Origin of the sequence: Blastococcus haudaquaticus (assembly GCF_900230285.1) — a bacterium.
Taxonomy (GTDB): Bacteria; Actinomycetota; Actinomycetes; order Mycobacteriales; family Geodermatophilaceae; genus Blastococcus_B; species Blastococcus_B haudaquaticus.
In genome coordinates this window covers 224,469-281,538 of the sequence record NZ_OCNK01000004.1, presented here as the reverse complement: position 1 = coordinate 281,538, position 57,070 = coordinate 224,469, and the positions used below count along the sequence as shown (strand labels likewise).

The following is a 57,070-nucleotide window of genomic DNA, read 5'->3' as shown; positions in this document are numbered from 1 at the left end:
CTTCGGCAGCCGCGAGGACCTCTTCCGCGCCGTCACGACCCGGATCGGCGACGAGGTGCGGGCCACCGTGCGGGCCGCCGTCGCCGCCCCGGACCTCGACCCGCAGGAGCGGGCTCGCGGCGTGCTGGCCGCCCTCGCCGAGTACTTCACCGCCGATCCGCGCACCGTCCGCGTGGTCCTCATGGAATCGCTGGCCACGGAGGAGTTCCGCCGGGAACGGCGGGAGCTGCTCGAGGGCTTCGGCTCGCTCACCGCCCGGCTCATGCGCTCGTTGCGCACCGACGGGCGCGACGACCGGTCGCTGGAGACCAGCGCCGCGGTGCTCACCGGAGGCCTGGTGGAGCTGCTCATCGCCGGGGCCGAGGAGCGCATGACGCCGGCCTCCCTCGACCGGCTGCTCGACCGGCTCACCGCCCTCTACACCGCCGCCGCCCGGCTCTGACGCGAGGAGATCCCGTGCCCGACCAGTCCCGCACGCCCGTCCTGGTGGGGGTCGGCCAGCTCCGCGCCAACCGGGAGCGGACGGTGGACTGCGCCCGCGAACCGCTCGAGCTGATGGCCCGGGCCCTGCGGCTGGCGGAGGAGGACGCCGGTGCGCCCGGGCTGCTGGCCGGGGCCGATGCCGTGTACGGGATCCGCACCGCGAGCTGGGCGTACGACGACCTGGCCGGCTCGGTCGCCGCGCGGATCGGTGCCACCCCGCGCACCTGCGTGAACACGGCGCTGGGCGGCCAGCTCCCGGCCCGGCTGCTGGACCGGGCGGCCGCCGCGATCTGGGCGGGGGAGAGCGAGGTGGCCGTCGTCGTCGGCGGGGAGGCGCAGGCCTCGGCGAACGCCTTGGCCAAGGCCGGCATCGACCCGGTCGACCGGGGCTGGAGCAGCTCCCCGGGTGGCCCGCCGCCGTTGGACCTCGGCGACCTGGGGTCGGAGCAGATGCTGGCCGCCGGGCTCTTCCTGCCGCCACGGATGTACCCGCTCTTCGAGAACCGCCTCCAGGCCGATCTCGGCCTTCCGCCCGAGGAGAACGCCGCCTGGTCCGCGCGGATCTACGCCGACCTCAGCCGGGTGGCGGCGCAGAACCCGTTCGCCTGGGCGCCAGAGGAGCTGACCGCCGAGCAGGTCGGCGCCGTCGGGCCCGGCAACCGCATGGTGTGCGAGCCCTACCCCCTGTCGATGAACGCGATGCCCAACGTGGACCAGGCCGTGGCCGTCGTCGTCACGTCGCTGGCCACCGCCCGGGCGCACGGCATCCCGGCCGACCGGTTCACCTACGTGTGGGGTGGCGCCGGCGTCGACGACCCGCCCGACCCGCTGCGGCGCACCGGCTTCGGAGGGTCCATCGCCCTCGGCCGGGCGCTGGACCGGTCGCTGGAGCTGGCCGGCGTTCCGATCGGCGAGGTGGACCTGGTCGACGTCTACAGCTGCTTCCCGATCGTCCCCAAGCTCGCCGCGCTGCACCTCGGGCTGGACCGCGAGGCGGTGCTGAGTGTCGCTGGTGGCCACTCCTCCTTCGGCGGGCCGCTGAACACCTACTCGCTGCACGCGATCGCCACACTCGTCCACCGGCTGCGCGCCGGGGCGTCCACCGGACTGGTGCACGCCAACGGCGGCTACCTCTCCTACCAGCACACGGTCCTGCTCGGTGCCCGGCCGCACCCCGACGGCTACGTCGGGGAGCCCGAGCCGGCCGCCGTCGCGCATCCGGACGCCCCGACCGTCCTCGACGCCGCGACGGCCGCCGCGGACGGCGTGGACCTGACCGTCGAGACCGTCACCGTCGAGCACGGCCGCAGCGGAGCGCCGCAGCAGGCGTTCGTCGTCGGCCGTACCCCGACCGGCGACCGGATCGCCGTCCAGTCCGCCCCCGACGACTCGGCGACCGCCGCGGCCCTCTCGCTGGTGAGCCTGCCACCGGGAGCCATCACCCACGTCGGCCGCACCGTGCGGCTGTCCCTGCGCGGCGGCCGGCCGGCCGTCACCGTCCCACCGGGAGACCTCGCATGACCGACGAGCCGAGCGTCCTCACCGAGCGGACCGGCGCCACGCTGGTCATCACGCTCAACCGGCCGGGCGCGCGCAACGCCGTGGACGCCGACGTCGCCGCACGCCTCGCCGATGCGCTCGAGCAGGGCGACGCCGACCGCGAGGTCCGGTGCATCGTGCTGACCGGCGCGGGGGACAGGTCCTTCTGCGCCGGCGCCGACCTCAAGGCCCTCGGGCGCGGAGAGTCGCCGATCGCACCCGGCCGGGAGCAGTACGGCTTCGCCGGCTTCGTCCGCCACCCGGTCAGCACCCCGGTGATCGCCGCGGTCAACGGCACCGCGCTCGGTGGCGGCACGGAGCTGGTCCTGGCCAGCGACCTCGCCGTCGCTGCCGACACCGCCACGTTCGGGCTGCCCGAGATCTCGCGCGGCATCGTCGCCGCCGCCGGGGGAGTGCTCCGCCTCCCCGAGCAGCTGCCGCGCAAGGTCGCGATGCGGCTGATCCTCACCGGTGACGTGATGCCCGCGGAGGACGCGCTGCGCTGGGGCCTGGTGAACGAGGTGGTGCCGGCGGCCGACGTGCTGCCCACGGCGCTGGCGCTCGCCGAGCGGATCGCCGGCAACGCGCCGCTGGCGGTGCAGGCGAGCAAGCGGCTGGCCCTCGGCATGGTCGACGGCGACCTGCCGCACGAGGCCGCTGCCTGGGACCGGAACGACGCCGAGATCGCCGCGGTCGGGCAGAGTGCCGACGCGATGGAGGGCATCGTCGCGTTCATCGAGCGCCGGTCCCCCTCGTGGACGGCGAGCTGAGGAAGCGGGGGGACACGCCATGACCAGGGTCGCCATCATCGGCACCGGGTTCGGCGGGCTCGCCGCCGCCGTCCGGCTGAAGCAGGCCGGCATCTCCGACCTCGTGCTGTTCGAGAAGAGCGACGACGTCGGCGGGGTGTGGCGGGAGAACACCTATCCCGGCGCCGCCTGCGACGTGCCGTCCCACCTCTACTCGCTGTCCTTCGCGCCCAAGGCGGACTGGTCACGTCGGTTCGCCCCGCAGGCCGAGATCCACCAGTACCTGCGCGACGTCGCCCGCGACTTCGACGTCCTGCGGCACATCCGGTTCGGCACCGAGGTGCGCGGGGCGGCGTTCGACGCGGACAGCGGTACCTGGCGGCTGCACCTCGCGGACGGCGGCGAGCACGAGGCGGACGTCCTCGTCACGGCCACCGGGCAGCTGAGCCGCCCCAGCACGCCGGCGATCGTCGGCCTCGACCGGTTCGAGGGGACGATGTTCCACTCCGCGGAGTGGGACCACGACCACGACCTCACCGGCGAGCGGGTCGCCGTCCTCGGCACCGGCGCCAGCGCCATCCAGTTCGTGCCCGCCATCGCGTCTCGGACGGCGTCCCTGGCGGTGTTCCAGCGGTCGGCGCCGTACGTGCTCGCCAAGCCCGACCGCGCCTACCGGGCACGGGCCAAGAAGGCGTTCGCCCGTGTGCCGGGGCTGCTGCGGCTCTCCCGCGAGGGGAACTACTTCTCCAACGAGCTGCGCTCGCTCGGCTTCAACACCGAGCCCCGGCTGCTGTTCGCCCACCGGGCCGCCTACCGCAGGCACCTGCGCGAGGCGGTGGCCGACCCCGCGCTGCGGGAGAAGCTGACGCCCACCGATCCGATGGGCTGCAAGCGCATCCTGATGTCCAACGACTGGTACTCCGCCCTCCAGCTGCCCCAGGTCGAGGTGGTGACCGACCGGATCGCCGAGGTCCGTCCGCACTCGGTCGTCACCGTGGACGGCGCGGAGCGGGAGGTCGACACCATCGTCCTCGGCACCGGCTTCGCGGCCACCGAGTTCCTCGCGCCGATGCGGATCACCGGCCGCGGCGGGCGGGACCTGCACGAGCAGTGGAAGGGCGGTGCCAGCGCCTACCTCGGCACCGTCGTCCCGGGCTTCCCCAACCTGTTCGTCCTCTACGGCCCGAACACCAACCTGGGGCACAACTCGATCATCGTGATGCTGGAGGCGCAGGTCGGGTGGGTCGTGCAGGGTGTCCGCGCGCTCGCCGAGGGCCGGGCCCGCCTGCTGGAGATCCGCCGCGACGTCGCCGAGGCCTTCGACGCCTGGGTGCAGGAGCGGGTCGGGCACACGGTTTTCGCGAGCGGCTGCACCAGCTGGTACATCGACGAGCACGGCCGCAACACGCAGAACTGGCCGGCCTCCACCCTCACCTTCCGCCGTCGGCTCCGGCGGCTCCGGCTCGAGCAGTTCGAGCCGGCTCCCGTCGCGATCCCCGGAGGGGCCCGTGCCAAGGACTGAGCACACCGACATCGTCGTCGTGGGCAGCGGGTTCGGCGGCAGCACCGCGGCCCTCCGCCTGACCGAGAAGGGCTACCGGGTCACCGTCCTCGAGGCCGGGCGCCGGTTCGCCGACGAGGAGCTGCCCAGGACCTCGTGGGACCTGCGGCGCTACCTGTGGGCGCCGCAGCTGGGCTGCTACGGCGTCCAGCGCATCCACCTGCTGCCCGACGTCCTGGTGATGGCCGGCGCGGGCGTCGGTGGGGGATCGCTGAACTACGCGAACACCCTGTACCAGCCACCCGCCGCGTTCTTCCGGGACCCGCAGTGGGCGGGCATCACCGACTGGCAGGCCGAGCTCGCGCCGTACTACGAGCAGGCGTCGCGGATGCTGGGCGTCACCACCAATCCGACGGTCACGGCGGCGGACCAGATCTTCCGCGAGGTCGCCGAGGAGATGGGTGTGGGGCACACCGTCGTCCCGACGCCGGTCGGCATCTTCTTCGGCAAGCCGGGCGTGACCGTCCCCGACCCGTTCTTCGGTGGCGTCGGCCCGGAGCGCACCGGGTGCACCGAGTGCGGCTCGTGCATGACCGGATGCCAGGTGGGCGGCAAGAACACCCTGGTGAAGAATTACCTGTACCTGGCCGAGCGGGGCGGCGCGGTCGTGCAACCGATGACCACGGTGACCGCGGTCCGCCCGCGGCCCGGCGGCGGGTACGAGGTGGAGGTACGGAGCACCGGCGCCTGGGTGGCCAGGCGCACCGTGCGCCGGTGGACCTGCGACCAGGTCGTGCTCGCGGCGGGCACCTACGGCACCCAGCGGCTGCTGCACGCCATGAGGGACGGCGGCACGCTGCCGGCGCTGTCCCCGCGGCTCGGCCACCAGACCCGCACCAACTCCGAGGCGGTGCTCGCCGCGACCGGACGCCGCGGCGGGCCGACCGACTACAGCCGGGGCGTGGCCATCACGTCGTCGTTCCACCTCGACGACCACACCCACGTCGAACCGGTGCGCTACGGCAAGGGCAGCAACGCCATCGGCTTGCTGCAGACGGTGCTGGTCGACGGCGGCGGGCGGCTGCCGCGCTGGCTCGAGGCGCTGGGGGTCATCGCCCGGAATCCGGCCGCCTTCGTGCGCACCCTCTCGGTGCGCGGTTGGTCGGAGCGCACGCTGATCGCGCTCGTCATGCAGACGCGGGACAACAGCATCGTGGTGTCGGGACGCAGGGGGCGCTGGGGCCGGCGGCTGACCAGCCGACCGGGGCCGGGGGAGCCGGTGCCCACCTGGATCCCCGGCGGGCACGATGCCGTCCGGCGGATCGCGGCCAAGATCGGCGGGGACCCGGGCGGTGCGTTCACCGACCTGGCGAACATCCCGATGACCGCGCACTTCCTGGGCGGCTGCGTCATCGGCGCCACCGCGGCCGACGGCGTCGTCGACCCCTACCACCGGGTGCACGGCTACCCGGGGCTGTCGGTCGTCGACGGGTCGGCGGTGTCGGCGAACCTGGGCGTCAACCCGTCGCTGACCATCACCGCGCAGGCGGAGCGGGCGACGGCGCTGTGGCCCAACAAGGGGGAGGCCGATGTCCGCCCGGCCCCGGGGGAGCCCTACCGCCCCGTGGCGCCGGTGCCGCCGAGGAGCCCCGTCGTCCCGGCGCACGCCCCGGGGGCCCTGCGGCTGCTCCCGCTCACCGTCGTCCGGTCGCGGGAGGAGGCCCGGGACCAGCCTGCCTGAGACGCCGCGCTCGGTCAGCGGCTCGGCACGAGGCCGTCCCGGTGCGCGATGGCGGCCACCTCCGCCCGGCTCCGCGCGTCGAGCTTCGCGAGGATGCTGGACACGTGCCGCTCGACGGTGCGGTGGCTGATGAACAACTCGGCCCCGATCTCCCGGTCGCTGCGGCCCTGTGCGACGAGCGCCAGCACGTCCCGTTCCCGGGCGCTGAGGCGGAACGGCTGGGCGGCCGACGGTGACCCTCCGGTCGGCACCCCGGCCCGAGCGGCGAGCCGGGCCGCGGTGCCGCCGAGGTGGGCCGCACCGATCCCCGCGGCGAGCCGCTGCACCTCGGAGATCGTGCGTCCGGCCGCTGCCCGGCGCCGGAGGGCGAGTTCCGCCTCGGCCCGCCGCAGCAAGGCCCAGCCCCCCTGGTACGTGTCGCCCAGCTCGATCCAGCGACCGGCCACCGCCGTCCACGCGGCCGGGTCCGGTTCGCCCTGGGCGCGGGCGCGCTCCGCCCGCGCGACGTCCATCGCCGTCGTGGCAGGCGGCAGGAGGTGGTCCGGTCGTGCCGTCGACGCCCCCGCCCGCTCCTCGATCGTGGCGGCCACCTCGGCCCAGCGTCGCGCCTGCCCAGGACGACGCTCCGCGCGAGCCCCTACTGCGGCGTCGGCGGCCGCTCCGGTTGCAGTCGCGTACAGGTGAGCGAGGTAGGCGCCGTCCCCCTCGCCCCAGGGCAGCTCGAGCACCTCGTCGGCGAGCGCGATCGCCTCCGTCGGCCGCCCGAGCTCCCGCAGGGTCTCAGCGGTCGCCCGGTGGATCGGGATCATGAGGTGGCCGTCGTGCATGTGCCGGCCGGCGCGTCTCGCCTCCTCCAGCACGGTCCGGGCGACGCCGAGTCGTCCCTGACGCAGGGCCAGCAACCCGCGCATGCCGCTGACCCGGAGCGCGTCGATCCCTCCGGGTTGGAGGGCGTCCGCGTCGTCCAGTACCGCGTGCGCCTCGTCGAGCCGGCCCAGCGCGATGAGGCAGTCCACGGCGTCGCACCGGCACCAGGTCCCCTTGCGCCGCTGCAGCCCCAGGTGCTCGACCACGACGATGCCGCGCCGGGCGACGTCCAGGGCCTCGGTGTACCGCCCGGCGTCGAAGAGGACCGACTGGAGGTTGACGATGGCGCGGGCGATGTCGTCGACGTCGTCGAACTCCTCCTCGGCGATCCGCTGGGCCAGCCGCAGCTCGGCGATCCCGCGGTCGACGTCCCCGAGGTGCGCGAGGGAGGCCCCCAGGTTGTTGCGCGCGTGCCCCTCGGTGGCGCGCCCGTCCGGGACCTGGCGGGCGAGCCGGATGGCCTGCTCCGCCTGTGCCCGGGCCTCGTCGTACCGACCGGTCAGCATAAGGACCTGGGAGTAGCCGCTGACGATCGCCGCCTGCCAGCACGTCACCGGGTCGGTGGGCACCAGCTCGACGGCGCGTCGGTAGGAGGCCAGGGCGCGCTCGCCGTCGGCGGCCATCCAGGAGTACCGGCCGAGCCGCTCGTGCAGATAGGCGCGGTGGTGGTGCTGCTCCGGGTCGACGCAGGCAATGGCCTCCTCGATGAGCCGGGCCGCCCGGGCGCCCTCCCCAGCGAGGTGCGCCGTCTCGGCGGCGTCCCACAGCAGCCGGTAGCGGGGCACCGGGAGGGGGCGGCCGTCATCCGGCAGGGCCAGCACCCGCTCGTAGTGGGTCAGTGCCTCGTCGAAGGCGAGCGTCTGCTCCGCCTCGCGAGCGGCGTCGTAGGACGCCTGGCGACCACGGGGCAGGTCTCCCGCTGCCAGCCAGTGGTGGGCGACCCGCCCGGCAAGCCCGTGCGTTCCGGCGGCGAGGCCGGGATCGGCGACCAGGGCCTCGGCCAGCGCGCGGTGCAGGCGGGCCAGCTCTCCGGGGAGCAGGGTCGCCGCCACCGTCTCGTGGAGCAGCGCGTGGCGGAAGGTGTAGCCGGCTCCGCCGGGGACCAGCAGGTGGTGCTCGACCGCTGGACGCAGTGCCTCGTCGAGCGCGGGCCCGTCGAGGCCGAGCACACGGGCCAGCAGCGGGTGCTCGACCCGTCGGCCCGCGGCGGCTGCCGCCCGCACGACCCGGCGGGTGCCCGACGGCAGGGCGTCGAGGCGCGCCTGCAGGAGATCGCGGACGGTTCCCGGGAGTGCCCCCGACCCGCCGAGGGCGAGGAGCTCCTCGGCGAAGAACGGATTGCCCTCGGCGCGCCCGAACACGTGCTCCACGCGGGCTCGTGACGGCGGCAGACCGAGGATGCCGCTGAGCTGCAGGGCCTGCTCCTCCCGCGTGAGCCGGTCGAGATCGACGCGGAGGGCTCCGGCGGCGACGAGGCCGGCGAGGAAGCGGGGCACCGTCTGCCCGGCCGCCTCGTCGGTACGGGCGGTCAGGACGAGCATCGCGCGGGGCGGTAGCGCACGGGCGAGCAGACCGAGCAGTTCGCGAGTCGCCCGGTCGGACCAGTGCACGTCCTCGACCACGAGCAGGAGCGGCCGGTCGGCCGCGAGGCCGTTCACCAGCGATCGCAGCGCGGCGTACAGCCGGCTCGCGCTCGCCCGGGTGAACCCGGCGGCCGCGGCATCCAGCCCGGGCAGCAGACGGGCCAGCTCGTCGCCGGTCGGCCCGCCCCACTCGCGCACGGCAGGCTCCCCGTGCCGTGCGGCCAGCTGCTGCAGTACCTCGACGAAGGGGGCGTACGGGAGGACGTCGGCGCCCACCTCCACGCAGCCACCGGTGAGGACCTCGACGTCGGCGGTGGTGGTGGCCGACTCGCGGACCAGCCGGGACTTCCCGATGCCCGCCTCGCCGGCGACGACCGCGGTCGCGGTGCCGCCGGCGACGACGTCGTCGAGCAGGCCGCGCAGGGCCGCCAGCTCGTCGGCCCGCCCGACGAGGGTGGGGCTCGAGACGCGGGAGGCGACCACCACGGGGCGCAACTATCCGCCGGGTGCCCGGTTCAGGCCAGAACCGTCAGCGCCCTTCCTCCACGGGCACCAGTTCGTCGGCCTCCAGACCGTGGGCTTCCCGGTGCACCCGCACGGCGGCCTCGGCGTCCGGGGCCTCCACGAGGCAGAACACCTTGCCCGACGCCTGGTCGAACCAGTACTGCCGGTAGTCCACGCCGTACTTGCCCTGGACCTCCAGGTCCTTCTCGTGGGCGCCGGCGACTGCCTCGGCCGTCAGCCCGTCGACCTTGTGGTGGACATCCATGAAAAGAGGCATCGCACCTCTCCTTCCTGATCGGAGGAGATCACGGTGACGCGGCGCCGGGCGGCGTGGTTAGGGGTTATCACGCATTCCTCCCTGCCGCTCGCAGGGCCGCACGTGCCCGCCCGCACCGAGACTGGAGTGACTCCATCGGTTGTGCTCAATACGGTTACCGCGCTGCCGAAGACGAGGGGGTGACCACTTCTCCGGCCGCGACGACGTCGTCGCGCCCCTCCGGCTTCCTGGGCAGCATCCCCCGGGGTGCCCGGCTCGACGAGCGCAGCTTCCTCGGCCGGCACCGGATCATCTCCGCCGTCCTGGTGGTGCACCTGCCTGCACTCGCGGCGATCGGCATGGCGCGCGACGTGAGCGGGTGGTTGCTGTGGGGGCAACTGGCCGCCATCGCCGTCCTGCTGGTCCTCGGGCAGACCGTGCGGGCCCAGGTCGCCCGGGCGAGCGCGGTCAGCCTGGGGCTCATGATCGGCGCCGACGTGCTGGTGCACGTCAGCGGCGGGCTCACCGACATGCACATCTGGTTCTACGCGCTGCTGGCGCTCGTGGCGCTCTACCAGATGTGGACGCCGTTCCTCGTCGCCGTGGGATTCGTCGCCGTGCACCACGCGGCGATGAGCCTGTGGATGCCGGAGTCGGTCTTCTCCACCCACGAGGCGCATCACAACCCGATCGCGTTCGCGCTGCTGCACGCGGTCTTCCTGCTGGCCGAGGCCACGTTCCTCGCGTACGGCTGGAAGTTCACCGAAGAGGCCGACCGCGGCCGTCGCGCGGAACAGCGGCGGGCGGAGGAGCAGGCGCTGGCCCAGGCCGCCGCCCAGGCCGAGCTCGCCGACGAGCGCGCCCGGGCCGCCGACAGCGCCGCTGCCGAGCTCGCGCAGCGCACGCAGCGCACCGCTCTGCTGGAGCACCAGCTCGCCGAGCTGGTCGACGCCGGGCAGCGCCTCGACGAGAACGTCGGTACGGCGACCTCGGTGATGGCCGGCCTGCGCGCGGCGATCGCCGACATCGCCGCGGCGGCCGGCTCGGCCACGACGACGGCGAACCAGGCGAGCACCGGCTCGCGGGAGAGCGCCGAGACCGTCGAGCGGCTCGCCGGGACGATGACCGAGATCGACCAGATCGCCGGCAGCATCTCCACGATCGCCGACCAGACCAACCTGCTCGCGCTCAACGCGACGATCGAGTCCGCCCGCGCCGGAGAGGCCGGCAAGGGATTCGCCGTCGTGGCCGGCGAGGTGAAGGACCTGGCCGGGGAGACGGCGAGGGCGACCGAACGGATCCGTCGGGTCGTCGACGCCGTGCGTGGCGACGTCGAAGCGGCTGGCGCGGCGCTCAGCGGCGTGCAGGAGGTCATCCAGGGGGTCGTCGAGGCGCAGACGACCATCGCGGCCGCCGTGGAGGAGCAGAGCGCATCGACCGCGCAGGCGCAGGACGCCATCGTGGGAGCGTCGCGAGAGGCGTCCCGCATGGCGGCCGACCTGCAGCGCATCGTCGACGGGGTCTGACGGGCGTGTCGGCCCGGGTCGGCGAGCGGCCCGGGCCGGCGGACGCGCGGGCGGGACGCGGAGGTCCCTGGAACCGGGGTGGACGAGGCGGTGCGACGATAGTTCCATCGCTCCGGTGCCGGACTCCTCGCCCCACCTAGTGCGATCCGGGCGAGCGGGTGCTGCTCGACCGCGAGCCGGCCCGACCCACGAGGGACCATGACGTCCGAGGCCTTTCCGCAGCGGGACGCCGTCCCCTCCCCGCCGAGCGCGCCGACGACGGGTGGCCACGAGCAGGCGGTGGTGCCCTTCGGCACCGCCGTCCGCGCCTGGTTCGGCATCTCGCTGCAGACCTTCGGCGGGCCGGCCGGCCAGATCGCGGTCATGCAGCGGACGCTGGTCGACGAGAAGCGGTGGATCGGCCAGAATCGCTTCCTGCACGCCCTGAACTACTGCACGCTGCTGCCCGGCCCCGAGGCCCAGCAGCTGGCGACCTACGTCGGGTGGCTGCTGCACGGGACCCGCGGCGGCCTCGTCGCCGGGGGGCTCTTCGTGCTCCCCGGCGTCGTCGCGCTCCTCGGGTTGTCGGCGGTGTACGTCGCCTTCGGCGACACGACGGCGGTCACGTCCGTGTTCGCCGGACTCGCCGCGGCCGTGCTCGCCATCGTCGTGCAGGCCGTCGTCCGGGTCGCCACGAAGGCGCTCGACAGCCGCGCCCTGGTGGTCCTCGCGGTCGTCTCCTTCCTCGCGCTGGCGGTCTTCGGGGTGCCCTTCCCGGTGGTCGTCGCGCTCGCCGGGCTGGCCGGCTGGTCGCTCGGCCGCTGGCGGCCGGCCGCGCTGCCCGGGAAGAAGGCCGCTGACGGTCCGGACGCCGGCCCGCCCCCGGTGATCTCGGACGACGTCCTGCACCACGAGGCCCCCACCACCCGCCGGACGGTGAAGGTGCTGGTCGTGGGTCTGCTCGTGTGGGGTGTGCCGATGGCTGCCGTCGCGGTGCTGACCGGCGCGGGCAGTGTCTTCACCGAGCAGGGTCTGTTCTTCTCCGGCGCGGCGGTCGTGACGTTCGGCGGCGCGTACGCGGTGCTGGCCTACGTCGCCCAGCAGGCCGTAGCCGTCTACGGGTGGTTGTCCCCGGGCGAGATGGTCCGGGGCCTGGCGCTGGCGGAGACCACTCCGGGACCGCTGATCATGGTCGTCCAGTTCGTGGCCTTCCTGGGCGCCTACCGCGACCCCGGGTCCCTCGACCCGTGGGTGGCCGCTGTCCTGGCCTCGCTGCTCGTCACCTGGGTGACGTTCGTGCCGAGCTTCCTGTTCGTGCTGCTCGGCGCCCCGTACATGGAGCGCCTGCGCGGCAACCGGTCGCTGTCGGCGGCGCTCACCGGCATCACGGCCGCCGTCGTCGGCGTCATCGCCGACCTGGGCGTCTACTTCGCGGTGCACACGCTGTTCTCCGAGAGCTCCCGGGTCGACGGCGGACCGCTGGCGCTGGAGCTGCCGGACGTCACGACGCTGCGGGTCGTGCCCGTGGTCATCGCGCTGGTGGCCGGGGTCCTGCTGTTCCGGGTCAGGTGGTCGGTGCTCCGCACGCTCGGCGTGTGCGCGCTGCTCGGGCTCGCCGCCGGCCTGGCGGGCCTGCCCGTGTCCTGATCCGCCGCCCGACCGGATGGTCCGGGCGCCGGGTCAGGACATGTCGGCCGAGGCGTCCTGCTCCTGCTGCGCGTCGGTGGCGGCCCAGGTCGCCAGCAGCGTGAGGGCGTCCTCCGAGGCGGTCCCGGGCTCGGCGGTGTAGACGGTCATCGCCAGGTCCTCGTGGCCCTCGGTCGGCAGGGACGTGGAGTGGTAGATCAGGTCGAGCGTGCCGACCACGGGGTGCCGGAAGGTCTTGATGCCAGTGCGGTGGATGCGGACGTCGTGCGCGGCCCAGCGGGTGCGGAACTCCTCGCTCACGGTGGACAGCTCGCCGATCAGGTCGCGCAGGTCCTTGTCGTGCGGATCGCGGCCGGCCTCCGTGCGCAGGATCGCCGCCGTCGTGTTCGCCGCGCCGTTCCAGTCGGGGTGGAAGTCGCGGGCCCGCGGGTCGAGGAACTGGAAGCGGGCGATGTTCGCCGGTCGCCGGGGGTCGTCGAAGACCGGTGAGTAGAGGGCCCGGCCGAGGGTGTTGGCGGCCAGGATGTCCATCCGGCCGTTGAGCGCGATGACCGCCGACGAGCCGATGGAGTCGAGCATCCACTGCACCCGCGGCCGGACCTGGACCCTGCCGGGGCGCCGGATCGCGCGGGACGGCCGGGCGGCCCGGGCGAGGTCGAAGAGGTGGGCGCGCTCCGCCTCGTCCAGCTGGAGCGCGCGGGCCACGGCCTCGAGCACGTCCTCGGAGACCCCGGCGATGTGGCCCTTCTCCAACCGGATGTACCAGTCGGTGCTCACCCCGGCCAGGACGGCGACCTCCTCACGGCGCAGGCCCGGCACCCGACGCCGGCCCCCGCCGGGCAGCAGACCTGCCTGCTCGGGGGTGATGCGGGCGCGCCGGGTGGCGAGGAAGTCGCGGATCTCGGAGCGGTTGTCCACCTCGTCGACGGTACGGCGGCGCGCCGCGCGAGGGAGGTCGAGCTTGTACCCCCTACAAACCCGCCCTCCCGCGCCCGCGGACGAGGGCGTTCCGTGGTGTGCGGGCCACGAGGGCCACCGATCCGGAGAGAGAGCGCCATGCAGATCACCCGTAGCTCCGTCGACACCGTCACGGGCCCGGCCGACTGGTTCACCGGTGACGTCTACATCGACGTCGTCGCCGCTGCGCCCGCGCCGTCGCGGCTCAGCGCCAACCTGGTGCACTTCATGCCCGGTGCGCGCACCCACTGGCACCGCCACCCGCTGAGCCAGACCGTCTTCGTCACCGAGGGCGTCGGTCTGTGCCAGCGCCGCGGCGGACCGGTCGAGGTCATCCGACCCGGCGACCGCGTCCTGTTCGAGGCCGACGAGGAGCACTGGCACGGCGCGGCGCCGAACCGGCTCATGGTCCACCTGGCCATCAACGAGGCCGACGCCGACCACGCCGTCGTGCACTGGCTGACCCCCGTCACCGACGACGAGTACGCGGCCGCACCGACCGTCTGATCCATCCACCGAGAACGAGGAGCACTACCGCAATGCGCGTTCCCGCCTACGCCGCCCCGGCCGCCGGCCGGCCCCTGGCCCCCACGACCATCGAGCGCCGGGACGTCGGACCGAACGACGTCCTCATCGCCATCCAGTACGCCGGCATCTGCCACTCCGACATCCACACCGTGAACGGGGACTGGGGACCGCAGCCCTTCCCGGTCGTCCCTGGCCACGAGATCGTCGGCGTGGTCGCCGAGGTCGGCTCCGACGTCACCACGCACCGGGTCGGCGACCGCGTCGGCGTCGGCTGCATGGTGAACTCCTGCGGCGAGTGCACCAACTGCCTGGGCGGCGACGAGCAGTACTGCGTCCAGGGCATGGTCGCCACCTACGCCGGCACCGACCGCGACGGCACCACGACCCAGGGCGGCTACTCCACCCACGTCGTCGTGGACGCCGGGTACGTGCTGTCGGTCCCGGACGGCATCGACGCGGCCGCCGCCGCTCCGCTGCTCTGCGCCGGCATCACCACCTACGCCCCGCTGCGCCGCTGGGGCGCCGGACCCGGCAGGAAGGTCGCGGTCGTGGGCCTCGGTGGACTCGGCCACATGGCGGTCAAGCTCGCGCACGCCATGGGTGCGGAGGTCACCGTGCTGTCGCAGTCGCTGAAGAAGCAGGAGGACGGTCTGCGGCTCGGCGCCGACGACTACTTCGCGACGTCGGACCCGGACACGTTCACGCAGCTGGCCGGACGGTTCGACCTGATCGTCAACACCGTCAGCGCGTCGATCGACGTCGACGCGTACCTGTCCCTGCTGGCCGTCGACGGCACGCTGGTCAACGTCGGCGCTCCCGCCGAGCCGCTGAGCCTCAACGTGATGTCGCTGATCGGCGCTCGGCGCAACTACGCCGGCTCGATGATCGGTGGCATCGCGCTGACCCAGGAGATGCTCGACTTCTGCGCCGAGCACGGCATCGGCGCCGAGGTCGAGGTCATCGCCGCCGCCCGCATCAACGACGCCTACGAGCGGGTGCTGGCCTCCGACGTCCGCTACCGCTTCGTCATCGACACGGCGACGCTCGGCTGATCGCACCGCCCCGGAACGCGGAGAGGCCCTGGTCAGGTTCTGACCAGGGCCTCTCGGGCGTACAGCGAGCGATGAGGGCGGGAACCGGGGGTCGGTCAGGCCGACGAATGCGTGGGACGGAGGGTGCGGAGCCGGAGGCGGCGGCGGACGAGCAGCGAAGCGGCCGCCACCAGCACCAGCGGGATGCCGACGACCGCGAGCAGGTCCTGGACCAGTGGCATCGCAGCCCCGGCGAACGCGCCGGTCGTGACCAGCCCGCCGGACCAGACGAGCGCCGCCGGAGCTGTGCCGCGCAGCATGGTCGCGAGAGGGACACCTGCGGACGCGGCCAGGCGCGGAGCCAGCGTGCGCGCGCCGGCGACGAACTGCGCCGTCGCGGCGGCCCGCACCGGCCGGCGGCCGATGACGTCGCCCAACGGCGTGGTGATCCGGTCGACCAGCCGGAGGACGCGGGTCGGCAGGTGACGGCCGAGCCCGGCGCCTCCCGACGAGCCGCCGGCCGATCGACGCCTGACCGCGTGATGCCCGAGCGCAGCACCGAGGACAGTGGCGGCGGCGACGGACAGCACCACGAGTGGCAGGGACAGGGCGCCGATCCCGCCGAGCACGCCCAGGCCGAGGACCAGCGACCCGGCGGGGAGGACGACGCCGATCAGCAGACCTGCCTCGAGGACCAGCACCAGGGCGACAGCCCCCAGCGCGGGCACGGCGCACAGCTCGACCAGGGCGTCCACGGGGGACGTCAGGCCGGGAGGTGGCGCTCGCGGACCGGGACGGGGGGTTCGCCGGTTCCGTCGTCGGGACGGCCATCGGGGTAGGACACGTTCGTCAGCTCCTCCGACAGCCGCCACATGCGCGCCGCGTCCTCGACGCCGCGGAGCCGCCGGTACGGCTTCTGCTCGGCGGGCGGCCCGCTGAGGTGCCCGAACCGGCGGGGGCCGTAGAACCGGCCGCCGGCGTCGTCCGGCGACGTCGAGGCGAGCAGCGCGGGCAGGGCGGCGGTCTCCGGCGTCCCCGCGATGCCCATCGCCGACAGCCGCCGGATGATGCGGATCTCGCGTGACTCCTGGGGGCGGCCGATCCCGGGTTGCGCTGCCAGGAGGTTCGTCGGTGCCACGCCGGGATGGGAGAGGTTGCTCGTGATGCCCCAGCCGCGGGCCCTGCTGCGCCGGTCGAGCTCGAGCCCGAACAGGCCGACGGCGATCTTCGACTGGCTGTAGGCGCGAAAGGCGTCGTAGGAGCGCTCCCACTGCGGGTCGTCCCAGTTGATCGAGTTCCGGTTCGCGGCGAGGCTCACCTGCGACGTCACGCGCGCCCGGCCGGCGCAGAGGAGCGGCATCAGGTGCGCCACCAGGGCGAAGTGGCCCAGGTGGTTGGTCCCGAGCTGCAGCTCGTGCCCGTCGGCCGTCGTCCGCCGCTCCGGGGGCGTCATGACGCCGGCATTGTTGATCAGGAGATCGATCGGCCTGCCATCGTCGAGGAGCGTGCCGGCGAAGGCGGCGACCGAGTCCAGCGAGGAGAGGTCGAGAACCTGGAGCGTGATGCTCGCCCGGGGGACCCGCGCCCGGATCTCGGCGGTCGTCGCCTCGCCCTTGCCCCGGTTGCGGACCGGGAGAACCAGGTCGGCCCCGGCCGCCGCCAGACGACGGGCGAGGATCACGCCGATGCCGTCGCTGCCTCCGGTGAGCACTGCTCGCTTCCCCGACAGGTCGGGGACGGGGATGTCGATCGTCGTGCGGGCCATCGCTGGTGTCCTGTCCTCATGGGTGCGCTGCTCGCGCCGTGAGGGCCACCTTCCCGTGGTCCGTCGCCCCGAGGGAGGACCTCTCGATCCCCCCTTCAGGCCCGCTGAGAGGGGGATCGGCAGGCCGTGGTTGTGCCCGTGACCCGCCGGTAGACATGGCTCGCCGCCCCGACGAGGCCGGTGCACCGCACACCTTGAGGAGAGACGTGGGAATCGATCGAGCCGGATTGGCGGCATTCCTCCGGGGCCGCCGGGAATCGCTGCAACCCGAGGACGTCGGCCTGCCCCGGGGGCCGCGCCGACGGACCGCCGGGCTGCGACGGGAGGAGGCCGCCGCCCTCTGCCACATGTCGACCGACTACTACGCACGCATCGAGCGCGAGCGGGGCCCGCAGCCGTCGGAGCAGATGATCGCCTCGATCGCGCAGGGGCTGCACCTGTCCCTGGACGAGCGCGACCACCTGTTCCGGCTCGCCGGCCACCAGCCGCCGCCGCGCGGGTCGAGCAGTGAGCACATCAGCCCCGGCCTGCTGCGGATCTTCGACCGCCTGGGCGACACCCCCGCCGAGATCGTCACCGAGCTCGGGGAGACCCTGCGGCAGACCGCGCCCGCGGTCGCCCTGGTCGGCGACGCGACGCGGTACACCGGGCCCGCGCGCAGCAGGGGTTACCGCTGGTTCACCGACCCGTCGGCCCGCGAGCTGTACCTGCCGGAGGACCACGCCCACATGTCGCGCATCTACGCCGCCGGGCTCCGCGCCCTCCTCGCGATGCGGGGTCCCGCTTCCCGGGCGGCGTACCTGGCCGACCTCCTGCTGCAGGAGAGCGAGGAGTTCCGCTCCCTGTGGGAGACCCACGAGGTCGGCATCCACCTCGACGAGGTCAAGCGCTACCAGCACCCCGAGGTCGGCCGGCTCGAGGTGAACTGCCAGACGCTCGTCGACCCGCACCAGGCCCAGCGCCTGATGGTCTACACCGCCGTGCCCGGCACGGAGAGCCACGACAAGCTGGAGATGCTCGCGGTGATCGGCGCCCAGTCGCTCACCTCCACCGGCGCGCGCAGCGCTGGTTCCGGGGACCGGTCATGACCCGGTTCCTGCAACGCCTCGGGCGGGGCACGGCCGCCCATCCGTGGCGCACGCTCGCCGCCTGGCTGCTCCTTGCCGTCGCGGTCACCGTCACCGCCGGCGCGGTGGGCGGCGCGCCCCAGGACAACTTCGACGTCGAGGGTGCTCCCGCGCTGTCGGGCATCGAGTCGCTGCGCGAGCACTTCCCCGGCTCGGCCGCCGCCGGCAGCTCCGCGCAGATCGTCGTCCACGACCCCGAGGGCGGTGAGGTCAGCGACGCCCAGCTCGCCGAGTTGGCCGCCTCGGTGGCCGACGTCGACCACGTCACGTCCGTAGCGCCCCCGCGCTGGTCCGACGACCGGGACACCGCCCTCCTGCAGGTCGTGTTCGACGTGCCGGTCACCGATCCCGACCTCGCGGGCGGGCTAGGCGTGGAGGCGCTCGAGGCCGCGGTGGGCTCCGCCGACGCCGACCTGCAGGTGGAGCTCGGCGGCGAGCTGCCGAACACGTCCCCCGAGGCGGTGCAGGGCACCGGCGAGGTCGCCGGAGTCCTCGTCGCCCTCGTGCTCATGGTCGTCGTCCTGGGCACGGTCGTGGCCGCCGGCCTGCCCCTGCTGGTGGCACTGGCCGGGCTGGCGGTGTCCGTCGCCGGCGTCACCCTGCTGGCCGGGGTCACCGACGTGAGTACCACCGCCCCGACCGTCGCGATGATGGTGGGGCTCGGCGTCGGCATCGACTACGCGCTGCTGCTCATCACCCGGCACCTGGAGCACGTACGCGCCGGCGTCCCGGTCGTCGAGGCCGCGGGCAGGGCGACCGCCACCGCGGGCCGCTCGGTGGTGTTCGCCGCGGCGATCGTGCTCGTGTCCCTGCTGGGGCTCCCGCTCGCCGGTCTGCCCACCTACTCGTCCTACGGGTTCGCGACAGGTATCGCCGTCGTGTCCGTCGCCGCGGCCACCCTCACGCTCGTGCCGGCCTTCTGCGGGCTCCTCGGCCGCCGGCTGCTTCCGCGGCGGGAGCGCCGGGGTCTGCCGCCGCGCCGGCCCCGACGGGCGCGGGCGCCGTTGTCGGCGCGCTGGGCAGCGGCGGTGACCCGTCGACCGGTGCCGTGGGCGCTGGCCGCGCTCCTGCTGATGGCGACGCTCGCCGCGCCGGCCTTCGACATGCGCACCTTCCCGCGGGACATCTCGAACAACGCCGCCGACAGCACGACGCGGCAGGCCTTCGACCTCGTCGCCGCCGAGTTCGGCGCCGGTGCCAATGGGCCCATCACCGTGGTGGTCGACCGCGCGGAGGTCGGCGACGAGGGCGTCGCCGCAGCCGCCGAACAGCTGGCCGCGGTGGACGACGTCGTCGCGGTCACCGGGCCGGTCGTCTCGCCCGACGGCCAGGTCGCCGTGCTCACGGCGGAGCCGGTCTTCGGGCCCGCCGACGAGCGAACGCCCGATCTGCTGGAGCGGGTGCGCGCCGAGGTGGACGGCGCGGGGGTCACCGGCAACACCGCGATGCTCTCCGACATCTCCGTCATGCTCTCGGACCGGATCTGGATCGTCGTCGTCTTCGTGGTGGCCGTCTCGATGCTGCTGCTCGCCGCGATGTTCCGCTCGGCCGTCGTGCCGCTGAAGGCGGCCGCGCTCAACCTGCTGTCGATTTGCGCGGCCTACGGCGTGGTGACGGCCGTGTTCCAGTGGGGCTGGGCGACCGACCTGGTGGGGCTCGACCACGCGATGCCGGTGTCGAGCTGGCTGCCGATCCTGATGTTCGCCATCCTCTTCGGCCTCTCGATGGACTACGAGGTGTTCCTGCTCTCGCGGATCCGGGAACACTGGCTGCGGAGCGGGGATGCCCGCGCGAGCGTGGTGCAGGGCGTCGCCGGGACGGGACGCGTCATCTCGACCGCCGCGGCCGTGATGGTGGTCGTCTTCCTCGGGTTCGCCACCGAGGCCGACCTCGTCGTCCGGCAGCTGGGCCTCGGCATGGCCGTCGCGGTGCTCCTCGACGCCACCGTCGTCCGGATGGTGCTCGTGCCGGCCACGATGACCCTGCTGGGCCGGAGCAGCTGGTGGCTCCCCGCCTGGCTCGACCGCCTCCTTCCCAGCATCGAGGCCGAGGTCGGGGCTGAGGACGACGACCGGGTCGCGGGCTCCGGCGTCGGACCGGGACCCGAGGCGCCTGCCGCCGACCGGCGCCCGGACGCGGTCCGCGCCGGTATGCCTGGCTGACCCACCCGCAGCCTGCAGGACGAGGCCCCGGTCAGTTGCCTGACCGGGGCCTCGTCGTGGGGTGAGTGACGGGGCTCGAACCCGCGACACCCAGGATCACAACCTGGTGCTCTACCGACTGAGCTACACCCACCGTCGCTCCCGTCAGGCGCACGCGCCCGGAGGGAACCGGCGCAACGATACCGGAGAGCGTCAGGCTCCCGACGCGGCCGGGGGAGGCGCGTCGTCCGCAGGGGTGGCGTCGCCGGCGGCCAGCACCTCGGCGAAAGCGCCGACGACCTCCTCGGCGGCGCCCTTGGCCTGGTCGCTGTTCGGGCCGGGCGCCGGCACGAAGAGGGTGCGGCGGTAGTACGCGAGCTCCCGCACCGACTCGATGATGTCGGCCAGGGCCCGGTGGGCCAGTCCCTTCTGCGGCTGGGCGAAGTACACCCGCGGGAACCAGCGGCGGGCCAGCTCCTTGATCGAGGAGACGTCGACCATCCGGTAGTGCAGGTGGTCGTCGAGCTCGGGCATATCGCGGGCCAGGAAGCCCCGGTCGGTTCCGATCGAGTTGCCGCACAGGGGCGCGGTGCGGCGCTCGGGCACCCATCGCTTGATGTAGGCCAGCAGCTGCTGTTCCGCCTCGGCGACCGTCAGCGTCGAGGCGCGTACCTGGTCGGTGAGCCCGGACTTCCGGTGCATCTCGACGACGACCTCGTTCATGCCGTCCAGGTCGGCGTCGTCGGCCCCGATGATCAGGTCCAGCCCGGGGTCGAGCACGTTCAGCTCCGAGTCGGTCACCACGACCGCGACCTCGATGAGCTTGTCCTTGACGATGTCGAGCCCGGTCATCTCGCAGTCGATCCAGACCAGGTGCCCTGCGCTCTCTGCCACGTCGCCCGACAGTACGCACCGTCCGCACCGCGCGCCCCGCCTGCCCGGGCAGTAGCGCACGGGTGGCCCCCACGCCAGTCGGAGGCTCGGAATCGGCGCTGGTCGCCGCTAGGGTCGGGGCCAGTCCACCGAGTCGAGGAAGTTCCCGTGCCGTCTCCCGTAGCACCCGCCCCGACCGCGGTCCCCCCGGCGCCGGGCACTCTGCGCGCCGGGCTCGCCCACCCGATCGCCCTGGTCCGGTGGTTCTGGGCTGCCTACATGACGCCGGGCCGCCCCGGCCGGGCCACGACCGAGACCGAGCTCCGCTGGATCTACGCGGCCTGGCTCGGTGCGTTCCTGCTGAAGATGCTCGGCTCGACGTGGGACGTCTCGTGGCACTTCAAGTGGCTGCGCGACGACCTGGCGCCTCCGCACCTGCTGAACTCCGCGGGCACCGTCGTCGTCGTCGGCCTGGTGATCTTCCACAGCTACAGCGGCTACGGCGTCGACCGGCGTGCCCTGCGGCTGATGCAGTGGGGCATCGGGGCGTTCCTGATCGCCGTCCCGATCGACATCCTCAACCACCGGATCAACGGCCTGGACATCACCAGCTGGAGCCCGAGCCACGCTTTGCTCTACCTGGGGACGGCGATCATGCTGGCCGGCGCGATCCGCGGGTGGTGGCTCTACGCCGCGCCCGGCCGCGGCCGCGATCTGGTCTCGCTCGGGCTCTGGCTGTTCTTCGTGGAGAACGTGCTCTTCCCCAACCAGCACCAGGAGTACGGCGTCCTGTCGCTGGAGGCCTACGACGCCGGGCGGACGACGGCCGAGCCCCAGCTGCTCGACTTCGCCGCCTCGCAGGGCCAGTCGCCGGCGATGTTCATGCTGCCGGTGCCCTCGTGGGTGCATCCCGCCTGGCTCGTCTGCGCGGGGCTGCTCTCGCTGGTGCTGGCCCGCCGCATCGTCGGCCTGCGCTGGACGGCCACCACCATCGCCGCGGTCTACCTCGCCTACCGGGCGGTCATGTGGCTGGCCCTGGTCGGCATGGGCTTCCCGGCGTCGGTGCTCCCGCTGGTGCTCCTCGTGGGTGCGGTCCTGGTCGATCTCGCGGTCACATACCGCGTGCCGGGCTGGGCCGCCGGCCCGCTCGTGGCCGGTGTCGTCTACGGGGTCGGCTACGGGCAGGAGTCCCTCGGCCTGCTGCCGCCGTGGAACTGGTGGTCGCTGCTCCCGGTCGCCGTGGGCTTCGGCGTGCTGTGGGCCGGCGTCGACCTGGTCGCGCGCAGCCGGTGGCTGGCACGGTGGCGCAGCGCCGACGAGCCGGTGGCCGAGCAGGTCCCCGCCCCCGTCTGATCGCCCCGCCCCGGCGCGGGGGCCGGATGTGACACGACTCGATGACGTAGCGTCGTGAGCAGCTGCCGGCGCCGGGTCCTCGGCCCACGGGCAGTGCGCGCCGGGGGGCGCCCTGCTCACCGACCCAGGCGTCCGCGGTCCCGACGAGCCCCGAGAACCGACCGCCCCGGAGGACACCCGACGTGCTGGCCCTGACCCCGGCGCCGCTGCAGACCGCGGGAGAGCGAGCGCTCTTCGGAGAGCTGACCCGCTGGGACACCGGCGCCTCGGTCCGCGCCGCCGTCGTCGCCGCGATCCCGCTCATCGACGGGCCGCTGGGGCGCCGCATCTCCGACGCGATCCTGTTCGTGCCCGAGGGGATCGCGGTCATCCGGATCGCCGAGGTCCTGCGACAGTCCGGGGTGATCAGGGCCGTGCCCGAAGGGGCGTGGACGATCGCCCCCGAGTCCGGCCCCGGTCAGGCCCTCCAGCTCTCCGGTGGCGGTTCCACCCCGCTGGACGGGTTGATGCGCGCCGGCATGGACGTCGCCATGAAGCTGCGCCGCGCCGGTCTCGAACCGGGCCGCATCGCGCGCCTCACGGTGCTGGTCGGCGACGTGACCGGCCTGATCCCCGGTGACGGCGACCTCGGCGAGGGCGACCTGGTGGCCCGGCTCGAGCCGCGGTCGCTGCTGCTGGGCATCGCCCGGGCCAGCAAGTACGCGGGCGTCGACAACCCCCGGCTGTGGACGACGGCCGACGTCCGGGCGGCACTGGAGGCGCTGGAGCTCTCCGGTCGCGGGCCGACGGTCGAGGAGCTCAACGGCGAGGGCTTCCCGTACTCGCCGTACGTGCTCCGCCGCCCCGAACTGCTCACCCCGGCGGCCATGGCCGCCTCGCCGAGCGCGGGCATGAGTGCCCCGGCCCGCGAGGTGCCGCCCCGGGACGTGCCGGCCCGGGAGGCGCCGGCCTCGGCGTCGGCCGAGCCGCCGGCCCGGGAGCAGCCCAGCCAGGAGGCGATCGCCGCCGCCGTCGCGGCCTCGGCGGCCGCCGGCCACGCCGCCGCCGCGGCCGAAGCGCCTCCCGTGCAGGCCGACCGCGACACCGTCGCCGTCGACGGCCCGCCCGCACCTCCCGACGACGGCGGCGGGATCGGCGGCCTGTTCGCCGGCGCGGAGCCGGACCGCCCGCTGGGCACGGTGATCCCCCCGCGGAGCGCGGCACCTCGCACCGCGGCGCCGCGCACCGCGGTGTTCGAGCAGCCGCCCCCGGCCGCGTCGCCGCCGGTGTACTGGAGCCAGAACCAGCAGCACGAGGAGCCCGAGGAGCCGTCCGGCCGGCGTGGCCGCGCCGTGCTGATCGGGCTCGTCGGGCTGCTGCTGGTCGCCGGGCTGGCGTTCGGCGGGTGGTTGCTGCTGCGCGACCCGGAGGACGGAGGCGCCACGGACGCCGCACCGTCCAGCTCGGCGCCCGCACCTGCGGGGCCCGCGGCCGGCGACGTCCAGCTGGTGGGCGGCGTCGAGTACACGGCCCAGGCCGTCCAGCTGGACGACACGTGCGCCGGACACGCCTACGGCGACACCGCGGACTTCTTCACCGACACCGACTGCACCGGACTGTCGCGGGCCCTCTACTCGACCCAGGTCGACGGGGCGCCGGTGGTCGTCTCCGTCGTCCGGGTGCAGATGCCCGACACCGCGACGGCCCGCGCGCTCCAGGCGCTCACCGACCGGAACGGCAGCGGCAACGTCAGCGACCTGCTGCGCGAGGGCGTCAGGTACACCGGCAGCCCCGCCGAGCTGTCGGGTGCCGAGTACGCCAGCGCCGTCTCCGGTACGGCCGTGACCATCGTGGAGAGCGCCTGGGTCGAGGAGGACGCCGAAGGCGGCTCCGCCGAGATCGACCGCATCGCCGACGCCGCCCTGGCGCTGCCGGTCCCGCCGTTCCCCACCGAGTGAGGACGGGGTACCTCAGGAAGCGGTCGCGGCCGCCCAGGCCATGTCGCTCAGCAGCGCGGCCATCGCGGGACGGCCGAGCCGGCCGGCGCTGTGCGGCGTGGAGTTGATCAGCCCGAAGACGGCGTGCGCCCGCGCCCGGCAGGCCGCGGCATCAGCAGCGGGATGCAGGCGGGCGAGGACGGCGACCCACACCTCGACGTAGCGCCGCTGGAGCCGCCGGACCTGCGCGGCGTCGGACTCGGCGAGGTTCCCGAGGTCGCGGTCCTGCACCGTGATGAGGGCCGGGTTGTCGAGCGCGAAGTCGACGTGGAAGGCGATGAGCGCCCTGAGCTGCTCCGGCGCGTCGTCCCCGGCGACCGCCACGACCTCGCTGCCGCCGGCGAGCAGGCGCTCGCTGATCCGCACCAGCATCTCGGCGAGCATCGCGTCCTTGCTCGAGAAGTGCCGGTAGATGGCCGGCCCGGTGACGCCGACGGCGGCGCCCACGTCGTCGACACCGACGGCCCGCGAGCCGCGCTCGGCGAAGAGCTGGGCCGCCGCCTGCAGGATCTGCTCGCGGCGCGACGGCCGGTCGGCGTCCGCGTGCAGCGCCGCATCGCGGGCCGGTCGCGTCGAGGTCACGGTCCGGATCGTAGTAGCGGGGTGAACCGCCGTTGACCCGATGAGCGTGTGAGGTGGACCCTTCGAGTGAACGAGCGTTAACCTCAGGCCGTGGACGCGCCCGTGCTCTCCCCGGTGGCCGCGGCCGATGCGGCCAGCGCCGGCCGCAACGCGGCTGCGCACGCCGAACTGGCTGCCGATCTCGCCGACCAGCTCGCCCTCGTCGCCCGTGGGGGCGGTGACCGGGCCCGTCAGCGGCACGTCGACCGCGGGAAGCTGCTGCCCCGCGAGCGGGTCGACGCACTGCTCGACCCCGGCAGCCCGTTCCTCGAGCTGTCACCCCTGGCCGCGCACGGTCTCTACGACGGCGATGCCCCCGCCGCCGGGATCATCACCGGCATCGGCCGGGTCTCCGGGCGCGAGTGCGTGGTCGTCGCGAACGACGCCACCGTCAAGGGCGGCACCTACTACCCGATGACGGTGAAGAAGCACCTGCGCGCCCAGGAGGTCGCGCTGCAGAACCGGCTCCCGTGCATCTACCTGGTCGACTCCGGTGGCGCGTTCCTGCCGATGCAGGACGAGGTGTTCCCCGACCGTGACCACTTCGGCCGGATCTTCTACAACCAGGCCAACCTCTCCAAGGCGGGGATCCCGCAGATCGCAGCCGTCCTCGGCTCCTGCACCGCCGGTGGCGCGTACGTGCCGGCCATGAGCGACGAGTGCGTGATCGTCCGGGGCCAGGGCACGATCTTCCTGGGTGGCCCGCCGCTGGTGAAGGCCGCGACCGGTGAGGTCGTCACCGCCGAGGACCTCGGTGGGGGCGACCTGCACAGCCGGGTCAGCGGGGTCACCGACCACCTGGCCGACGACGACGCGCACGCGCTGCAGATCGTCCGGCAGATCGTCGGCACCCTCGGCCCGCGGGAACCCCGTCCGTGGGACGTCGAGCCGGTCGAGGAGCCGCTGCACGCGCCCGAGTCGGTGTACGAGGTCGTGCCGCCCGACCCGCGGACGCCCTACGACGTCCGCGAGGTCATCGCCCGGTTGGTCGACGGGAGCCGGTTCGCCGAGTTCAAGCCGCTGTACGGGGCGACGCTGGTCACCGGCTTCGCCCGGCTGCACGGCCACCCGGTCGGGATCATCGCCAACAACGGCGTGCTGTTCGCCGAGTCGGCGCTCAAGGGCGCGCACTTCATCGAGCTGTGCGACCGCCGGAAGATCCCGCTGCTGTTCCTGCAGAACATCTCCGGGTTCATGGTCGGCCGCGACTACGAGGCCGGGGGCATCGCCAAGCACGGCGCCAAGATGGTCACTGCCGTCGCGTGTGCCCGGGTACCGAAGCTCACGGTGGTCATCGGCGGCTCGTTCGGGGCCGGCAACTACTCGATGTGCGGCCGGGCCTACTCGCCCCGCTTCCTCTTCACCTGGCCGAACGCCCGCATCTCGGTCATGGGCGGCGAGCAGGCTGCCTCGGTACTGGCCGCGGTCCGCCGCGACGGCGCGGAGGCCCGTGGCGAGGAGTGGCCGGCGGAGGAGGAAGAGGCCTTCAAGGCGCCGATCCGCGAGCAGTACGAGGCCCAGGGTCATCCCTACTACGCGACCGCCCGCCTCTGGGACGACGGCGTGATCGACCCCGCGGACACCCGCACCGTCCTCGCCCTCGCCCTGTCCGCCTGCGCCAACGCGCCCGTGGAGGACGTCGGCTACGGCGTCTTCCGGATGTAGAGGAGGGCCGAAATGGCCACTTCGGCCCTTCCCGGCACGGGCCGGTGACCGCGATGTTCGAGACCGTCCTCGTGGCGAACCGGGGCGAGATCGCCGTCCGGGTCATCCGCACGCTCCGCGAGATGGGCATCCGCTCGGTCGCCGTCTACAGCGACGCCGACGCCGGAGCGCTGCACACCCGGCTGGCCGACGTCGCCGTGCACATCGGACCGGCACCGGCCGCGCAGAGCTACCTCTCGGTCGACCGCGTGCTGCAGGCGGCCGCCGCGACCGGGGCGCAGGCGATCCACCCGGGCTACGGGTTCCTCTCCGAGAACGTCGAGTTCGCGCGCGCCTGCGAGAAGGCCGGCATCGTCTTCATCGGCCCCCCGGTCGCGGCGATCGAGGCGATGGGCGACAAGATCCGCGCCAAGCAGACCGTGATGGCGGCCGGTGTCCCGGTCGTCCCCGGCCGCAGCGACCCGGGCATGGACGACGCCGCGGTGGCCGCCGCGGCGGTCGCGGTCGGCTTCCCCGTGCTGCTCAAGCCCAGCGCCGGCGGCGGCGGCAAGGGCATGCGGGTGGTCCGCGACGAGGACGAGCTGTTCGCGGCGATCGCGTCGGCCCGGCGGGAGGCCCTGAGCTCCTTCGGGGACGACACCCTCCTCGTGGAGCGCTACGTCGGGAACTCCCGGCACATCGAGGTGCAGGTGCTCGGCGACTCCCAGGGCAACGTCATCCACCTCGGCGAGCGCGAGTGCAGCCTCCAGCGGCGGCACCAGAAGGTCATCGAGGAGGCGCCGTCCCCGCTGCTCGACACGGCCGGCCGCGCCTCCATGGGCCGCGCCGCCGTGGAGGCCGCGAAGGCGGTCGGCTACTCCGGGGCGGGCACGGTCGAGTTCATCGTCGACGCCGACCGGCCGCGCGACTTCTTCTTCCTCGAGATGAACACCCGGCTGCAGGTCGAGCACCCGGTCACCGAGCTCATCACGGGCCTGGACCTGGTCGAGCAGCAGATCCGGATCGCCGCCGGCGCGCCCCTGCCCGTGGACCAGAGCGACATCTCCCTCGACGGGCACGCGATCGAGGCCCGGCTCTACGCGGAGGACCCCGCCCGCGGCTTCCTCCCGCAGGCCGGGACGGTGCTGGGGCTGGTGGAGCCGGCCGGCCCGGGCATCCGGGTGGACAGCTCCCTGGCCGTCGGCACCGTCGTCGGCTCGGATTACGACCCGATGCTGGCGAAGGTCATCGCCTGGGCCCCCACCCGCGAGACGGCCCGGGCGCGGCTGGTCGGCGCCCTGGGCCACACCGCCGTCCTGGGGGTGACGACGAACGCCGCCTTCCTGCGGGCGCTGCTCAGCGACCCCGACGTCGTCGCCGGAAAGCTGGACACCGGTCTCATCGAGCGGCGCGGTGAGCAGCTGACCACTGCCGAGCCGGTCCCGATGACGGTGTACGCGGCCGCCGCGCTGGCGCTGCTGATCGAGAGCGAGCCGGCCGGTCCCGTCGTCGACCGGTGGGACGTCCCCGACGGCTGGCGGCTGGGCGAGCCGGCGTGGACCGTCCGCCGGCTGCAGGCCGCCGGCGAGGAGCCGCTCGAGGTGCGGCTGCGCGGCCGGTCCACGGCGGCGGAGTTCGCCCTCGCGGACGGCGGGCGGGTGCCTGCGCGGGCGTCCCGGGACGGCGACCGGCTGACCGTGACCTTCGGCGACCAGACCACGTCCTACACGGTGGTGCACGAGGGCGGCACCGTCTGGCTGGCGGCGGACGGGCGGGTGGTCGCCTTGCGGGAGCACGAGCGCCTGTCCTCCGCAGCCGAGGGGGGCGCCGCTGACGGCGTGGTCACCGCGCCGATGCCCGGGACGGTGACCGTGGTGCAGGCCGCGGTCGGCGACGAGGTGGTGGCGGGGACCCCGCTGCTGGTCGTCGAGGCGATGAAGATGGAGCACGTGCTGACCGCGCCCGTCACGGGGACGGTCACCGAGCTCGGAGTGACAGCCGGCCGGACGGTCGCGCTGGACGAGCGGGTGGCCCTGGTGACCCCAGCGGCGGCCGCGCCAGAGCAGCAGGAGAACTGATGTTGGACTACCGGCTCAGCGACGAGACCGAGTCACTGCGCACGACCGTCCGCGAGTTCGCGCAGGAGGTCATCGCCCCGCAGATCGGGGAGTTCTACGAGCGCGACGAGTTCCCCACGCAGATCGTGCGCCAGATGGGCGAGCTCGGGCTGTTCGGCCTGCCGTTCCCCGAGGAGTACGGCGGCGCGGGCGGCACCTACTTCGATCTCTGCGTGGCGCTCGAGGAGCTGGCCCGCGTCGACAGCTCGATGGCGATCACCGTGGAGGCCGGCGTCTCCCTGGGGGCGATGCCGATCTTCCGGTTCGGCACCGAGGAGCAGAAGCAGGAGTGGCTGCCCCGGCTGTGCACCGGCGAGGCGCTCGGCGCCTTCGGCCTGACCGAGCCGGGTGGCGGCTCGGACGCGGGGGCCACCCGGACCACCGCGCGCCTGGAGGACGGGCACTGGGTGATCAACGGCTCCAAGGCGTTCATCACCAATTCCGGCACCGACCTGACGCAGCTCGTGATCGTCACCGCTGTGACCGGCACACGACCGGACGGTGGCAAGGAGATCTCGGCGATCATCGTGCCGTCGGGGACGCCGGGCTTCGTGGTCGGCCAGCGGTACTCGAAGGTCGGCTGGAACGCCTCGGACACCCGTGAGCTCTCGTTCACCGACGTCCGGGTGCCGGAGGAGAACCTGGTGGGGGAGCGGGGGCGCGGCTACGCCCAGTTCCTCTCGATCCTCGACGAGGGGCGCATCGCCATCTCGGCGCTGTCGGTCGGGCTGGCGCAGGGGTGCGTCGACGAGTCGGTGAAGTACGCCGGCGAGCGCGAGGCGTTCGGTCAGGTGATCGGGAAGAACCAGGCGATCCAGTTCATGATCGCCGACATGGAGGTCCGTGCCTCGACGGCGCGGCTGGCGTACTACCGGGCGGCGGAGAAGATGCTGCGCGGGGAGCCGTTCAAGCGCGAGGCCTCGATCGCCAAGCTGTACAGCTCCGAGGTGGCCATGGACAACGCGCGGTACGCCACCCAGGTGCACGGCGGGTACGGGTTCATGAACGACTTCCCGGTCGGCCGGTTCTACCGCGACGCCAAGATCCTGGAGATCGGCGAGGGCACGAGCGAGGTGCAGCGGATGCTGATCGCCCGCGACCTCGGCATCGGCTGATCACGAGCGTCGCTGTGCGCTGATCCACCGAATTCGTCGACTTCGAGGTGGATCAGCGCACAGTCGCGCGTCGGGCGACACGTCGACGTGTCGGCCCAGGGGTCAGTCCGCGAGCGGGGTGCGGTCGGGAACGGCCACGCTCAGCAGGACGACGGCGTCCTCGTCCGCGTGCAGGCGGTGGCGCCGGTCGGGGACGGGGCTGAACTGGTGCGCGCCCAGCTCGACCGTCCGGTCACCTGCCACGAGGCGGACCCGGCCCCGGAGCACGAGCAGGCTGGCCGGACCGGGGCTCTCGTGCTCGCCGAGCTCCGCGCCGGCCAGCAGCGCGATGAGCGTCTGCCGGAGCCCGTCGACCGGGTGCGGGAGGGTGCTGGCCGCACGGTGCGCCGATCCCCGGGCAGCGCGGTCGAGCAGTTCGGCGGACAGCTGGTGCACGTCGACGGTGCTCATGCGCGCAGCCTAGGCACGACGGTCAGGCCGTGGCGTCGATCAGGACCTTGCCGACGACGCCGTCCTGGACGGCCTGGTGCGCCTGCGCGGTCTGCCCGAGCGGGAAGACGTGCAGCGGTAGCCCGGCTTCCCGGCCGACCCGGACCGCGCCGTCCAGGACCGCGGCGTTCACGTCCTCGACGCCGATCTCCTTGGCCCGCGCCGGCTCGGTGTAGACCAGGACGAACTGCCAGCGGGCGTTCGGCCCCATCTGCAGGCGCACCGGCACGGTGACCTCGGCGCCGCCGTCGTCGGCGTACATCGCGACCGCCCCGTGCATGCCGATGACCTGCGCGTCGATGCCGGCGTTCACCGCGGCCGACACCTCGACGATGGAGTCGACGCCCTTGGGGGAGACCTTGCGGACCTCCGCGACGACGTCCTGCTGCCGGTAGTTCACGACGTGGTCGGCACCGGCGGCGGCGGCGAGCTGCGCCTTGTCCGGGCCGCTCACCGTCGCGATGACCGTGGCGTCGGCCCAGCGGGCGAGCTGGATGGCGGCGTTGCCGACGGCTCCGGCGCCACCCTGCACCAGGACGGTGCGGCCCTGCAGCGAGCCGGGCCCGATGCGGTCGGGCAGCGACTCCGCGACGGTCAGGCAGCGGTGGGCGGTGAGGAAGGGGATGCCCAGCGCGGCGCCGAGCTCGAAGGACGGCCCGGCGCCGAGCAGCACGGTCTGCCGGGCCGGGACGACGGTGAACTCGGCCGCCGTCCCCCAGGCCCGCTGCCAGGCCGCCTCCCAGATCCAGACCCGCTCGCCGACCAGGACCGGGTCGACGCCCTGGCCCACCGCGTCGACGGTGCCGGAGCCGTCCTGGTTCGGCACCTGCCCGCCGGGCTCCGGCGGCGTCTTGCTGCGGGACTTCCAGTCGGTCGGGTTCACGCCGGAGTAGGCGACGCGGACGCGCACCTCACCGGGGCCCGGTTCCGGGATCGCCCGGTCGGTCAGCTCGAGGACGTCGGGGCCGCCGGGGCGGTCGTAGGAGATCGCGCGCACGGTCCACTTCTACCCCGCGGCGCGGGACGGGGCGCGATGAGTTCCGGGCGGCGGGACGGTCTCCCTGTCATGACCGCTTCCGCGCAGCCGCTCGACCTGTCCTTCACCGCGCCGATCGAGAAGGACGGCTCGTTCCCCACCTTCGTGACCGTGCCCGGCTCGGCCGAGGCGCTCGGCACGCGGAAGGCGGTCAAGGTGGCGGGCGTGGTCGACGGTCACGAGTTCGCCGCCACCCTCATGCCGTCCGGGTCCGGGCCGCACTGGCTGCCGCTCCGGGCCGCGATCTGCACGGCCATCGGCAAGGGCAGCGCGGGCGACGAGGTGACGGTGCAGCTGCGGCACCGGCTCAGCTGAGGACGCCGTCCTAGCTGTACTGACCGGAGACGTTGGTCGAGGGCATGTGACTACGGGATCTAGCTGACAGATCTTGTGGAGGGAGGACCTCCGGACGTGGAGTGGAGCTGCTGAAGGCGACCACGACACGCACCCGGAGGTCCTCGTGCTCCACGCTAACGCCGCCCTGACCCCACGCCAGCGCCTACGCCTGGCCCAGCTGGTCGTCGAAGACGACTGGCCCAAGATCCGGGCTGCGGAGTTCTTCGGGGTGGCCTGGAAGACCGCCGACCGGTGGGCCGAGCGGTACCGGATCCTGGGCAAGGCCGGCATGGTCGATCGCTCTAGCCGGCCGCACTCCAGCCCGGCCAGGACCGATCCGGTGACGACTAAGCGAATCGTGTCGCTGCGACTGCGCAAGCGATGGGGCGCGGTGCGGCTGGCCGCCGAGACCGGCGTCGCGGCCTCCACCGCCGGGGCGGTGCTGCGCCGCTGCGGGATCAACCGGCTATCCAGGCTCGAGCGCCGCGGGCGCGACGTTGTGCGCTACGAGCACGCCTCACCCGGCGATCTTCTGCACGCCGACGTGAAGAAGCTGGGCAACATCCCCGCTGGTGGCGGCTGGCGGTTCCTCGGCAGGGAACAAGGCAAGGCCAACCGGATCGCCGACGGCGGCCGTGCCCGCAGCCGCAATCACGGCCCACTGATGCGCCACGGCTTCATCCACGTCGTCCTCGACGACCACTCCCGGCTGGCCTACGCCGAGATCCACGACGACGAGCTCGGCGTCACCGCGACCGCGGTGCTGCGCCGGGCGGTGGCCTGGTTCGCCGACCGCGGCGTCACCGCACGCCGAGTGCTGACCGACAACGGCGGCTGCTACCGCAGCCGCAACGGGACGGCTGCCTGCGGCGAGCTCGGCATCACCCCGAAACGGACCCGGCCTTACCGGCCACAGACCAACGGCAAAGTCGAACGCTTCAACCGGACTATGACCAGCGAGTGGGCCTTCGTCGAGATGTTCACCAGCGAGGCCGCCCGCCGAGCCGCCTTCCCTGCTTGGCTACACACCTACAACCATCATCGGCCCCACACCGGCATCGGCGGCCACCCACCGATCAGCCGCTTGACCAACCTGTCCGGTCAGTACACCTAGCCGGGGGGCGCGTCGTCGTCCGTGGGCCACTCGGGCAGCGGCAGACCGGCGAGGGCGAGCAGCTTCTCGACGGTCTGCTCCACGACCTCGTCCGCCGGCGGCGCCCCGGACGGGGACGCCATCAGCCCCTGCACCTCGGCGGGGTCGACGTCCGTCCCCGCCGCCTCCCTCGCCCACCGGGCGAACCCCTCCGCCTCGGCGGTGGTGTCGACCGGATCGCCGGCGCCGGGTTCCTCGAAGTAGATCCGCGGCTCGTAGCCGAGGTAGAACCGACCGCCCGAGGCATCGGCCGCGCGGTAGTCGACGGTCGCGACGTCGCTGTCGTGCACGTCGACCAGGAGGAAGGGCACCGCGGTCGGCCCACCGGTGCTCCACCGACCGTCGCTGTACGCGAGCTTCCCGAAGTACCCCACCGCCGGAGGCTAGCCGTCCAGCGGTCGGTGCCACGCCGCCGGTCGGCGGCCGCGGACGGGGACCTCAGCCATGTCCCAGACCGGCCGCCCGCGCCCGTTCCTCGACCGTCCTGACCGCGGCCCGCAGGTCGTCGAGGTGGCGCCGGACCGCCGTCGGCAGGGACAGGACCTCCCGGCGCCAGGTGAGGTTGATGCACCCCACCACCCGGTCGTCGACGAGGACCGGCATCGCGATGGACTCGCGCCCGTCGTCGGCCTCCGAGCGCGGCCGGTCGTGGTCCCCGCCGAAGTCGGGCGCCCGGACGCCGTAGCCGCGCCGCCGGGTGCTCTCGATCATCCGGCGCACGGCGGCGTCGTCCTGCGCCAGCTGGTACGCCGGGTCCTTCTTGAGCCGCAGCCGCGCCAGCACCGCCTCCAGCTCCTGCTCGGGGCAGAAGGCCAGGTAGGCCCGCCCGGACGCGGAACCGAGCATGTTCACCCGGAAGCCGTGCGGCCGCGGCGGGAGGCCGTCGAAGTAGGTGCGCGAGCTGTTGGTCTCCAGCGTCTCCATGTGGTCCAGTCGCGGCACCGAGATGATCGAGGGCCACTGCACCCGCTGCGAGAGCTCGCCCAGCACCGGGGAGGCGATCTCCACCAGCCACTCGCCGCCGTCGGCCTCCACCCGTCGCTGCAGGGTGTGGCTCGGGAGGAAGGCGCCGTCGACCATGCGCTGCCAGACCAGGCCGTGCTGGTGCGCGGTGTGCAGGATGCGCGTGAGCGTCGGTTTCGGGATCCCCGTGGCCAGGTGGAGGTCGTGCAGGCTCGCGGCTCGGACGTCCTGCAGCACCCGGAGCACCTCGAGCCCGCGCGACAGCGAGTCGATCGTCTTGACCCGGTAGTCGCGCACGGAGCCCCGATCACCTGCCGTTTTTCACACCGTGAAATGCCGTCGCGAGAGTGTTGCCCATCACACCCCGGCTGCGCCACTGTCAGCCATGGCCCCTCCGCCGGACACTGCCGCGGCCTCCGCCGTGCGGGAGGGCGACCTCCTCCGGACGCCGGCGCCCGAGGCGGCCGAGCAGACCCGTCTCGCCGAGTTCACCCGGTTCGCCGAACAGCGCACCGGGCGCAGCTTCCCCGAGTACGCCGACCTCTGGTCGTGGTCGACGACCGACCTCGAGGAGTTCTGGCAGGGGGTCTGGGACTTCTTCGACGTCCGGTCCTCGGCGCCGCACACGGCCGTCCTGGAGGACCGCAGCATGCCCGGCGCGCGGTGGTTCCCGGGTGCGCGGCTGAACTTCGCCGAGCACGTGCTCCGGCAGGAGCGACCCGGGCGGCCGGCCCTGGTGTCGGTCGCCGAGGGGACGCCGCTCCGCGAGCTCCCGTGGGAGGACTTCGCCGCGCAGGTCCGCGCGGTCGCCACCCACCTGCGGGGGCTGGGGATCCGTCCCGGCGACCGGGTCGTGGCCTACCTGCCGAACGTGCCCGAGGCCGTGGTCGCCATGGTCGCGACGGCGAGCGTCGGCGCCGTCTGGGCGACCTGCTCGCCCGATTTCGGCTCGCGCGGCGCGCTGGACCGGCTGGGGCAGCTCGAACCCACCGTCCTCTTCGCCGCCGACGGCTACCGGTACGGCGGCCGCGACTTCGACCGCCGGGAGGAGGTGGCGGAGCTGGTCGCGGGCCTCCCGAGCCTGCGCGAGGTCGTGCAGGTCCCCGTCCTCGGGCTGCCGGCACCGGGCACCGGGTGGGAGGACGTCCGCAGCGGGCCGACCGTCGCCGCCGAGGAGTTCGTCTGCGAGCAGGTGCCCTTCGACCACCCGCTCTGGGTGCTCTTCTCCTCCGGCACGACGGGCCTGCCGAAGGCGATCGTGCACGGGCACGGCGGCATCCTGCTCGAGCAGCTGAAGCTGCAGGCCTTCCACCTCGACCTGCGCGAGGGCGACCGCGCGTTCTTCTTCACCACCACCGGCTGGATGATGTGGAACTTCTGCGTCAGCATGCTGCTGCTGGGGATCGTGCCGGTGCTCTACGACGGCAATCCGTCCCATCCGGACGTCGAGGTCCTCTGGCGCACGGCCCAGGACAGCCGGGCCCGCCTGTTCGGCGCCAGCCCCGCCTTCGTCGAGCTGATGCAGAAGGCCGGGATCGTCCCGAGCGAGCGGTTCGACCTCTCCGCGCTGGAGATCGTCATGCCGGCCGGCTCACCGGTCTCGCCGGCCGTCACGAAGTGGTTCTACGACGCCGTGAAGCCCGACCTCTGGATCGCGACCGGCAGCGGCGGCACCGACTGCTGCACCGGCTTCGTGGGCGGTGTGCCGACCCTGCCGGTGCGGGCCGGGGAGATCCAGGCCCGTTCCCTGGGCGTCGCCGCCGAGGCCTGGGACGACAGGGGCCGGCCGGTCGTCGGACAGGTCGGCGAGCTGGTCATCACCCAGCCCATGCCGTCGATGCCGCTGTTCTTCTGGGGCGACGACGACGGGGCCCGGTACCGGGCCAGCTACTTCGAGACCTTCCCGGGCGTCTGGCGGCACGGGGACTTCTTCGAGGTCAACGAGCGCGGCGGGTGCTTCGTGCGCGGCCGGTCCGACGCCGTGCTCAACCGGCAGGGCGTCCGCATCGGCACCGCGGAGATCTACCGCGTGGTGGAGGACGACCCCGCCGTCCTCGGGGCCCTGATCGTCAACCTCGACCTGCCCGACGGCGGGTTCTTCATGCCCCTGTTCGTCTCCCTCGTGCCCGGCGTGGAGCTGGACGACGAGGTGCAGGGACGGCTACGGCGCAGGCTCCGCGAGGAGTACTCGCCGCGGCACGTGCCCGACCGGATCGTCGCCGTCGGCGCGATCCCGCTGACCCGCAGCGGCAAGAAGATGGAGATCCCGGTCCGCCGGCTGCTGCTGGGCGCCGATCCGGCAGCCGTCGCCGATCCCAACGCCATGGCCGATCCCGGCGCCCTCGCCGACTTCGTCGAGTACGCGCGTACCCAGACCCACTACTCGCTCTGACCCGCTCTCACCGTTGAGGACACCCATGACCGAGCGCTCGTTCCCCCTCCCGTCGCAGATCGAGGCCGTTCCCGGGGCCGAGGGGTGGGAGGCGATGTACCCCTACTTCTCCCGGTTCCAGCCCGAGGACGACCAGCGCTTCTGGTTCTACAACTCGATGCACTTCCCCGAGGTGGTGCCGGCGTTCGACGGGATCACCTCGGAGATCCCCTACACCGCGATCGGGGCCAACACCGCGCGGTTGTTCTCCTTCCCGACGACGATGGGGATCGAGTACCGGATCATCAACGGGCGGGTCTACATCACCGCCAACCCGGTGCTCGACGAGGCGACGCAGGGGGAGCGGTTCGCGCACTTCCAGGAGCGCGCCGGCCACTACTACGGCAACTGGGACCGCATCTACGGCGAGTGGCAGACCCGCATCGAGGCGCTGATCGCCGACATCGAGGCCGTCGAGGTGCCCGTGCTCGGCGACCTCGACCCGCTCGAGGTGGTCACCGGAGGCCGCGGGTTCGCCTCCAACCACTACCTGCGCGAGAACTTCCACCGGTGCATCGATCTGTACTCGAAGATGTGGCACCACCACACCGAGTTCCTGATGCTCGGCTACGGCGCCTACGTGGTCTTCTTCGAGTTCTGCAAGCAGGCCTTCCCGGAGATGGGCGACCAGATGGTGGCCCGCATGGTGGCCGGCATGGACGTGACCATGTACCGGCCCGACGACGAGCTGAAGAAGCTCGCCCGGCTGGCCGTCGAGCTCGACCTCGGCGACCTGTTCGTCGAGGGGGCCGAGCCGGCCAAGGTCCTCTCGTCGCTCGGCGAGCGGGGCGACGCCGGTACCCGGTGGCTGGCCGCGCTGGAGACCGCGAAGGACCCGTGGTTCAACGTCTCGGTGGGCGACGGCTTCTACCACCACCACCTGTCCTGGGCCGACGACCTGACGGTGCCGTTCGCCGCCCTGCCCCGGTACGTCGACCAGATCCGCAACGGGGAGGACCTGACCCGCCCGACCGGACGACTGGCCGAGGAGCGAGACCGGATCGCCGGCGAGTACCGGGAGCTGCTCGACTCCGACGAGGAGAAGGCGGCCTTCGACCAGATGCTCGGGCTGTGCCGTCAGGTCTTCCCCTACATCGAGTCGCACAAGTTCTACTGCGAGCACTGGTTCACGACGCGGTTCTTCCAGAAGATCCGCGGCTTCGGCCAGCTGCTGGCCGACCGGGGTGTGCTGCTGGAGGCCGACGACGTCTTCCACCTGAGGCACGTGGAGGTCGAGGACGCCCTCGCGGACGTCTCGCTCGCCTGGGCATCCGGCGGCACGGAGCTCGGCGCCCGGCACTGGCAGCCGATCGTCGCCGAGCGCAAGCGCATCGTCGAGGCGCTGTCGACCTGGTCGGCGCCGCCCGCGCTGGGCGCCGTTCCCGAGGCGCTCAACGACCCGGCCGTGAAGATGCTCTGGGGCATCACGCAGGAGACGATCGAGACCTGGCTCGGCGGCGAGGACGACGACGGGTCGACCGTGCGCGGCTACGCGGCTTCCCCCGGGGTGGTCGAGGGCGTGGCCCGCGTCCTGCTCAACGTGAACGACATCGGCCAGATCCGCGAGGGCGAGATCCTGGTCTGCCCGGTGACCGCGCCCAGCTGGGGGCCGGTGTTCGGCAAGATCGCCGCGGCCGTCTCCGACATCGGCGGCACCATGTCGCACGCGGCGATCGTGGCTCGCGAGTACGGGATGCCCGCCGTCGTCGGCACCGGCACGGCGACCGCGCGCATCGCCACCGGTGATCGCGTCCGGGTCGACGGCGACCGCGGCGTCGTCACCGTCATCGGCTGATGGGAACCCTGATGACCACGGCGCCGGTCCTGCACTTCCGCGACGTCGGCCTGGGCGACGTCGCCACCGTCGGCGGCAAGGGCGCCAGCCTCGGCGAGCTGCTGCGCGCCGGCATCCGGGTGCCCACCGGCTTCGCGGTGACGACGGCGGCGTTCCGGCAGACCGTCGAGCACCTGACCGTCCACGGCGAGCCGGTGCCGGTGCGGGTGGCCACGCTGGATCCCGCGGACGCCGAGGCGTTGGCCGCGGGCTGCGCCGAGATCCGGGCCGTCCTGGAGTCCGCGCCACCGCCGGACGACGTCGCGGCGGCGGTGACCGCTGCCTACGCGGCGCTGTGCGAGGAGTGCGGGGACCCGTCGCTGCCGGTCGCCGTCCGGTCGAGTGCGACCAGCGAGGACAGCGCCGAGGCGAGCTTCGCCGGGCTGCAGGACACCTACCTGTGGGTGCGCGGCGCCGAGTCGGTGCTGGCGCACGTGCGCCGCTGCTGGGCGAGCCTCTACAGCGTCGAGTCGGTGACCTACCGGCTGCGGCGTGGCATCCCGGAGACCGACCTGGGCATGGCCGTCGTGGTGCAGCGGATGGTGGGCGCGCGCAGTTCCGGGGTGCTGTTCACGAGGAGCCCCCTCACCGGTGACAAGTCCGTGGTCGCGATCGACGCCAGCTGGGGCCTGGGCTCCGCGGTCGTCAGCGGGGACGTCACGCCCGACTCGTTCGTGGTCAGCAAGGTGACCGGCGAGATCAAGCGGAACGTGGCGACCAAGACCCGCTGGCACCGGCCCGACCCCTCCGGCTACGGCGTGGTCGAGGCGGATGTGCCGGGAGAGCTCCAGGACGAGCCGTCGATCTCGGACGACGAGATCGCCGGGCTGGTCGCGGTCGCGCGGCAGGTGGAGGCGCACTACGGCTGCCCGCAGGACATCGAGTGGGCGGTGAACGACGACGGGGAGGTGTTCCTGCTGCAGAGCCGCCCGGAGACGGTGTGGGCGGACAAGGACCGCGCCCGGAAGGCCGCCCCCGCGGCACGTCCCTACGACCACGTCCTCAACCTGCTGGGCGGCAAGCGCCCGACCGGGGGCTGATCGAGGTGGAGCTGACCCCCGACGACGTCCGGGACGTGCTGCGGGTGCTCGACTCCAGCGGCCTGGCGGAGCTGCACCTCGAGCTCGCCGACCTGACCCTCACCGTCAGGCGGGAGGGGGCGGCGGGCTGGACCGCCGAGCAGCAGGTGACGCGGGAGCCCGTGGTGGACGGCCGAAGTGGCCACTCTGGCCCGTCGCAGGGCGCCGAGCCGGAGGACGGGAAGGGCCACAATGGCCACTTCGGCCCCCCGGTGGGGGAGGGCCTCGTTGCGGTGCGGCCGCCACTGCTCGGCACGTTCTTCCGTGCCCCGCAGCCCGGGGCGCCGCCGTTCGTGGACGTCGGCGATCCGGTCGACACCGAGACCGTGGTGGGCATCGTCGAGACGATGAAGATGATGACGCCGGTGCACGCCGGCGTGCGGGGCACGGTGGTCGAGTTCCGGGTGGGCAACGGCGAGTTCGCCGACGCCGACGCCGTGCTGCTGGTGGTGGAGCCGGCGTGAGGCGCATCCACCGGCTGCTGATCGCCAACCGGGGGGAGATCGCCGCCCGGGTGATCCGCACCTGTTCCCGGCTCGGCATCGAGTCGGTGCTGGCTGCTTCCGACGCCGACCTGGAGTCGCTGCCCGCCCGGCTGGCCGACCGGGTCCTGCGGCTGGGACCCGCCAACGCGGCGCAGAGCTACCTCGATCCGGACGCCGTCGTCCGGGCGGCGCGGGCCGTGGGTGCCGACGCCGTGCATCCCGGCTACGGCTTCCTCTCGGAGAACCCGGCGCTGGCGCGGGCCTGCGCGGCCGCGGACGTCGTCTTCGTGGGTCCGTCGCCGGAGTCGCTGGAGGCCGTGGGCGACAAGCTCACCGCGCGGTCGCACGCGCTGACCGCGGGACTGCCCGTCGTCCCCGGCGGCGAGGCCGCCGACCTCGCCGGAGCGCAGGCGGTCGCGGCCGAGGTGGGCTACCCGCTGCTCGTGAAGGCGGTCGGCGGCGGGGGAGGCCGCGGCATGAAACGGGTGGACTCCGCCGACGAGCTGGCCTCCACCCTGGACCTGGCCGTGTCCGAGGCCGCGGCCGCCTTCGGCGATCCGCGCGTGTACCTGGAGCGGTTCGTGTCGTCGGGTCGGCATGTCGAGGTGCAGGTGCTGGGCGACGGGGACCGGGCGGTGGCGCTCGGCGACCGCGACTGCTCCGTGCAGCGCAGGTACCAGAAGCTGTTCGAGGAGGCCCCGGCCCCGCTGCTCCCCGACGCGCTGCGCGCCGAGATGGCCGCTGCGGCGCTCGCGCTCGCCGAGCACCTTCGCTACCGCGGCCTCGGCACCGTCGAGCTCCTGGTCGACCGCGAACGCGGCACCTTCTACTTCCTGGAGATGAACGCCCGCATCCAGGTCGAGCACCCGGTCACCGAGATGGTCACCGGCCTCGACCTGGTCGCCGAGCAGCTCGCCGTCGCCGAGGGCCTGCCGCTGCGGATCCGGCAGGAGGACGTCGTCCTCACCGGGCACGCCGTGGAGTGCCGGATCAACGCCGAGGACGCCGCGCACGGCTTCCGGCCGTCGCCGGGACGGATCGACCGGGTCGTCCTGCCCGTCGGCGACGGCCTGCGGGTGGACACCCACGTGCAGGGCGGCTCCGTCGTCCCGCCGTACTACGACTCGCTGCTGGCCAAGCTGATCGTGCACGGCCGCGACCGGGACGACGCGATCACCCGGGCCCGCGCCGCGCTGGAGCTGCTGCGGATCGAGGGCGTGACGACGACGGTGCCGGTGCACCAGGCGCTGCTCGCCGATCCGGAGTTCGCCGCCGGGGGAGTAGACACCGCCTTCTTCGAGCGGTTCCTGGCCGGCCGTCTGGTGGGGGCGTCCTGATGGCCGACGTCGGACTCGTCGACGTCTCGCTGCGCGACGGCAACCAGAGCCTCTGGGGCGCGACCGGCCTGCGGACGGCGCACGTCCTGCAGATCGCGCCGCTGCTGGAGCGGGTGGGCTTCCGGGCGCTCGACTACAGCTCCAGCACCGCGATGGGGGTCGCTGTCCGGAACCACCGGGAGGACCCGTGGGAGCGGCTGCGGCTGACGCGGGCGGCGATGCCCAGGACGAAGCTGCAGTTCATCGGCACCGGCTTCCGGTTCATCAGCTGGCAGAACTCCCATCCGGACACGATGCAGCTGGTCTACGACCGGCTGGTGGCCAACGGCATGGACCGGGTCGTCGTCCTCGACCCGATGCACGACATGGACGCCGCCCGCGAGACCGCTCGGCGGCTGAAGCAGGCCGGCGTCGAGGAGGTGATCGGGGCGCTGACGTTCACGATCAGCGTCGTCCACGACGACGCCTTCTACGCCGACCTCGCCCGGCAGTTCGCCGCGGACGCGAACTTCGACCGCGTGTACGTGAAGGACCCGGCCGGCATCCTCTCGGCTGAGCGCGCCCGCACGTTGCTCCCGGCCATCACCGCCCAGCTCGGGGGCAAGGCGCTGGAGCTGCACTCGCACGCCACCATCGGGCTCTCCCCGATGACCTACTCGGTCGCGCCGGAGCTCGGCGTCGAGGTCGTGCAGGTCGGCAGCGGGGCCCTGGGCAACGGCTCGTCGCTACCCGAGGCCCGCCGGACGGTGGCCAACCTGCGGGAGATGGGTCACCGGGTCGACGTCGACGATCGTGCGCTCGGCCTGGTCTGCGACTTCTTCGACCGCCTGGCCGAGGCGGAGGGGCTGCCGGTCGGCCGACCCCAGGACTTCGACGCGGCGTTCCTGCACCACCAGATCGCCGGCGGCGTGATGACGACGACCCGGCGGCAGCTGCGCGAGATCGGGATGGAGCACCGCTTCGAGGCGCTGGTCGAGGAGGTCGGCGCCGTCCGGGCGGAGATGGGTCACCCGATCATGGTCACGCCGTTCCCGCAGATGGTCGTCTCGCAGGCGCTGTTCAACGTGATCGGCGAGGAGCGGTACGGCAACGTGCCCGACCAGGTGATCCGCTACGTGCTGGGCAGCTTCGGCAAACCGACCGCGCCGATCGACCCGGCCGTGCAGGACCGCATCCTGGACCGGCCGCGGGCGCGGGAGCTGGCCTCCGAGCCGCCCCCGCCGACGCCGGCCGAGCTGCGCAGGCAGTTCCGGCGCGGGATCAGTGACGAGGAGCTGCTGCTGCGGGCGCACATGCCCGAGGAGCAGGTCGACGCGATGCTGGCCGCCGGTCCCGCGCCGCGGCACTTCAACCCGTCCCTGGCGCCGGTGCTCAGCCTGCTCGAGGAGCTGGGGTCGCGCCCGGCGGTCCACGACCTCGCCGTCACCAAGCCCGGGCTGCGGCTGTCCGTCGGGCGGCCTGCCGAAGGGACCTCCGTTGCCTGACCCCGCCGTCCCCGACCGGCTGCGACGGGTGCGTGGCTTCGTCCTCGACATGGACGGCACGCTGGTGATGGGCGATCGCCACAACCAGGGCCTCGTCCTGCTGCCCGGCGCGCTCGACCTGCTGCAGGGCCTGGCCGACGACGGACTGCCGTTCTGCGTCTACACCAACGGCACGGTGAAGACGCCTGCCCAGGTCGCCGGCGCGCTGGCTCGGCTCGGCCTGCCGGTCGCCGCCGACCAGGCGCTGACACCGGCGTCCACGGCGGTGGACGTCTTCCTGGAACGGGGCCACCGGCGGGTCATGGTGCTGGGCGGCACGGGGATCACCGAGCCCCTCGAGGCGGCCGGCATCGAGACGGTGCCCCCGGTCCGGGGGACCGACTGCGACGCGGTCATGGCGGGTTGGTACCGGCAGGAGCTGACCTTCGACGCGCTCGAGGCCGCGGTCTTCGCGGTCTTCGACGGGGCCCCTTTCTACAGCGCCTCGCAGTCGCTGTTCTTCGCGACGGCCGAGGGGAGGTCGCTGGGGACGTCGCGGGCGATCAGCGCCGTCGTCCGCGACATCACCGGGTGCGAGGTGACCGTCGTGGGGAAGCCCTCCTTCCAGGCGCTGCGGACGGCGGCCAGGCGGCTCGGGCTGGCGGCCGACGACCTCGCTGTCGTCGGTGACGACCCCGAGCTCGAGGTGCCGATGGCCCACGCCGGGGCAGCGTTCGCCGTGGCGGTGCACACCGGCATCGGGCACGCCGGGTCGTTCAGCGACGTGCCGGCCGAGGTGCGGCCGCACCTGGAGCTGCCCGACGTGGGCGCGCTCGCGGAGCTGCTCCGGAGGTAGCCGGCCGGTGGCGCCCGACCCGACCGACGAGTTCCGTGCACGGCGGCCGTCTGTCCTGCGACCGCCGACCGCTCAGGAGGACGTCCGTGCCCAGGACCCGCTCGCGCGTGCAGCTGCTCCCGGTGGTGGAGGCCGAGCGACTGGACCTCGCCGACTTCCTCGAGTCCCTCGACGAGCGCGAGTGGGTGTCCGAGTCGCTGTGCACCGGGTGGACGGTGCACGACGTGGTCGCGCACCTGACGCTGTCGGCACGCCAGACGCTCGGCGAGACGCTGCTGCGGGTGGCGGCCGCCCGGGGGAACCTCGAGCGCGCGGAGGCGGACTGGGCGCGCGAGTTGGCCGCCGAGCACAGTCCGGCGGAGCTCATCACCCAGCTCCGGGCCTCGGCCGGCCGGGACCACCGCCTGGCGTTCAGCAGTCCGCTGGACCCGCTCACCGACGTCGTCGTGCACGGGCAGGACATCGCCATCCCGCTGGGGCGGCGACGGGAGATGCCGCCGCCCGTCGTCCTCCCCGTGATCGGGCACGTCTGGGGCAACGGCTTCTACGGCCGGGCGGACCGCCGCTTCGCCGGGCTGCGGTTCGTCGCGACGGACACCGACTGGTCGGCGGGGGAGGGCCCGCGCGAGGTGCGGGGCCGGATCGGTGACCTGCTGCTGGTCGCGACCGGCCGGGCGGCCGGACTGGACAACTGCTGCGGGCCCGGCGTCGGCGAGGCGGAGGTGCGCCTCCGGGGGAGCGCCCGGGCGTGACTAGCCCGCGGCCGCGTCCCGGTTCTTCGCCCGGTCGATCACGGCCAGCAGGACGACGGCCAGCGCGACGACGACCAGCGAGGCGATCCACCACCACGGTGCGGGCAGCCGCAGCGTGAACGCCAGGAACAGGTCGCCGTCGAAGAACAGGCGTGAGACGAACGGCGCGATCCCGTTGTAGACGCCGGCCAGCAGCACGATCGCGGAGAGTGCGTCGTAGCCCGCGTCCCGCGCCTCGTGCGGGTCCTCCTCCGCCGCCGGCACGTCGGTCCCCGTCGCGGGGGGCGGCGCGTGCCGGGCCTTGGCGCGATGGATGACGGTCAGCAGCGCGGCCATGACCGCGACGATGCCGAGGCAGGCGATCCACCACCACGGCGCGGGCAGCCACATGACGGGGGCGAAGCGCTGCTCCGCGCCGAAGACGGCCCGCACCACCAGCGGCACGCCCCCCTGGTAGAGCCCGAGGAAGGTGACCACGACCGACGCCACGTCGTAGGGACGGGTGCTCGTCGAGGCAGGCATACCCGGAAGGCAACCGGATCCGGGGCCGCACGGCATCGGCCTTCGGTCGCGACCGGGGAAGACCAAAGTCGACGGCGTGGAACGGCCGCCCAGCGGGCACTACCGGGCTCGACGTCGCAGCTCACCCTTGGAGGCGCTCGTGACCGCGCGTGAACCAGCGGAGATGGCCCAGGTCGCTGCGGAGACCGGGGCGAAGAAGACGCACCGCACCTGGGACCGGGTGCTGGTCAGCGCGTTCCTGGCCGGTGCCTACATCTCGTTCGGCGCGCTCGTGGCCATCACGGTGTCGTCGGGCCTGGACCCGGCGATGTGGGGCACCCTGCCCACGCTCTTCATGGGGGCGGCGTTCACCCTGGGCCTGGTCCTCGTGCTCATCGCGGGCTCGGACCTGGCCACCGGCAACATGATGCTGGTCCCGCTCGGCGCCATGCGCGGGAAGATCTCGGTCGGCGACGTCGCGAAGAACCTCACGCTCGTCCTGCTGGGCAACCTGCTCGGTGCCCTCCTGGTGGCCTACTTCCTCGCGGTGCAGACCGGCGTGATCGGGAGCTCGGGCGCCAGCGGGAGCGCCGGCCTGACCTACGAGCGGCTGGCCTCCATCGCCGAGGGGAAGGTGACCGGGGAATCCCACTGGCAGGTGTTCCTGCGCGGGGTCGGCTGCAACTGGCTCGTCTGCCTGGCGGTGTGGATGTCGCTGGCGTCCACGACCGTCTCGGGCAAGATCCTGGCGATCTTCTTCCCGATCATGGCGTTCGTGGCCATGGGGTTCGACCACGTCATCGCCAACATGTTCTTCATCCCGGCGGCGATCTGGGCGGGCGTGCCCGACATCGGCTGGGGCGACGCGCTGCTCAACTGGTCGTTCGCCGGGCTGGGGAACCTCGTCGGCGCCGTCGTCTTCGTGTCGACGTCCTACTGGTATCTCTTCCTCAAGGACACCCCCGAGAAGCCGGCGGTCGCGAAGCAGGAGCCCGCCGAGCGCGCCTGACGGTCGGCGCGGATGCGCAGGCCGGTTCGCTGGACGTGCGCATCAGCGTTCTCTGTCGGCGGGGAACCGGTCAGGCGCGGCCGGTGCGCAGCTGACCGGCGACGTCCGGCCGCCCGTTCGCCTCGGCATCGGCGGCCGCCCGTTCCCAGTCGTAGCCGACGGAGCGGAACTCGACGGCCCACCGCCCGCCGGCGTCGTCGGCGATCGCGTACCGCGCATGCGGAGAGCCCGCCTCCATGACGTGCGGATGCGGCGAGTCGTCGTCGTAGGCCGGCCACCCGACGCTGCCCGGGTTGACGACGAGAGCCCCGGTGGGCAGGCGCATCGACCGCTGCAGGTGGGTGTGCCCGCACAGCAGCAGCGGGACGTCCGCCGCCGCGCCCAGCCGCTGGAGCACCTCCGCCTCGGTCGCCGGGCGCGCGCCGCCCGGTTCGACGGTCTCCAGCAGGTACACGAGGTCGTCGGTGGGGGAGCCGTGGAAGGCGAGCACGTCGTCGGCCGGCCGCAGGGTGAGTGGCAGGCCGGCCAGCCACGCGCGGTGGCTGTCGTCGATGGTGTCGTGCGCCAGTCGGTCGGAGGCACCCATCCGAGCACGGTCGTACGTCAGCAGCTGACGCTCGTGGTTGCCGGCGACCGTGGGCAGGTCGAGCGCCATCAGCCGGTCGGCCGTCTCCCGCGGGCGGACCGCACCGGAGAGCAGGTCGCCGAGGTCGACGGTGAGGTCGACCGACCGGGTGGCGATGTCGGCGAGCACGGCCTCCAGCGCGAGCAGGTTGCCGTGCACATCCGAGAGGGCTGCGATCCGCACCGCCGGACCCTAGCCGGAGGACATACCGCAGTCAGGTACTAGGCGAGACCGAGTACCGCTGCTATCTTGCGTCGCATGACACCGGATCCGGACCGACGCACCCAGCTGCTGCGGGGAGTCCTCGACACCTGCCTGCTGGCGCTTCTGGCCCGCACGCCGACCCACGCCTACGACCTCGTGGTGCAGCTGGAGCGGCACGGGATCGAGGGCGTCGGCTACGGCACCGTCTACCCGCTGATGGGCCGGCTGCGCCGGCAGGGGCTCGTGGACGAGCAGGCCGAACCCAGTCCTAGCGGCCCGCCGCGGAAGGTCTTCTCGGTCTCGGCGGCAGGCCGTGCCGCGCTCGCCGAGTGGGCCGCGCAGTGGGACGCCACCACGTCGTCCGTCCGCACATTGCTCATCACCGCCGACGCCCTGCCCGATCCGGAGGTCGCTCCGCATGTCCACTCCTGACAGCCACCACCAGGCCGACGAGGTCGGCTCCGCCACCCGCGCCCTGGACCGGGAACTGCGACGGCTGCGCATTCCCCGCACCCGGCGGTCCGCGCTGGTCGAGGAGGTGCGCGCGGACCTCCGCGACGCCGCCGGCGACGGTCTCACCCCGGAGGCGCTGCTCGGGGACGTCGCAACCTTCGCGCGGGAGGCCGTGTCGGCCCGCGGCTGGACGCCCCGTCCCCGCGATTGGCGGTCGGCGACGACCACCGCCGTGACGGTCGGCGTCGTGGCCCTCGCCGTGGGCTACCTGCTGCTCCTCGAGGTCCTCAATCCGCTGATGAGCGAGTGGATCGACCTGACCCAGCGGTACCCGGTCGCCGGGCCGCTCCTCACCTACGCGGCCCTCGCCCTGATCGGCATCGCGGGCGCGCTCGCCGGGTTCGCCCGCTCCCTCTCGGGGCGGCCGGCCGCTCGGACATCGGTGACCCGGGCCACCGCACTGCTGCCGGTCGCCGCGGCACTCGGCGTGGGCGCGGCCATGCTGTTCGGCCGCGCCTGGGACTACTCCACCTCGCTGCCGGTGGTCCTGATCGAGGTCGCGCTCGTCGCCCTCCCGTGCGCGGGCTCCTTGTGGCTCGCCAGGTGGTGGGGTCTGCGGTCCTCCGCGGTCCCGGCCGCGCCGCCGGTCAGCGCGGGGTGATCGACAGCGTGAGCCGGCGGCGGCCCTCGTCGGAGCGGGCCGTGGCCAGACGCTCGGCCGACGGGGTGCCGTATTCCGTCGTCCGCTGACGTGCGGGCCGGCCGATCGCGGCCGCCATCGCCTCCAGCTCGGCGATGGTCTTCAGCGAGCCGTTCTCGCTGCCGGCCATCCGGCTGATCGTCTCCTCCATCAGCGTGCCGCCGAGGTCGTTGGCGCCGCCCTGGAGCACCGCCTTGGTCCCGGCGTCGGCGAGCTTCACCCAGGACGTCTGGATGTTGGGGATGCGCCCGTGCAGCAGCAGGCGGGCGACCGCATGGATGGCCCGGTTCTCCCGCACCGTCGGGCCGGGACGCGCGACGCCGGCGAGGTAGATCGGCGAGTTGTGGTGCACGAACGGCAGCAGCACGAACTCGGTGAAGCCACCGGTCTCGTCCTGCAGTGCGGCCAGGGTGCGCAGGTGCCCGACCCAGTGGGCGGGGGTGTCGACGTGGCCGTACATCATCGTCGAGGTCGTCGGGATGCCGACCTCGTGCGCCGTCCGGATGATCTCGAGCCAGGTCGCCGTCGGCAGCTTGCCCTTGGTCAGCACCCACCGGACGTCGTCGTCGAGGATCTCCGCGGCCGTGCCGGGGATGGAGTCGAGCCCCGCGGCCTTCGCCTCCGTCAGGAAGTCGCGGAACGACAGCCCGGTGCGCGCCGCGCCGTTCACGATCTCCATGGGGGAGAAGGCGTGCAGGTGGATGGCGGGCTGCCGCTCCTTCACCGTGCGGGCGAGGTCGAAGTACGCGGTCCCGGGCAGGTCGGGGTGGATGCCGCCCTGCATGCAGATCTCCGTCGCCCCGGCCGCCCACGCCTCGTCCACGCGGTCGCCCACCTGCGCCATCGACAGCGTGTAGGCGTCGGCGTCGGTGCGCCGCTGGGCGAACGCGCAGAACCGGCAGCCGGTGTAGCAGACGTTGGTGAAGTTGATGTTCCGGTTCACGACGTAGGTGACGTCGTCGCCGTTGACGTCGGCGCGCACCGCGTCGGCGAGCGCGCAGAGGTTCTCCAGGTCGGTGCCGTCGGCGCCAAGCAGGGCCAGGTACTCGGCATCGGTCAGCCCGGCCGGGTCCTGCTCGGCGTGCAGCAGCGCGGCCAGCACCTCCCGGTCGCCCGCGGCGAGCGCCGTCGAGTGCCCGTCCCGGGCGCTCTCGGTGCGGGAGCGCAGCTCCGACCAGTCGCCGTACACCGCGTCGAAGTCGCTGCGCCGGTCGGTGGTCCGGCCGACCGTGTCCACCTCCACGTGAAGGTCCACCCGGCCCGAGGAGGTCCAGGCCTCGTCCGGCTCCTGCCACGGCAGGCCGACGGGGAGGCGGCCCTCGACGGCCAGACCGTCCGAGCCGGCGAGCGCCGACACGTGCGGGCGCACCCGCGGGTCCAGCCAGGGCTCGGGCTGCTGCACGTAGGGCGGCTGGGCGGCCAGCCGCTCCCGCAGCTCGAAGCCGGCCTCGGCCGACAGCGCCGCCAGCTTGTCGATGTTCGGCCACGGCCGCTCGGGGTTCACGTGGTCGGGGGTGAGCGGGCTGACGCCGCCCCAGTCGTCGACGCCGGCGCGCAGCAGCAGGCCGAGCTCGGTGGAGTCCGACAGGTTCGGTGGCGCCTGCACCCGGGCCTTCGGGCCGAGCAGCAGCCGGCTGACGGCGACGGCGGCGACGTACTCCTGCAGCTCCAGGTCGTCGTGGGCCTGCATCGCCGTCCGGGGCTTGGCCCGGAAGTTCTGGACGATGACCTCCTGCACGTGCCCGTGCCGCTGGGCGGCCGCCCGGATCTGCAGGATCGCGTCCACCCGCTCGGCGTAGTCCTCGCCGATGCCCAGCAGCACCCCGGTGGTGAAGGGGACGGCGGAACGACCGGCGTCCTCCAGCACCCGGAGGCGGACGGCGGGGTCCTTGTCCGGTGAGCCGTAGTGCGGGCCGCCGGGCTCCGACCACAGCCGGGTCGCCGTCGTCTCCAGCATCATCCCCATGGAGGCCGAGACCGGCTTCAGCCGCTGGATCTCCTCCCAGGTCAGCACCCCCGGGTTGAGGTGGGGGAGCAGGCCGGTCTCCTCGAGCACCCGGATCGCCATCGCGCGCAGGTAGCCCAGCGTCGAGTCGAACCCGTGCGCCTCCAGCCAGGAGGCGGCGACCGGCCAGCGGTCCTCGGGGCGGTCGCCGAGGGTGAACAGCGCCTCCTTGCAGCCGAGGGCAGCCCCGGCGCGGGCGATGTCGAGCACCTCGTCGGGGGAGAGGAACGGCGCCTTGCCCTGCGCGCGCAGCTGCCCGGGCGTCGTCACGAAGGTGCAGTAGTGGCAGCGGTCGCGGCACAGGTGGGTGAGCGGGATGAACACCTTGCGGCTGTAGGTGACCACGCCCGCCCGTCCGGCGCTCGCGAGCCCGGCGTCGCGCACCCGCCCGGCGGCGGTGAGCAGCCGGTCCAGCGGCTCGCCGTCGCCGAGCCCTCGGGCGTGCAGCAGCGTCTCTGCCTCGACGGCGTCGAGGGTGACGCCGCGCTCGGCGCGCACCAGGGCGCGGCGGACGGCGGACTCGGCGGGAGGTCCGGAAAGCGAACTCATCGACGGCGACGCTAGTCGACGGACCTCGGTGCGGGGGGCCACCGGCTCCCACGACCGTGCCCGCGGGCGCTCAGCGCAGCGCGTCCGCCACCACGGTCGCTGCCCGGGCGATCAGCGCGTCGTCGTACCCGGCGTCGGCCGCGCCGCGGCTGGACAGGACGGCGAGCACGATCGGGGGCCCGTCGGAGGGCCACAGGACGGCGATGTCGTTGCGCGTGCCGTAGCCCCCGGCCCCCGACTTGTCGGCGACGCCCCAGTCGGCTGGAACGCCCGCGGCGACCAGCGTCGCGCCCGTGACGTTGCTGCGCATCCACCCGGTGAGCAGCTCCCGGTCCGCGGCGTCCAGCGCATCTCCGAGCAGGTACGCCGCGAGGTCGGTGGCGAGGGCCCGCGGTGTGCTGGTGTCGCGCTCGTCGCCGGGTACGCCCTGGTTGAGCGAGGTCTCGGTGCGGTCGGAGCGGGTGGTCGCGTCGCCCAGGTCGCGCAGCGCCTGCTGGAAGCCCGCCGGGCCGCCGAGCCGGGCCAGCAGGAGGTTGCCGGCGGTGTTGTCGCTCCGCGTGACCGCTGCCTCGAGCACGTCCCGCAGGGGCAGTCCGGCGCCGGCGTGCTGCCCCGTCACCGGCGAGTGGGCCACCAGGTCGTCGGCCGCGTACGGCACGAGCTGGTCGAGGTCCGCCGCGGACGCCGCCGCCAGGACGGCCGCCGCGCTGAGCGCCTTGTGCGTCGACGCGTAGGCGAACCGCTCGTCCGCGCGGTGCTCGATGGAGCGGCCGGTCCCGGTCTCGAGGGCGTACACACCGAGCCGGGCGTCGAACTGCGCCTCCAGTTCAGCGAATGCCGGTGCGACGTCGGCGACCGGTGCCGGGACCGGCGCGGTGGACGAGACGGCGGGTGTCGGTGGGCGCTCGGCCGTCGGCGTCCCGGCGGCCGAGCACGCGGCGAGGAGGACCGACATCGCGGTGGCGCCCGCGGACCGGGCGAGACGAGCACTCATCGCGTCCGAAGGTAGCGGGACGGCCCTGCGCTCAGATGTCGCGGCGGGAGAAGGACAGGGCGGTCAGCCCCCAGATGACGGCGACCCAGAGCACGGCCCACCCGAGGTACGCGGGTGCCAGCGGCGCCTCGCTGAGGAAGGGGAACCCGCCCTCACCCGGGCCCATCTGCACGAGCGCGATCGGGTCCTGGAAGGCGTTCATCGCGCCGCGCCAGAGCCCGTCGGTGGGCAGGATGACCCGCGAGACGGTGCCCACGCGCTCCACGCCGTCGTTGCCCAGCGCGCCGCCGATCCCACCGACGACGCCCGCGACCCACGTGGCGCCGAACAGCCCGACCGCGATGATCCCCGACGCCATCGGCGAGACGACGCTGGACAGCAGCAGCGCGAGGGTCAGCAGCACGACCGTCTGGCCGGCCAGGAGCGCGAGCCCCGCGGCCGGCGACGGCGGCCAGTACCCCACGGCCACCCGGACGACGAGGATCTCGGCGAGGCCGGCCAGGACCACGTAGCCGCCGCCGAACGCGACCAGCCCCAGCCACTTGCCGAGCAGGACCGACGACCGGCGGACGGGACGGGCGAGGATCGCCAGTGCCTGGCCCGACTCCACCTCCCCGGACAGCGTCGGCCCGGCGAGGAAGGCGGTGCCGATCGCAGCGATCAGGCTCAGGCCGAACATGATCAGGTTGAGCAGCAGCGACGCGACCAGGCGCGCCTCGCCGCTGGTCATGGTGCCCAGCTCGGTGTCCAGGCCGACCAGCTTGGAGAAGCCCCACGCGCTCAGCGCCAGCAGCACGACGGTCAGGGCGAGCAGCGCCCAGACCACCCGGCGCCGCATCGCCTCGCGCAGGGTGAGCCCGGCGATCGTCAGGGCGGTGCTCATGGCTCGACCTCCTCGTGGCGCAGGATGCCGAGCAACCGCTCCTCGAGGCTGATCCGCACGGGCTCGACGGCGTGCACCCGGACCCCTCTGCCCACGAGGTCGCGCACGAGATCGGGCACGGTGACGCCGTCGTCGTCGGAGGTCAGCTGGACGGTGAACCAGTCGCCGCTGCGGGTCGTCGAGCCGGCCGCGCGCAACCGGTCCTCGGCGCCGCCGTCCACGCCGGCCAGGCGCAGGCGCACCTCGCGCTGCCCGAGCAGCTCGGCGAGCGTGCCCGACGCGGCCACCTTGCCCTGGTCGAGGATCACCACGCGGTCGCACACCCGCTCCACCTCGCCGATGAGGTGGGAGTTGAGCAGCACCGCGACCCCGCGCGACTTCAGCGCGAGCACGAGGTCGCGGACGTCGACCCGGCCGATCGGGTCCAGCGCGCTGGTGGGCTCGTCCAGGACGACGAGCTCGGGACGCGCGACCAGCGCGACGGCGAGGCCGAGGCGCTGCTGCATGCCCTTGGAGAACCCGCCGACCCGGTCACCGGCCCGCCCGGTGAGGCCGACCAGGGCGAGGCACTCCCGCCGCTCCTCGGCGGGGACGTCCACGCGGGCGAGCCGCACGTGCAGGTCCAGCACCTCGGTCGGGGTCAGCCACGGCTGGTAGCGGAACAGCTCGGGGAGGTAGCCGACGGCGGCGCGCGAGCGGGGGTCGGTCGACCGCCGTCCGAGCAGCAGCACCTCTCCGGCGTCGGGCCGGACCAGGCCCAGCAGCATCTTGATGACGCTGGTCTTCCCGGCACCGTTCGGGCCCAGCAGACCGAGCACCTCGCCGCGGGCCACGGAGAAGGAGACGTCGTCGACGGCGGTGCGGCGTCCGTACCGCTTGCGCAGTCCGGAGCACCACACCGCCGGGGACGGCGGCAGAGCGGCGAGCTCTGCCGCCGCCGACGCGGCTGTCGTGTCGGAGGTCACGCCGCGGACGGTAGCGGCGTCAGCGGAGCCCACGGGCGACCGACAGGAGCTCGTCGGCGCTCAGCGTCCCGGCGACCCCGGTCATCACGCCGTCCTCGACCCAGACGACACCGGCGAAGAGCCCGTTGCGCGAGGTCAGCACGGTGGCGGTCGCGCCGTCCACCTCCGCTTCGGACGTGGTCACCAGCTCGGCCGGCACCGGCAGAGGCAGCGTCCCGCCGTCCTGCGACAGGTCCTCGAGCTGGGCCGCCAGCTCCGGGGGCAGGCCGGGGAGGGAGAGCAGGTACTCCTTCACCGTCTCGAACTGCACGCCGCCCGACGCGTCCACCGTCGGTGCGCCGACCCGGGCGACGACCAGCGTCGGCACGCCGCTCGGCTGCGCCCACATCGCCGCGACCCCGGGCCCGGCCTGCAGTCGCAGCGAGCTGCCGTCGAGCCCGTCCGGCACCGGCGGCAGGTCCTCGCCCTCGGCGGCCGCGGCTTCGGCAGCCTTGGCGGCGGAGAAGGTGAACGTGGCGGAGACGATGCCCGCGGCCTGGTAGGTCGGTTCCCCCGTCACGCCGGCGGGCAGCTCGGTGACCTCGGGCACGTCCAGGCCGGTCCGCTCCCGCGCGGTGGCGGCGTCCGCCACCTGCTCGGGGTTCGGCTCCTCGGTGATCTGCAGGTCCCCGTAGGCGGAGAGGTCCGGCACCTGGACGAGGTCGCCGGCCGTGATCTCGACCGGTTCGACGCTCTCGGTCTCGAAGATCGGCAGCCAGTCGTTGGCCGCCGCGACGCCGGCACCGGTCAGCAGGACCACCGCGCTGAGCGCGGCGACGGCGGGCCGGCGCACCGCCGTCCGCCAGCTGCGGCGCGACGCGGCGGGGGCCGGGCGGAACGCGGGAGCGGCGGGTGCCGCGGCCGAGAACCGGGCCCAGGCCGCGTCGGTGTCGACGTCGGCCTCGCGGGAGGTACCGAGCGCGGAGCCGACGAGCTGCGCGTCGGCGCGGGCGCTCTCCAGCGCGCGCAGGCAGGTGGGGCAGGAGGCGACGTGGGCCCGGTCGTCGTCGGGAACGCCGGCGGGCTCGTCGACCAGACGGCGCAGGATGCCCTCACTCGGGTGACGCATGGCGGTTCAGCTCCTCGAGCAGATGGAGTTCGGCGCGGCGCACGGTGGTGCCCACGCTCCCGGGGGACAGGTCGAGGGCGGCGGCGACCTCGACGTAGCTGAGGCCGCTGTGGCGGAGGACGAGCGCGGCCGCCTGCTTGTGCGGCAGCCGGGCGAGGGCGGCACGGACGGCGCTGCGTTCCTCGCGGGTGACGACGAGGTCCGCGACGTCCGGGGCGACGGTGGGACCGTCGTCGGCCAGTTCCTCCCGGGCGCTGCGACGGCGGCCCGAGCGGAGCAGGTTGAGCGCGGTGTGCGTCGCGGCGACGGTCAGCCAGCCACCGGCCTCGTCGGCCGGCACCGCGGAGCGGCCGAAGGAGAGGAAGACGTCCTGGGCGACGTCCTCGGCCTGGTCGCGCGAGCCCAGCACGCGGGCGGCGACGGCGACCACCCGCGGATAGTGCCCGCGGAAGACCTCCTCGAGATCCGTCCGGACGCCCACTCGTCCTCGCGGCATGCCCGCGCCTCGTTCAGTCCGGGGCCGGACCGCGCCACCCCACAGCGGGAGTGCGGCGGTGGCCGACGGCCGTACGAGTTCCACACCAGGTAAGCACCGCCGGGCCGCCGGATGTGACAGCCCTCGGCAACTTTCTCCGATCGACGCTCACGGCCGGGCGTGCGGGACGCCGGACTCGTCGACGTAGCGGCCCCGCAGGCGCAGCAACGGCCGGGCGCCGGCGCCGAGCACGGGAACGGCGTCGACGACCAGGAGTGCCACGACGTGGTCGCCGGCCGGGACGAGGCGGTCCAGCCGGCAGTCCAGGGCCACGACGCCGTCGTCGAGCACGATCGCGCCGCTGCCGGCCGCGCGCGACCACGGCACCGACTCGAGCAGGTGGCGGGCGCTGGGCCGGCCGGCCGAGGAGAACCGCGACGCCACGATCGCGTGCTGGGCCGCCAGGACGGTCAGCCCGCAGGAGCCCACCTCCTCGAGCACCTCGGCCGGGTAGCCGGCGGAGGTGAGGGCGACGGCGACCAGCGGGGGATCCGCCGACACGCTCATCACCGAGCTGACCGTGGTCCCGACGTCGTCGATGCCGTCGCGCACGGTCAGCAGGCAGACGCCCGCGGCGTACTGGCCCAGAGCGGCGGCGAACTCGGCGCGGTCGACCGGCATGGCGGCCAGTCGACCACATCGACAGGATGGAGCGTGTGAGCGAGCAGAGCTACGACGTGATCGTCATCGGTGCGGGGTCGACGGGGGAGAACGTCGCCGACATCGCCGTCCGGGGTGGGCTGACCGCCGTCCTCGTCGAGAACGAGCTGGTCGGCGGCGAGTGCTCCTACTGGGCCTGCATGCCCAGCAAGGCGCTGCTGCGCGGCACGGAGGTGCTCGCCGAGGCCCGGGCCGTCGACGGGGCCCGGCAGGCCGTCACGGGTGAGCAGGACGTCGCCGCCACGCTGGGACGCCGCGACTCCTTCACCTCGAACTGGGACGACGCCGGCCAGGTGGAGTGGGTGCACGGCGCCGGCATCGACCTGATCCGCGGCACCGGGCGGCTGAGCGGGGAGCGGACCGTCGTGGTCACCGCCGTCGACGGCAGCGAGACCCGGCTGACCGCGCGGCACGCGGTGGCCGTGTGCACGGGGTCGACGGCAGCGATCCCGCCGGTCGAGGGGCTCGCCGACGTGCAGCCCTGGTCACCGCGCGAGGCGACCAGCGCGAAGGAGGCACCCGCCCGCCTGCTGGTCCTCGGTGGCGGCTACGTGGGGTGCGAGATGGCGACGGCCTGGCAGGCGCTGGGGTCCCGGGTGACGCTGCTGCAGCACGGCGACCGGCTCCTGGACAACGCCGAGCCGGCCGCCTCCGAGGCGGTGCTCCGCGGGCTCCGGGGCGCAGGCGTCGACGTCCGGCTGGGCTCCCGGGTCGAGGCCGCCCGCCGGGAGGGCGACGAGGTGGTGCTCAGCTGCTCGGACGGCGAGGCCCGGGGGGACGAGGTCCTGGTGGCGGTCGGCCGGGCCGCCCGGACCGGTGACATCGGACTGGAGACCGTCGGCCTGGAGTCGGGGGCGTACCTCGAGGTCGACGACACCCTGCGGGTCGAGGGCGTTCCGTGGCTCTACGGGGTGGGCGACGCCAACGGCCGCCGGCTCCTCACCCACATGGGCAAGTACCAGGCACGCCAGGCCGGGGCCGCCATCGTGGCCCGCGCGAAGGGCGAGGAGGTGGACACCACCGACTGGTCGCCGTTCGTGGCCACCGCCGACGACGCTGCGACACCGTCGGTCGTCTTCACGATGCCGCAGGTGGCCAGCGTCGGGCGCACCGCGGCCGAGGCGGAGAAGGCAGGCGTCGCCCACCGGGTGGTGCAGATCCCGCTGAAGGTGGCGGGCTCCTCGCTGTTCGCCGACGACTACGAGGGCACCGCGATCGCTGTCGTCGACACCGACCGGGAGGTGCTGATCGGGGCGACCTTCGTCGGACCCGCCGTCGCCGAGCTGCTGCAGGCGGCGACCATCGCCGTGGTCGGTGAGGTGCCGATCCGCCGGCTGTGGCACGCCGTCCCCGCGTACCCGACCGTCAACGAGATCTGGCTCCGGCTGCTGGAGGCATACCGCGGCTGACGCTGCGGGGTGGGCGACCCGCCTGGGTCGCCCACCCCGTGGCTGCCGCAGCCCTGGGGCGAGGCGGCTATGTGCTGCCGTCAGGCGGTGGTCGCCTCGCGGCGCGGGAGCACCCAGCCGGGTCGCACGAAGTGGCACGTGTAGCCGAACGGGTACTTCTGCAGGTAGTCCTGGTGCTCCTCCTCGGCCTCCCAGAACGGGCCTGCCGCGGTCACCTCGGTGACGACCTTGCCGGGCCACAGGCCCGAGGCGTCGACGTCGGCGATCGTGTCCAGGGCGACCCGCTTCTGCTCGTCGCTGGTGTAGAAGATCGCCGAGCGGTAGCTGCGACCCACGTCGTTGCCCTGGCGGTTCTCCGTCGACGGGTCGTGGATCTGGAAGAAGAACTCCAGCAGCTCCCGGAAGGAGATCACGTCGGCGTCGAAGACGATCTCGACCGCCTCCGCGTGGTCACCGTGGTTGCGGTAGGTGGCGTTCGGGGTGTCGCCGCCTGAATACCCCACGCGCGTGGAGATCACCCCCGGACGCTTGCGCAGCAGATCCTGCGCGCCCCAGAAACAACCGCCGGCGAGGATCGCGGTCTCGGTGTTCATCGTGTGCCTCCTTTGGTGTCGTGCACGACAGGAGAACACC

51 protein-coding genes and 1 tRNA gene (1 of these 52 running past the window's edge) are annotated in these 57,070 nt (G+C 73.6%); 30 read left to right on the top strand and 22 right to left on the bottom strand.

All coding sequences use genetic code 11. The features are described 5' to 3' along the window. The 5 genes in view from CRP30_RS17460 to CRP30_RS17440 are tightly spaced (at most 19 nt apart) and all read left to right on the top strand, a layout consistent with a single transcriptional unit that may run on beyond the window. On the top strand, positions 1-442 hold the 3' portion of the coding sequence (locus CRP30_RS17460) for a TetR/AcrR family transcriptional regulator (RefSeq protein ID WP_097185261.1). Its footprint begins 170 nt before the window's first position; the window shows 442 of its 612 coding nt (coding positions 171-612); the start codon falls outside the window, past its left edge; it ends in the stop codon at positions 440-442. Between the two features lie 14 nt (positions 443-456). Then, on the top strand, positions 457-2,004 hold the full coding sequence (locus CRP30_RS17455) for a TLP1 C-terminal extension domain-containing protein (protein ID WP_097185260.1): 1,548 nt from the start codon (positions 457-459) through the stop codon (positions 2,002-2,004). After that, the gene (locus CRP30_RS17450) at positions 2,001-2,792 is read left to right on the top strand and encodes a crotonase/enoyl-CoA hydratase family protein (protein WP_097185259.1); all 792 of its coding nucleotides are present in this window, start codon (positions 2,001-2,003) and stop codon (positions 2,790-2,792) included. The genes CRP30_RS17455 and CRP30_RS17450 overlap by 4 nt, the downstream gene beginning before the upstream one ends. A gap of 19 nt (positions 2,793-2,811) precedes the next feature. Continuing rightward, on the top strand, positions 2,812-4,293 hold the full coding sequence (locus CRP30_RS17445) for a flavin-containing monooxygenase (protein ID WP_097185258.1): 1,482 nt from the start codon (positions 2,812-2,814) through the stop codon (positions 4,291-4,293). Beyond that, complete coding sequence (locus CRP30_RS17440; protein WP_097185257.1) at positions 4,280-6,013, top strand: FAD-dependent oxidoreductase; 1,734 nt, start codon at positions 4,280-4,282, stop codon at positions 6,011-6,013. The genes CRP30_RS17445 and CRP30_RS17440 overlap by 14 nt, the downstream gene beginning before the upstream one ends. 14 nt (positions 6,014-6,027) lie before the next feature. On the opposite strand, the gene CRP30_RS17435 is transcribed toward CRP30_RS17440, so the two are convergent. After that, complete coding sequence (locus tag CRP30_RS17435) at positions 6,028-8,949, bottom strand: helix-turn-helix transcriptional regulator (RefSeq protein WP_159961774.1); 2,922 nt, start codon at positions 8,947-8,949, stop codon at positions 6,028-6,030. 43 nt (positions 8,950-8,992) lie between these two features. Continuing rightward, complete coding sequence (locus CRP30_RS17430; RefSeq protein WP_097185255.1) at positions 8,993-9,244, bottom strand: nickel-binding protein; 252 nt, start codon at positions 9,242-9,244, stop codon at positions 8,993-8,995. Between the two features lie 179 nt (positions 9,245-9,423). Here CRP30_RS17430 and CRP30_RS23295 point away from each other — a divergent pair, with 179 nt between their 5' ends. Continuing rightward, positions 9,424-10,749: a methyl-accepting chemotaxis protein gene (locus tag CRP30_RS23295; protein ID WP_097185254.1), complete on the top strand. Its 1,326-nt coding sequence runs from the start codon at positions 9,424-9,426 to the stop codon at positions 10,747-10,749. Positions 10,750-10,947: 198 nt separating this feature from the next. Beyond that, entirely contained in the window at positions 10,948-12,375 is a 1,428-nt protein-coding gene (chrA, locus tag CRP30_RS17420; protein WP_097185253.1) for a chromate efflux transporter, read from the top strand. 33 nt (positions 12,376-12,408) lie between these two features. Here the strand turns inward: chrA and CRP30_RS17415 are convergent, their stop codons facing one another. Continuing rightward, a complete protein-coding gene (locus tag CRP30_RS17415; protein ID WP_097185252.1) occupies positions 12,409-13,293 on the bottom strand; it encodes a helix-turn-helix transcriptional regulator in 885 nt (294 codons plus the stop codon). Between the two features lie 138 nt (positions 13,294-13,431). Here CRP30_RS17415 and CRP30_RS17410 point away from each other — a divergent pair, with 138 nt between their 5' ends. Both CRP30_RS17410 and CRP30_RS17405 read left to right on the top strand, forming a co-directional pair. Then, positions 13,432-13,839, top strand: coding sequence for a (R)-mandelonitrile lyase (locus tag CRP30_RS17410; protein ID WP_097185251.1), 408 nt, complete (start codon positions 13,432-13,434; stop codon positions 13,837-13,839). 32 nt (positions 13,840-13,871) lie between these two features. Beyond that, positions 13,872-14,912, top strand: a complete 1,041-nt coding sequence (locus CRP30_RS17405) for an NAD(P)-dependent alcohol dehydrogenase (protein ID WP_097185250.1) — start codon at positions 13,872-13,874, stop codon at positions 14,910-14,912. Between the two features lie 95 nt (positions 14,913-15,007). On the opposite strand, the gene CRP30_RS17400 is transcribed toward CRP30_RS17405, so the two are convergent. Both CRP30_RS17400 and CRP30_RS17395 read right to left on the bottom strand, forming a co-directional pair. Continuing rightward, positions 15,008-15,646, bottom strand: a complete 639-nt coding sequence (locus CRP30_RS17400; RefSeq protein WP_097185249.1) for a DedA family protein — start codon at positions 15,644-15,646, stop codon at positions 15,008-15,010. Positions 15,647-15,654: 8 nt separating this feature from the next. Continuing rightward, positions 15,655-16,656 carry an SDR family oxidoreductase gene (locus CRP30_RS17395; RefSeq protein WP_097185248.1) on the bottom strand — a complete coding sequence of 334 codons (1,002 nt, stop codon included), beginning with the start codon at positions 16,654-16,656 and terminating at the stop codon, positions 15,655-15,657. Between the two features lie 206 nt (positions 16,657-16,862). Here CRP30_RS17395 and CRP30_RS17390 point away from each other — a divergent pair, with 206 nt between their 5' ends. Next, on the top strand, positions 16,863-17,744 hold the full coding sequence (locus tag CRP30_RS17390) for a helix-turn-helix transcriptional regulator (RefSeq protein ID WP_200814828.1): 882 nt from the start codon (positions 16,863-16,865) through the stop codon (positions 17,742-17,744). Continuing rightward, positions 17,741-19,945, top strand: a complete 2,205-nt coding sequence (locus CRP30_RS17385) for an MMPL family transporter (RefSeq protein ID WP_097185246.1) — start codon at positions 17,741-17,743, stop codon at positions 19,943-19,945. The genes CRP30_RS17390 and CRP30_RS17385 overlap by 4 nt, the downstream gene beginning before the upstream one ends. A gap of 57 nt (positions 19,946-20,002) precedes the next feature. On the opposite strand, the gene CRP30_RS17380 is transcribed toward CRP30_RS17385, so the two are convergent. Beyond that, positions 20,003-20,078: transfer RNA gene (locus CRP30_RS17380), tRNA-His, on the bottom strand. Between the two features lie 59 nt (positions 20,079-20,137). After that, positions 20,138-20,818: an oligoribonuclease gene (orn, locus tag CRP30_RS17375; protein ID WP_097185245.1), complete on the bottom strand. Its 681-nt coding sequence runs from the start codon at positions 20,816-20,818 to the stop codon at positions 20,138-20,140. Between the two features lie 147 nt (positions 20,819-20,965). On the opposite strand from orn, the gene CRP30_RS17370 reads away from it, so the two are divergent. Then, positions 20,966-22,150: a hypothetical protein gene (locus CRP30_RS17370; RefSeq protein ID WP_097185244.1), complete on the top strand. Its 1,185-nt coding sequence runs from the start codon at positions 20,966-20,968 to the stop codon at positions 22,148-22,150. A gap of 182 nt (positions 22,151-22,332) precedes the next feature. After that, positions 22,333-24,087 carry a hypothetical protein gene (locus CRP30_RS17365; protein WP_097185243.1) on the top strand — a complete coding sequence of 585 codons (1,755 nt, stop codon included), beginning with the start codon at positions 22,333-22,335 and terminating at the stop codon, positions 24,085-24,087. Between the two features lie 12 nt (positions 24,088-24,099). Here the strand turns inward: CRP30_RS17365 and CRP30_RS17360 are convergent, their stop codons facing one another. After that, positions 24,100-24,708 (bottom strand): SACE_7040 family transcriptional regulator, encoded by a 609-nt coding sequence (locus tag CRP30_RS17360; RefSeq protein ID WP_200814827.1) that lies wholly within the window; start codon positions 24,706-24,708, stop codon positions 24,100-24,102. Between the two features lie 90 nt (positions 24,709-24,798). On the opposite strand from CRP30_RS17360, the gene CRP30_RS17355 reads away from it, so the two are divergent. Genes CRP30_RS17355 through CRP30_RS17345 form a run of 3 tightly spaced genes read left to right on the top strand, consistent with a single transcriptional unit; the run spans position 24,799 to position 29,623 of the window. Then, positions 24,799-26,412: a carboxyl transferase domain-containing protein gene (locus tag CRP30_RS17355; RefSeq protein WP_097185242.1), complete on the top strand. Its 1,614-nt coding sequence runs from the start codon at positions 24,799-24,801 to the stop codon at positions 26,410-26,412. Positions 26,413-26,465: 53 nt separating this feature from the next. After that, positions 26,466-28,469, top strand: a complete 2,004-nt coding sequence (locus CRP30_RS17350; protein WP_097185385.1) for an acetyl/propionyl/methylcrotonyl-CoA carboxylase subunit alpha — start codon at positions 26,466-26,468, stop codon at positions 28,467-28,469. Next, positions 28,469-29,623 (top strand): acyl-CoA dehydrogenase family protein, encoded by a 1,155-nt coding sequence (locus CRP30_RS17345; protein WP_097185241.1) that lies wholly within the window; start codon positions 28,469-28,471, stop codon positions 29,621-29,623. Before CRP30_RS17350 ends, CRP30_RS17345 begins: the two co-directional genes overlap by 1 nt. Before the next feature lie 102 nt (positions 29,624-29,725). Here the strand turns inward: CRP30_RS17345 and CRP30_RS17340 are convergent, their stop codons facing one another. Both CRP30_RS17340 and CRP30_RS17335 read right to left on the bottom strand, forming a co-directional pair. Continuing rightward, entirely contained in the window at positions 29,726-30,073 is a 348-nt protein-coding gene (locus tag CRP30_RS17340; RefSeq protein ID WP_097185240.1) for a cupin domain-containing protein, read from the bottom strand. Between the two features lie 22 nt (positions 30,074-30,095). Further along, the gene (locus CRP30_RS17335; protein WP_097185239.1) at positions 30,096-31,109 is read right to left on the bottom strand and encodes an NADPH:quinone reductase; all 1,014 of its coding nucleotides are present in this window, start codon (positions 31,107-31,109) and stop codon (positions 30,096-30,098) included. Between the two features lie 69 nt (positions 31,110-31,178). Between CRP30_RS17335 and CRP30_RS17330 the strand changes: the two genes are divergently transcribed. Beyond that, the gene (locus tag CRP30_RS17330; RefSeq protein ID WP_097185238.1) at positions 31,179-31,463 is read left to right on the top strand and encodes a DUF1905 domain-containing protein; all 285 of its coding nucleotides are present in this window, start codon (positions 31,179-31,181) and stop codon (positions 31,461-31,463) included. 145 nt (positions 31,464-31,608) lie between these two features. After that, entirely contained in the window at positions 31,609-32,598 is a 990-nt protein-coding gene (locus CRP30_RS17325; RefSeq protein WP_097185237.1) for an IS481 family transposase, read from the top strand. On the opposite strand, the gene CRP30_RS17320 is transcribed toward CRP30_RS17325, so the two are convergent. Both CRP30_RS17320 and CRP30_RS17315 read right to left on the bottom strand, forming a co-directional pair. Beyond that, positions 32,595-33,011, bottom strand: a complete 417-nt coding sequence (locus CRP30_RS17320) for a hypothetical protein (protein WP_097185236.1) — start codon at positions 33,009-33,011, stop codon at positions 32,595-32,597. The two genes, CRP30_RS17325 and CRP30_RS17320, sit on opposite strands and share 4 nt — an antisense overlap. Positions 33,012-33,075: 64 nt before the next feature. Beyond that, complete coding sequence (locus CRP30_RS17315; protein ID WP_097185235.1) at positions 33,076-33,897, bottom strand: helix-turn-helix domain-containing protein; 822 nt, start codon at positions 33,895-33,897, stop codon at positions 33,076-33,078. An 88-nt stretch (positions 33,898-33,985) separates the two neighbouring features. On the opposite strand from CRP30_RS17315, the gene CRP30_RS17310 reads away from it, so the two are divergent. The 8 genes from CRP30_RS17310 to CRP30_RS17275 all read left to right on the top strand — a co-directional run bounded on the left by CRP30_RS17310 (position 33,986) and on the right by CRP30_RS17275 (position 43,837). Next, complete coding sequence (locus CRP30_RS17310; RefSeq protein ID WP_097185234.1) at positions 33,986-35,992, top strand: acetoacetate--CoA ligase; 2,007 nt, start codon at positions 33,986-33,988, stop codon at positions 35,990-35,992. 25 nt (positions 35,993-36,017) lie between these two features. Then, positions 36,018-37,826 carry a PEP-utilizing enzyme gene (locus CRP30_RS17305; RefSeq protein WP_097185233.1) on the top strand — a complete coding sequence of 603 codons (1,809 nt, stop codon included), beginning with the start codon at positions 36,018-36,020 and terminating at the stop codon, positions 37,824-37,826. Positions 37,827-37,837: 11 nt separating this feature from the next. Then, positions 37,838-38,905 (top strand): PEP/pyruvate-binding domain-containing protein, encoded by a 1,068-nt coding sequence (locus tag CRP30_RS17300; protein ID WP_235003503.1) that lies wholly within the window; start codon positions 37,838-37,840, stop codon positions 38,903-38,905. Between the two features lie 5 nt (positions 38,906-38,910). Continuing rightward, a complete protein-coding gene (locus CRP30_RS17295; RefSeq protein WP_200814826.1) occupies positions 38,911-39,408 on the top strand; it encodes an acetyl-CoA carboxylase biotin carboxyl carrier protein in 498 nt (165 codons plus the stop codon). After that, positions 39,405-40,766: an acetyl-CoA carboxylase biotin carboxylase subunit gene (locus tag CRP30_RS17290; RefSeq protein WP_097185231.1), complete on the top strand. Its 1,362-nt coding sequence runs from the start codon at positions 39,405-39,407 to the stop codon at positions 40,764-40,766. Before CRP30_RS17295 ends, CRP30_RS17290 begins: the two co-directional genes overlap by 4 nt. Beyond that, a complete protein-coding gene (locus CRP30_RS17285) occupies positions 40,766-42,250 on the top strand; it encodes a biotin carboxyl carrier protein (RefSeq protein WP_097185230.1) in 1,485 nt (494 codons plus the stop codon). Before CRP30_RS17290 ends, CRP30_RS17285 begins: the two co-directional genes overlap by 1 nt. Next, positions 42,243-43,085, top strand: coding sequence for an HAD-IIA family hydrolase (locus CRP30_RS17280; protein WP_097185229.1), 843 nt, complete (start codon positions 42,243-42,245; stop codon positions 43,083-43,085). The genes CRP30_RS17285 and CRP30_RS17280 overlap by 8 nt, the downstream gene beginning before the upstream one ends. 86 nt (positions 43,086-43,171) lie before the next feature. Then, positions 43,172-43,837, top strand: a complete 666-nt coding sequence (locus tag CRP30_RS17275) for a maleylpyruvate isomerase family mycothiol-dependent enzyme (protein WP_097185228.1) — start codon at positions 43,172-43,174, stop codon at positions 43,835-43,837. Here CRP30_RS17275 and CRP30_RS22825 read toward each other — a convergent pair whose 3' ends face one another. Next, entirely contained in the window at positions 43,838-44,359 is a 522-nt protein-coding gene (locus CRP30_RS22825) for a hypothetical protein (protein WP_200814825.1), read from the bottom strand. Between the two features lie 139 nt (positions 44,360-44,498). Between CRP30_RS22825 and CRP30_RS17265 the strand changes: the two genes are divergently transcribed. Beyond that, the gene (locus CRP30_RS17265) at positions 44,499-45,347 is read left to right on the top strand and encodes a formate/nitrite transporter family protein (RefSeq protein ID WP_097185382.1); all 849 of its coding nucleotides are present in this window, start codon (positions 44,499-44,501) and stop codon (positions 45,345-45,347) included. Positions 45,348-45,417: 70 nt separating this feature from the next. Here the strand turns inward: CRP30_RS17265 and CRP30_RS17260 are convergent, their stop codons facing one another. Further along, positions 45,418-46,155 (bottom strand): metallophosphoesterase family protein, encoded by a 738-nt coding sequence (locus CRP30_RS17260; RefSeq protein WP_097185227.1) that lies wholly within the window; start codon positions 46,153-46,155, stop codon positions 45,418-45,420. Positions 46,156-46,230: 75 nt separating this feature from the next. Here CRP30_RS17260 and CRP30_RS17255 point away from each other — a divergent pair, with 75 nt between their 5' ends. Together CRP30_RS17255 and CRP30_RS17250 are read left to right on the top strand one after the other, a co-directional pair. Further along, positions 46,231-46,608, top strand: a complete 378-nt coding sequence (locus CRP30_RS17255; RefSeq protein WP_097185226.1) for a PadR family transcriptional regulator — start codon at positions 46,231-46,233, stop codon at positions 46,606-46,608. Beyond that, on the top strand, positions 46,595-47,290 hold the full coding sequence (locus CRP30_RS17250) for a hypothetical protein (RefSeq protein ID WP_097185225.1): 696 nt from the start codon (positions 46,595-46,597) through the stop codon (positions 47,288-47,290). Before CRP30_RS17255 ends, CRP30_RS17250 begins: the two co-directional genes overlap by 14 nt. On the opposite strand, the gene CRP30_RS17245 is transcribed toward CRP30_RS17250, so the two are convergent. The 7 genes from CRP30_RS17245 to CRP30_RS17215 all read right to left on the bottom strand — a co-directional run bounded on the left by CRP30_RS17245 (position 47,277) and on the right by CRP30_RS17215 (position 54,989). Beyond that, positions 47,277-49,883, bottom strand: coding sequence for a bifunctional FO biosynthesis protein CofGH (locus tag CRP30_RS17245; RefSeq protein ID WP_097185224.1), 2,607 nt, complete (start codon positions 49,881-49,883; stop codon positions 47,277-47,279). The genes CRP30_RS17250 and CRP30_RS17245 overlap by 14 nt on opposite strands. A 70-nt stretch (positions 49,884-49,953) precedes the next feature. After that, the gene (gene bla, locus CRP30_RS17240; RefSeq protein ID WP_097185223.1) at positions 49,954-50,877 is read right to left on the bottom strand and encodes a class A beta-lactamase; all 924 of its coding nucleotides are present in this window, start codon (positions 50,875-50,877) and stop codon (positions 49,954-49,956) included. A 31-nt stretch (positions 50,878-50,908) separates the two neighbouring features. Further along, positions 50,909-51,760: an ABC transporter permease gene (locus CRP30_RS17235; protein WP_097185222.1), complete on the bottom strand. Its 852-nt coding sequence runs from the start codon at positions 51,758-51,760 to the stop codon at positions 50,909-50,911. Beyond that, the gene (locus tag CRP30_RS17230) at positions 51,757-52,725 is read right to left on the bottom strand and encodes an ABC transporter ATP-binding protein (RefSeq protein ID WP_235003501.1); all 969 of its coding nucleotides are present in this window, start codon (positions 52,723-52,725) and stop codon (positions 51,757-51,759) included. The genes CRP30_RS17235 and CRP30_RS17230 overlap by 4 nt, the downstream gene beginning before the upstream one ends. Positions 52,726-52,744: 19 nt before the next feature. Beyond that, on the bottom strand, positions 52,745-53,833 hold the full coding sequence (locus CRP30_RS17225) for a hypothetical protein (RefSeq protein WP_097185220.1): 1,089 nt from the start codon (positions 53,831-53,833) through the stop codon (positions 52,745-52,747). Beyond that, positions 53,817-54,329 (bottom strand): sigma-70 family RNA polymerase sigma factor, encoded by a 513-nt coding sequence (locus CRP30_RS17220; protein ID WP_097185219.1) that lies wholly within the window; start codon positions 54,327-54,329, stop codon positions 53,817-53,819. Before CRP30_RS17220 ends, CRP30_RS17225 begins: the two co-directional genes overlap by 17 nt. A 147-nt stretch (positions 54,330-54,476) precedes the next feature. Further along, a complete protein-coding gene (locus CRP30_RS17215; protein ID WP_097185218.1) occupies positions 54,477-54,989 on the bottom strand; it encodes a flavin reductase family protein in 513 nt (170 codons plus the stop codon). 35 nt (positions 54,990-55,024) lie between these two features. Between CRP30_RS17215 and CRP30_RS17210 the strand changes: the two genes are divergently transcribed. Continuing rightward, positions 55,025-56,437 (top strand): dihydrolipoyl dehydrogenase family protein, encoded by a 1,413-nt coding sequence (locus tag CRP30_RS17210; RefSeq protein ID WP_235003500.1) that lies wholly within the window; start codon positions 55,025-55,027, stop codon positions 56,435-56,437. A gap of 80 nt (positions 56,438-56,517) precedes the next feature. Here the strand turns inward: CRP30_RS17210 and msrA are convergent, their stop codons facing one another. Further along, positions 56,518-57,030: a peptide-methionine (S)-S-oxide reductase MsrA gene (msrA, locus tag CRP30_RS17205; RefSeq protein WP_097185216.1), complete on the bottom strand. Its 513-nt coding sequence runs from the start codon at positions 57,028-57,030 to the stop codon at positions 56,518-56,520. Positions 57,031-57,070: the final 40 nt, after the last annotated feature.

Bases quoted from the DNA above. Each gene is read 5' to 3' on its own strand.
- CRP30_RS17450 (WP_097185259.1), top strand. From the start codon at position 2,001: ATGACCGACGAGCCGAGCGTCCTCACCGAGCGGACCGGCGCCACGCTG.
- CRP30_RS17445 (WP_097185258.1), top strand. From the start codon at position 2,812: ATGACCAGGGTCGCCATCATCGGCACCGGGTTCGGCGGGCTCGCCGCC.
- CRP30_RS17430 (WP_097185255.1), bottom strand. From the start codon at position 9,244: ATGCCTCTTTTCATGGATGTCCACCACAAGGTCGACGGGCTGACGGCC.
- chrA (WP_097185253.1), top strand. From the start codon at position 10,948: ATGACGTCCGAGGCCTTTCCGCAGCGGGACGCCGTCCCCTCCCCGCCG.
- CRP30_RS17410 (WP_097185251.1), top strand. From the start codon at position 13,432: ATGCAGATCACCCGTAGCTCCGTCGACACCGTCACGGGCCCGGCCGAC.
- CRP30_RS17405 (WP_097185250.1), top strand. From the start codon at position 13,872: ATGCGCGTTCCCGCCTACGCCGCCCCGGCCGCCGGCCGGCCCCTGGCC.
- CRP30_RS17395 (WP_097185248.1), bottom strand. From the start codon at position 16,656: ATGGCCCGCACGACGATCGACATCCCCGTCCCCGACCTGTCGGGGAAG.
- CRP30_RS17385 (WP_097185246.1), top strand. From the start codon at position 17,741: ATGACCCGGTTCCTGCAACGCCTCGGGCGGGGCACGGCCGCCCATCCG.
- CRP30_RS17350 (WP_097185385.1), top strand. From the start codon at position 26,466: ATGTTCGAGACCGTCCTCGTGGCGAACCGGGGCGAGATCGCCGTCCGG.
- CRP30_RS17345 (WP_097185241.1), top strand. From the start codon at position 28,469: ATGTTGGACTACCGGCTCAGCGACGAGACCGAGTCACTGCGCACGACC.
- CRP30_RS17340 (WP_097185240.1), bottom strand. From the start codon at position 30,073: ATGAGCACCGTCGACGTGCACCAGCTGTCCGCCGAACTGCTCGACCGC.
- CRP30_RS17330 (WP_097185238.1), top strand. From the start codon at position 31,179: ATGACCGCTTCCGCGCAGCCGCTCGACCTGTCCTTCACCGCGCCGATC.
- CRP30_RS17310 (WP_097185234.1), top strand. From the start codon at position 33,986: ATGGCCCCTCCGCCGGACACTGCCGCGGCCTCCGCCGTGCGGGAGGGC.
- CRP30_RS17305 (WP_097185233.1), top strand. From the start codon at position 36,018: ATGACCGAGCGCTCGTTCCCCCTCCCGTCGCAGATCGAGGCCGTTCCC.
- CRP30_RS17300 (WP_235003503.1), top strand. From the start codon at position 37,838: ATGACCACGGCGCCGGTCCTGCACTTCCGCGACGTCGGCCTGGGCGAC.
- CRP30_RS17285 (WP_097185230.1), top strand. From the start codon at position 40,766: ATGGCCGACGTCGGACTCGTCGACGTCTCGCTGCGCGACGGCAACCAG.
- CRP30_RS22825 (WP_200814825.1), bottom strand. From the start codon at position 44,359: ATGCCTGCCTCGACGAGCACCCGTCCCTACGACGTGGCGTCGGTCGTG.
- CRP30_RS17255 (WP_097185226.1), top strand. From the start codon at position 46,231: ATGACACCGGATCCGGACCGACGCACCCAGCTGCTGCGGGGAGTCCTC.
- CRP30_RS17250 (WP_097185225.1), top strand. From the start codon at position 46,595: ATGTCCACTCCTGACAGCCACCACCAGGCCGACGAGGTCGGCTCCGCC.
- CRP30_RS17245 (WP_097185224.1), bottom strand. From the start codon at position 49,883: ATGAGTTCGCTTTCCGGACCTCCCGCCGAGTCCGCCGTCCGCCGCGCC.
- bla (WP_097185223.1), bottom strand. From the start codon at position 50,877: ATGAGTGCTCGTCTCGCCCGGTCCGCGGGCGCCACCGCGATGTCGGTC.
- CRP30_RS17235 (WP_097185222.1), bottom strand. From the start codon at position 51,760: ATGAGCACCGCCCTGACGATCGCCGGGCTCACCCTGCGCGAGGCGATG.
- CRP30_RS17225 (WP_097185220.1), bottom strand. From the start codon at position 53,833: ATGCGTCACCCGAGTGAGGGCATCCTGCGCCGTCTGGTCGACGAGCCC.
- CRP30_RS17220 (WP_097185219.1), bottom strand. From the start codon at position 54,329: ATGCCGCGAGGACGAGTGGGCGTCCGGACGGATCTCGAGGAGGTCTTC.
- CRP30_RS17215 (WP_097185218.1), bottom strand. From the start codon at position 54,989: ATGCCGGTCGACCGCGCCGAGTTCGCCGCCGCTCTGGGCCAGTACGCC.
- msrA (WP_097185216.1), bottom strand. From the start codon at position 57,030: ATGAACACCGAGACCGCGATCCTCGCCGGCGGTTGTTTCTGGGGCGCG.